Genomic DNA, 57,671 nt, shown 5'->3' with positions numbered 1-57,671 from the left:
CCCACAAGGGGGAGGGAGACTTCCGTTGGCGCTGACCTCTGTACACTCACAGATGTTCATGCCGAATAGATCAACAAAGGCAGGCGGCAGCGTTCCCTCCCCCTTGTGGGGAGGGCTAGGGTGGGGGTCCTTCTTCGCAAGAATCTCATATGCGGTGGCCCCTCCCCACAAGGGGAGGGTGCAAGCGCCCCAGATCAATAGATCTTGGAGAACTTCTCGATGTTCGACTTGTCGAACTGGAAGGGCGGAGCCATCGCAGCCGAGTTGGTGTCGTCGAGCGTGACCTTGCCGACGCGGCCGATCGACAGCGTGGCACCAGGCTTCGCCTCTTCCTTCTTCACCGCCAGATCATGGGCGAGGTAGACGGCGGAGTAGCCGAGGTCGATCGGGTTCCACAGCGCAACCGCCTGGCTGGCGCCGTTGTCGATGAACTTCTTGAACTCGGACGGCAGCGCCAGACCGGTGACATTGACCTTGCCGATCAGGTTAGCATCGGTGACGACCTGGGCGGCGGCGACGACGCCGACGGTGGTCGGCGCTATGATCGCCTTGAGGTTCGGATAGGACTTCAGCAGGCCCTTGGCTTCGTCGGTGCTCTTAGCCGAATCGTCATCGCCGTAGACGGTGGCGACGAGTTTGATCTTGGGGAACTTCTCCGGCAGGATCTTCTTGGCCGCGTCGATCCAGGCGTTCTGGTTGGTCGCGGTCGAGGAGGCCGACAGGATGGCGACCTCGCCCCCTTCCGGCAGGTGGTCGGCGGCAAGCTTGATGATGGTCTCGCCGATCAGGCCGGTGTCGGACGGGTTGAGGTGAAGCTGGCGGCCTTCCTTGGCGACGCCCGAATCCCATGAGATGACGGTGATGCCGCGTTCCATGGCCTTCTTCAGCACCGGCACCAGCGCGTCGGCGTCATTGGCCGAAATGGCGATGGCGTTGACCTTCTGCGCGATCAGCGAATTGACCACTTCGATCTGCGCTTCGGCGGTCGCCTTGGTCGGGCCGGTGTAGATGATGTCGACATCGCCGAGTTCCTTGGCCGCCTCTTCGGCGCCCTTGTTGGCGGCGTCGAAGAAGCCGTTGCCGAGCGACTTCACCACCAACGCGATCTTGACGTTCTCGGCATAGGCGGCATTCACGAACATGGCGGCTGAGAATGCAGCCGTCACCATCAATTTCTTCAAGAAGCTCATCGAATTTCCTCCCTTGAGCGTTGCATTCCATCGCCGCTGCGAGCGCGAGTTGGCCTCAGGCCTGCAGTGAAGATTCTTCCTTGTTGGTTGCGGATGTGCGGGCGACGATCAGCGTCACGCCGGCGGTTTCCAGCATCTTGGCTTCGCGATCCTCGATGCCGTCATCGGTGATGACGGTGGCGATGCGCGACAGGCCGCACAGGATCAGGCTGGAGCGTTTGCGGAATTTTGAGGAATCGACCAACACCACCAATTCGTCGGCCTGGTCGATCAGCTTCTGCTCCGCCTGGATCAAAAGCGGATCGCCTTCCATCAGGCCAAGCGGCCCCAGCCCCTGCGCGCCCATGAACATGCGGCGCGCATAGAAATTGCGCGTCACGTCATTGTCGAAGGGAGACAGGATGATGTTCTGCTCGCGGTAGATGGTGCCGCCCGACAGCATCACCGTGTTCTTGGAGTGCTTGAGCAAATGCTCGGCGATCGGGAACGAATTGGTGAAGATCGGCATGCGGCGGCCGGTCAGGAAATGCACCATCTGGAAGGTGGTGGTGCCGCCATTGATGATGATCGGTTCGCCGTCCTTGCACAGTTCCACGGCTTCGCGTGCAATCGCCCGCTTCTGCGCGGCGTTGATGGTTTCGTTGACGGAAAAGGGCCGGCCGGCCAGCCCAATGAACTGCGGCGGTGAGATTGCCTCGGCGCCGCCGCGCACACGGCGCAGCCGCTTCTGGACGTGGAGAGCCGCGATATCACGCCGGATCGTCGCCTCGGAAGACTCCGTCAGGTCGACCATCTCCTGCACCGTCACCACAGGCTTTTCCTGGACGGCGGACAGAATGATCCTGTGGCGCTCTTTTTCGTGCATGGTTCCTCCCTGCCTGAGCATCTAGGCACCCAAAACGCGCAGTGTCAATCATTTCCGATCATATAATTTCATTGTGCAGTGCAATATGATCGGTCTTGATCGTTTGTGATTGACAAGCCGGCTGCTTCCGTGGAAATTCGAACCAAATGGCCGCGCCTTTTGCGTGCCTTCGGGAGGATTTCTTATGCTCGACAAGCGCACCGGCGCGCGCCTCGCCAATCTGTGGGACGAGGCCAAGGCTCACGCGATGAGCGGGCCGGAACTTCTGGTCTACCGCTCGAACACACTTGGTTCCGACAAGCGCGTCACTAACTATGGCGGCGGCAACACCTCCTCGAAGATATGGCAGAGAGACCCGCTCACCGGCGAGGATGTCGAAGTGCTTTGGGTCAAGGGCTCGGGCGGCGACAGCGCCTCGATCAAGCTGGACGGCTTTGCCACGCTCTACATGGACAAGCTGCGCGCGCTCAAAGGCCTCTATCGCGGCGTCGAGCACGAAGATGAAATGGTCGGCTTCCTGCCCCACTGCACCTTCAACCTCAATCCGCGCGCGGCCTCTATCGACACGCCGTTGCATGCCTACGTGCCGAAGCCTTTTGTCGACCACATGCATCCCGATGCCATCATCGCCATTGCCGCCGCCAAGGATTCGAAGGCGCTGACGAAAGAGATATTCGGCGACGCCATCGGCTGGCTGCCGTGGAAGCGTCCGGGTTTCGAACTCGGGCTGTGGCTGGAGAAATTCTGCCTCGAACACCCCGATGCCAAGGGTGTCATCCTGGAAAGCCACGGCCTTTTCACCTGGGGTGATACCCCTCGGGAATGCTACGAGACGACGATCTCGGTGATCAACCAGGCGATCGAATGGTTCGAGCGCCGCTCCGAGGGTGTCGCTATCTTCGGCGGTGAGGCGGTCAAGTCGCTCGACGCCACTGAGCGCCGTGCCATTGCCGCAAAGCTGATGCCGAGGATTCGCGGCCTGATTTCGGAAAAGAGCCACAAAACAGGCCATTTCGACGATTCCACTGCTGTGCTCGAATTCGTCAACTCCAGGGATCTGCGCCCGCTGGCGGCACTCGGCACCTCGTGCCCCGACCATTTCCTGCGCACCAAGATCCGCCCGCTGGTCATCGAGTTCGATCCGGCAAAACCCGATGTCGATGCGGTCATCGCGCGCCTTGCCGACGACATCGCCGAATATCGCGTCGGCTACCAGGCCTACTACGACAGCTGCAAGCATGCGGACTCGCCCGCCATCCGCGATCCCAATGCCGTCGTCTACCTGATGCCCGGCGTCGGCATGTTCACCTTCGCCGGCGACAAGGCGACGGCGCGCATTTCGGGCGAATTCTATGTCAACGCCATCAACGTCATGCGCGGCGCCTCCACCGTCTCGTCCTATGTCGGGCTGCCTGCACAGGAAGCCTTCGACATCGAATACTGGCTGCTCGAGGATCTGAAGCTGCAGCGTATGCCGAAGCCGAAGTCGCTTGCCGGCCAGATCGCGCTGGTCACCGGCGGCGCCGGCGGCATCGGCCGCGCCACGGCCAACCGCCTGCTGCGCGAAGGCGCCTGCGTGGTGCTGGCCGACATCGATGAGACAGCGCTGGCCAGCGCCAACGACGAATTGGCCAAGGCTTATGGCAAGGATTTCGTCCGTCCGGTGCTGATCAACGTCACCTCGGAGGACCAGGTCATTTCGGGCTTTGCCGAGACGGCGGTCGAGTTCGGCGGCATCGACATTCTGGTGTCGAATGCCGGGCTGGCCTCCTCGGCGCCGATCGAGGAGACGACGCTGGCGCTGTGGAACAAGAACATGGACATCTTGTCGACCGGTTACTTCCTGGTCTCGCGGGAAGCGTTCCGGCTGTTCCGCGCGCAGAAGATTGGCGGCAACGTCGTCTTCGTCGCCTCCAAGAACGGCCTTGCCGCATCGCCCAACGCCGCCGCCTATTGCACCGCCAAGGCCGCCGAGATCCATCTCGCCCGCTGCCTGGCGCTGGAGGGCGCAGAGGCGCAGATCAGGGTCAATGTCGTCAACCCGGACGCGGTGCTTCGCGGCTCGAAGATCTGGACCGGCGAGTGGAAGGAACAGCGCGCCGCCGCCTACAAGATGTCGACCGACGATCTGGAGGAGCACTATCGCTCGCGTTCGATGCTGAAGCGCTCGGTCTTCCCGGAAGACATCGCCGAAGCGATCTATTTCCTGGCGTCCGACATGTCGGCCAAGTCGACCGGCAACATCATCAATGTCGACGCGGGCAACGCCCAGTCGTTCACGCGCTGAGCGGAGGAGGACGATGGAACAGATCATCGCCGCCGATACCGTCGACAAGGACAATGCCGCGCGGAAGGCCGACCTCGAACGCGACTACGCCTCGCTCGGCGAACGCCTCGACCGTCGCGGCATCGCCATCGACGCCATCCGCGACAAGGTTGAGAAATTCGCGGTGGCGATCCCGTCCTGGGGTGTCGGCACCGGCGGCACGCGCTTTGCCCGCTTTCCCGGCGCCGGCGAGCCGCGCGACATCTTCGACAAGATCGAGGATTGCGCCGTCATCCAGCAATTGACGCAGGCGACGCCGACCGTTTCCCTGCACATTCCGTGGGACAAGGCCGACCCGAACCGGCTGAAGCAGGCGGCTTCGCGCTTTGGCCTCAGCTTCGACGCCATGAATTCCAACACTTTTTCCGATGCAAAGGACCAAGCGCTTTCCTACAAATTCGGCTCGCTGTCGCATGCCGATGCCGGCACGCGCCGGCAAGCGGTCGAGCACAATCTCGAATGTATCGAGATCGGCAAGACGCTCGGCTCCAAGGCGCTGACGGTGTGGATCGGCGACGGTTCGAACTTTCCCGGCCAGATCAATTTCGCCAGGGCGTTCGAGCGCTATCTCGACGCCATGAAGGAGATCTATGCCGGACTGCCCGCCGACTGGAAGCTGTTTTCCGAGCACAAGATGTACGAGCCGGCCTTCTATTCCACCGTCGTGCAGGACTGGGGCACCAACTACATGATCGCCAGGGAGTTGGGCGACAAGGCGTTCTGTCTGGTCGACCTCGGCCACCATGCCCCCAACGTCAACATCGAGATGATCGTCTCGCGGCTGATCCAGTTCAAGAAGCTTGGCGGCTTCCACTTCAACGACTCGAAGTATGGCGACGACGATCTCGATGCCGGTTCGATCGACCCCTACCGGCTGTTCCTCGTCTTCAACGAACTGGTCGATGCCGAACTTTCCGGCGCCGAGGGTTTCGATCCGGCGCACATGCTCGACCAGAGCCACAACGTCACCGATCCGATCGAAAGCCTGATGCTGTCGGCGGTCGAGGTGCAGCGTGCCTATGCGCAGGCGCTGCTTGTCGACCGCAAGGCGCTGGAAGGTTTTCAGGACTTGAACGACGCGCTGATGGCGACGCAGACGCTAAAAGCCGCCTACCGCACCGATGTCGAGCCGATCCTCGCCATGGCGCGGCTGAAGACAGGTGGCGCCATTGATCCGGTCGCGGCGTATCGTGCGGCGGGCTACCGGGCGAAAGTCGCGGCCGAACGCCCGGCGGTTGCGGGCGGTTCAGGCGGGATTGTGTAGGCCTTTAGTTCGATTTTCCGTCGATTGGACAGAGAGGGCGGCACTTGAGCACCCCCCTCTGTCCTGCTGGACATCTCCCCCGCAAGGGGGGAGATCGGATGTCATTTCTGCTTTCGCCAATCGCCAACGATGTAGGAAGAGCGCCGCAGCTGAAGCTGCCAATCTCCCCCCTTGCGGGGGAGATGTCCGGCAGGACAGAGGGGGGTGTGAAGGAACGCCAATCATCACTATTGGCTGGACTAACCCATCCCAAGGGTCTTTTCTAGGCGTCCCCCGCCCGGAGAACCGCCATGCCTCTCAACCGTCGGATACTGATCGCCGCCAGTTTTTCCATCACCTTCGCGCTCGCCCCGTTGACGAGCGTCTTCGCCGCCTCACCGGCGCCTGCCAAGGGCGAGCACGGCATGGTGGTGACGGCCCAGCATCTGGCGTCCGAAGTCGGCATCGAGGTCTTGAAGAAGGGCGGCAATGCTGTCGATGCGGCGGTTGCCGTCGGCTATGCGCTCGCGGTCGTCTACCCCAATGCCGGTAACATCGGCGGCGGCGGTTTCATGACCATCCGCTTCAAGGACGGCAAATCGACTTTCCTCGACTTTCGCGAGCGGGCGCCGCTGGCGGCGACAAAAACCATGTATCTCGACAAGGACGGCAACCCGGTGAAGGGGGCTAGTCTCGACGGCTATCTTGCGGTCGGCGTGCCGGGTTCGGTGGCCGGTCTGGAACTGGCCCGTGAAAAATACGGCAAATTGTCCCGCCAGGATCTGATGGCGCCGGCAATCGGCTATGCCAAGGACGGCTTCATCCTCAACCAGGGCGACGCTGCCTCGTTTGCCGGCAGTGCCGACAGGCTGGCGAAGGACCCCGCGGCCGCCGCCATATTCCTGAAACCCGACGGCAAGCCCTATGGCATCGGCGAGCGGCTGGTCCAGCCCGACCTCGCGGCGTCGCTCGCCGCCATTTCCGAAAGGGGTGCGGATGCCTTTTACAAAGGCGCCATCGCCGATGCCATCGTCAAGGCGAGCGGCGCCAAGGGCGGCATTCTCGCCAAACCGGATTTCGAGCAATATGCGGTGCGTGAACTCAAGCCCGTGACCTGCACCTATCGCGGCTACGAGATCACCTCCTCGCCGCCGCCCAGCTCCGGCGGCGTCATCATCTGCGAAATCCTCAATGTGCTCGAAGACTATCCGCTCTCCTATCTCGGCGTCGGTTCCGCCGAGACCGTCCATGTCATGGTCGAGGCGATGCGCTACGCCTATGTCGACCGCAATTCCGCGCTCGGCGATCCCGATTTCATCGACAATCCGGTCTCCAAATTGCTTGATAAGGCCTATGCCAAGGATATCCGCGACAAGATCGACCCGTTTCGGGCCGGCGTGTCGCAGGACCTGATGCCGAAGGGCTTTGGCGAGAGCAAAGAGACGACGCATTATTCGATCATCGACGATGACGGCAACGCGGTCGCAGTCACCTACACGCTGAACGGGTCCTTCGGCGCCGGCGTCGTTGCCGACGGCACCGGCATCCTGCTCAACAACGAGATGGACGATTTCACCCAGAAGCCCGGCGTACCCAACCTCTATGGCCTGGTCCAGGGCGAGGCCAACGCCATCCAGCCGAAGAAGACGCCGCTGTCGTCGATGAGCCCGACCGTGGTGGCCAAGGACGGCAAGCCGTTCATGGTCATCGGCAGCCCGGGTGGTTCGCGCATCATCACCATCACGCTGGAAGCGATCGTCAATGTCATCGACCACGGCATGAACATCCAGGAGGCGATCGACGCGCCGCGCATCCACCATCAATGGCTGCCCGACACGGTTTATGTCGAGCCGTTCGGCCTGTCGCCGGACACAGAAAAGCTGCTGGCCGGCATGGGATATCACCTCGATCTCGCTGACCAGACCTGGGGGCAGGCGGCCGGCATCCTGGTCGGCGGCAAGAGCCTGGCGGAAATCGAGAAAGGCGGCGGCGCGCGCTACAACGGCGCCATCGACAGCCGCGCGGCCTCTGGCGAGGCGCTCGGATACTGATAGCTCGGAGGAAAAGCTTGGTGCAGCGTGGCGATTCGGGTTGATCGCCCGCTGCTCAAGTGGATCGGCTCACACCGATTTGACCGTCACAAGACCAGCGCGAGGGTGGACGCAACCAGCATCAAGGCGGCAATGCCGACGAACAGCGCATAGATACGCGGCCGGTCGAGCAGCAGCGCGTTTCCGGATATCCAGGCGGACGTGGCGCCGCCAAGCGCGAAGAGGAAGCCGTTGCGGTGCCCGAAGACCATCGATGCGGCCATCAGCCCGCCAATGATCAGCGCACCGAACACGATGATCACGGCAACGGCATATCTCTCGAAATCATTGCCGCTACCCATGCTCGGGCCGATTGCGTTCAACGTCGGCAGGTCGTCCGGATCGAAGGGGTTCGTCGACCCGTATTCGTCTTGACCGGCAGGCTCTCGCATCATTCGTTCTCCGTATAGCGGCAACAAATCATCAAGCCTTGCCGAGTGCAACCCGATCGCGCTGCCTTGATGCGTTCGACCGGTCCTTGACGTCTTCAGGCGGCGGCTTGCTGCCGGCTTTTTTTGTTCGTTCCTTGGCCGTCTTTGGTCTCTCAGGCAATCCAGGAAACGGCTGCCCAAAGGCGACCGTGGCTTCGTCTATCATGGAATGCCTTCGTGGAGGAAAAATGATGCGAGGCGCGGATTGGGTTTCGCGGGCGGTGATTTTTTGGTCGGCCACATCGCACAGCGCTGTTGTACGGGCGAATCGCCTTGCGGCCAAGCGGCGGCTGCGCCTGGCATGCGGTTGCGTAAAGTTGACTTGTCAGGCCATCAAAATGTTGACTATTGAACTCATGTTTCATAGTCAACCGGGCAGTGGTCACTGGAGACCGTATCCCGAAAAGCAGGGCACGCCGCATTGCAGAGAGACCGAGAGCCCAGAGCCGCGTCCGATCACTTGCGCAGCCGAGTGACCCGGCGCCAGGCGCTCGAGCTTTTCACGCTGCCGTTTGCCGGCATGGGGTTCTCCACGGCTGAAGCCCGTCCGTTGCGCATAGTCTGCCTGGATGACGGGTTGACCGAGACCTTGCTCATGCTCGGCGTCAGCCCGGTCGCCATTGCCGATCGGGAGGTCTGGGAGAAATGGGTGGTCGAGCCGCGGCTGCCGCCGGACATCGCCGATGTCGGCACGCTGCTCGAGCCCAATCTTGAATTCCTGCAGCAGCTCAGGCCGGACATCATCCTGTCCATGCCGTATCTCGACGGCATCAAGCCGCTGCTCGAACGCGTGGCTCCGGTGACGACGATCGGTCTCTACACCGAAGCCGGGCAGCCCTATCAGCGCGCCGTCGAGGCGACGCGCCAGCTCGCCGGGCTTGTCGGCAAGGAAAGCGAAGGCGAAGCGCTGATCGCGGCGACAGACGCGTATTTTACGGAGATTCGCCAGCAACTGGCGCCGCTGTCGGCACGGCCGATCTATGTCGTCAGCTTCCTGGACCCCCGCAATGTGCGCGTCTACGGCGCAAAGAGCCTGTTTCAGGAGGTGTTCGACCGCATCGGGCTCAGCAACGCGTGGACGGCGGAGACCAATTACTGGGGGTTTTCGACCGTCGGTATCGACGGGCTGGCAACATCCAGCGATGCGCGCCTCGCCTATCTCGAACCCTTGCCTGAGGGCGCCGGCGGCACGCTGACCGAAAGTCCGGTCTGGAACACCATGCCTTTCGTGCGCAACCGCTCGATCATGCGCCTTCCTGCCGTCCTGATGTTTGGCGCGCTTCCATCCGCGCGCCGTTTTGCTCGGGTCCTGGCGTCGGCGATGACCGCGGAGGCCGCCCATGGCTGAGGATGCCGCGGCCGTCACTCAAGAAGGAAAGCTTGCGCCGTCGGGCCGCGCCTTGCCATGGGGCTCTCTTGGCAATCAGCCGGTAGGCGCGATCCTGCTTTGCGCGGTGCTGCTCGCGGCGGCGATCGCGGCAACCGTCTTAAACCTCACCGTGCAGCTGCCATCGGCGCTCTGGCTCCAATCGCTCGCCGCCCCGGACATTGATGATATGCGGCAGGTGCTCGTCCACTACGCCTTCCTGCCCAGGCTTGCCGTCAGCCTTTTATGCGGTGCGGCGCTCGGGCTTGCCGGAACCGTCCTGCAGCAGGTTCTGCGCAACCCGCTTGCCTCGCCCGAAACGGTCGGCGTCTCGGCGGGCGCCTATCTGGCGCTGGCACTAGCAACGCTTCTGTCACCGTCGCTGCTTGCCTTCGGCCGCGAATGGGTGGCGCTGGGCGGCGCATTCGTTGCCCTTGCCGCCGTCATCGCTCTGTCCTGGCACAAAGGCCTGTCACCGCTTTCGGTCGTGCTGGCGGGGCTTGTCGTCAGTCTCTATGCCGGCGCTATCGGCGCTGCCCTCATTGTGCTGCGGCATGAATGGTTGGCCGGCCTGTTCATCTGGGGCGCCGGTTCGCTGGGCCAGCAGGACTGGTCGACGACACTGTGGCTGTTGCCACGCATCGGCGGCGCGGCACTGGCGATCTTCCTCATGGTGCGGCCGCTGGCCCTGCTTGGTCTCGACGATGAAGGCGCGCGCAGCCTTGGCGTGCCGCTCGGCGCCTATCGCTTCGCCGGACTGGCGGCCGCGGTCGCCCTGATCGCGTTTGTCGTTGCCGCCGTCGGCGTCATCGGTTTCGTCGGCCTGGCCGCGGCGACGCTCGCGCGCATCGGCGGTGCCCGGCGGCTGGGCCAACAACTGGTGATGGCGCCGCTGATCGGCGGGGCGCTGTTGTGGACAGCCGACCAGGCCGTACAGATCGCCACTGGACCGCAAGGCGACCTGCTGCCGACCGGAGCGATCACAGCACTTCTCGGCGCGCCGCTGCTTCTCTGGCTGCTGCCACGCCTTGCGCTTGGCTCGGAAGCCCCGACCTTGATGGCCGCGCGCCTGCCGCGCGCAAGCAAGCCCGGCCTTGTGCTGGCGGCGATCGGCCTGGCCCTGCTTCTGCTGCTCGGGCTGGCCCTGCTCTATGGACCGGGTCCGCATGGCTGGACCCTCGCCTTCGGCGACCAGTTGCAGCCTTTGCTGTCGTGGCGGTGGCCTCGCGTGCTTGCCGCGCTGAGCGCCGGGGCGATGCTGGCGCTTGCCGGGCTGATGATGCAGCGGCTGACCGGCAATCCGATGGCCAGCCCCGAAGTGCTGGGCGTCAGCGCCGGTGCCGCCCTTGGCATGATGGTGGCGCTGTTTGCGTTCTCCGATGCCGGACGTCCGGTTCAGACGGTGGCGGCAACCATCGGCGCCTTCGCCGCTTTGCTGGTGACGCTGGCGATCGGCCGCCGTGCCGCCTATGCGCCGGAGCGGCTGCTGCTCGCAGGCGTTGCCCTGACGGCCTTGTTCGACGCGCTGATCCTGGTGCTCACCGCCACCGGCGATCCGCGTGCCATGCTGCTGCTCAACTGGCTGACCGGCTCGACCTATGGCGTCGATGTCGGCGACGCCCTGCTCACCGGTGGCATCGCCGTCTGCCTCTTTGCGCTCGCGCCTTTCTTCATGCGCTGGCTCGACATCCTGCCGCTCGGCCCCGCCGCCGTGCGGGGCCTTGGCATTGACCTGAAGAGGACGCGGCTTTTCGTGCTGCTGGTGGTCGCGGCACTCACCGCAGCCTCGACCCTGATCGTCGGTCCGCTGACCTTCATCGGCCTGATGGCGCCGCACCTTGCCCGTCGCCTTGGCCTGTCCCGTGCGCTGCCGCAGGCCGTTGGCGCGGTGCTCGCCGGCGCGCTGATCATGGTCGCCGCCGACTGGGTGGGCCGCACCGCCATCTTCCCGCGCCAGGTCCCGGCCGGTCTCGTCGCCACACTGATCGGCGGCCCGGTGCTGATGTGGCTGCTGCGCCGCCGCTGACCGTTTTGCCCCTGGAGATATCCATGTCCAACGCGACGCCAGCCCTGATCGCCGACACCACGGTCCACGATCTTGTTCCGGCGCAGGGCGGCGCGCCCTGGCGGATATTCCTGCATGTGCCGTCTGGGCCAGTGCCCGAGGCCGGCTGGCCTGTGCTCTACATGACCGACGGCAACGCCGTCATCGGCACAGCGGTCGACGCCATGCGCGCGCAGGCCTTCTATCCCACGGGCACCAATGTCGGCTGGGGCGTCATCGTCGCCATCGGCTATCCCGTCGAGGGCGCCTACGACCCGTTGCGCCGCTCATGGGACCTCGGCCCGCCGCCGGGCAAGACCTATCCGCCCTTCTACGAGGGCACGCCCGAAGTCCGGACGGGTGGGGCAGCGGAATTCCTTGCCTTCATCGAAGACGAGCTGAAGCCATGGGTCGCCGGTCGGGTCACGGTCGATGCAAGCCGCCAGGCGCTTTACGGCCATTCCTTCGGTGGCCTGTTTGCGCTCTACGCCCTGTTCACGCGGCCTTCTGCCTTCCAGACCTGGATCGCGGCGAGCCCCGCCCTCTATTGGGAAGACCGTGCCATCGACCGCTTTCTCGAAACCTTCGCGGCCGCCGTTCCCGCTGGTTTGGCGGCGACCGTGATCCTGTCGGCCGGCGAGTACGAGACCGAGAAGCTGGCGCCGTTCCAGATTGGCGCCGAGGACGAGGAAAAGCGCCTGCGGCAGAAGAAGGTGACACGCACCGACGAATTCGCGCGGGCCATGGCGCAGCGGCTTGATGCTTTCCCGGGCGTGCGCGCGCGCTTCGAGCTGCACGCCGGCGAGAACCACATGTCGATCCTGCCGGTCACGGTCAATCGCGCGGTTCAGGCAGCGTTTGCGGTGAGGTAGGTGGATACCGCTCTTTGCTGAACGCCGCAGCAAGGCGGTCGGCGCCTCGCGCTGTCATTCCTGTGAAGGGGAGGCGCTCAATCGACGATAGGAGACGCCGCCGAAGTTTGCCGTCACAAAGTCCGTGACGGACATCTTGCGCTTGCCTCCGTCGCTGCAGGCGTAAACCGGCCAACCGGCATCGCTGCATTCGCTGGCAGCGCAGATGCGCGCCAGGCAGTTCCCGATAGTCAGCCGGAAGCCGCCCCTGCCGGCGAAGCCTTGCAACAGGCTGCCGTCTGCCGAGCGCCATGTCCGCGCACGGAATTCCGCCCGCAAAAGCAATGGTTCGAGAGGGGCCGCAAGGTTGGTTTCGCCGGCTCGCCCCGCGAGCTGCAGACGGAAGCGCGCCATTGCGGTCGCGTATGCGGTCACAAGATCCGCTTGGCGAAAATAGGCGGTCGCCAGGCTTGAGCGGTCAAGCAGATGAGATGTCCACTCGCCCGCCTCTACCGGCCTCACCAACGCAACAAAGGCAAGAAAGACGAAGCAAGCTCGTGACATTTTCCAGCAGCCATATCGATCTCGGCGTGCCGGTTTGCCCCCCGGTTGCCCTCCCACAACATCCCGCCAATCGGCGCCCGGCGCAAGCCGCTTGCCGAGGCAGTTCAAAAGGCCGCCGAGCAAGGGCGCCTGGAGCCTAAGACGGTGACCCGCATCGACGAACCTGTGCGGGCGATGGCGAGGTGGTGGCGACGTTTGCGGCAAGTCATCTTCACCAGCCCAGGGTTCCCTAGCCGATGCGAGCCGGCGGCAGCTCGAACAAAGTGGCGCCGTTCTCCCGGCCGCGCTCGACATAGCCGATAACGCCAAACCATCTTGCGACATCCGGCCCCTGCAGCCAGCTGCGCGAGTGGATGGCGAGGTTGCCGGCGAGCGCCTGGATGTGCCGGATATGCCGCTTGCAGAAGCGAACGGTCGCCGCACGGAAGAAGTCCTCGCGTGCGGCGAACAGCGTGTCGGCGGCGTCGCTGTTCTCATGCCAGGCGATGATCGCCACGGCCTTGTCGCCCTCGACAAGCGCGTGCGCGCGGCCCTCTTTCAAATTCATCATCAGATTGTCGTAGGCGATCTTGCTGTCCTTGCCGGCCGCCACGTATTCGTCCGACATCCGCTTGGACAGACCGCGAAAGACATCCTCCAGATCCCCAAGCGTTGCTGCGCGTGCTCTCATTTCACCTCCTGCAGCCCCGGCAGGCAGTTTGCCCTAGGGTTGAGGGGTGGCCAAGCAAATTAAATCCGTCGGCGGGCCAATGTGCGCAAAGTGATTTCACTTGGCGATGCTGGCGGCGACGCGATGGGGTGTGTCCGGAACGGACCTTGGGAAAATGGTGCCCAGAGGCGGATTCGAACCACCGACACGCGGATTTTCAGTCCGCTGCTCTACCAACTGAGCTATCTGGGCCTGTTCCGGCAAACGAAAACTCGTTGACCGGAATTCATCGAGGCGCCGTGGGCGCCCCTTGAAAGCGCGTGGGTTATAGCACGGGAATTCGGCCTGTCCAGCGCCTAGGTGGTGATTTCAGGCAGGAAAAGCGATGTCGTGCGGTGCCCCGGTTTCCATGCTGCTTGCAGGCCTGAATGGCTCACGGCATGGCACGATCCGGCCTTCGCCATTCTTGTCCGTGCCGCTATTGCCGGCTGACATGCCGTGGCACTGCCTTTAGCCGACGATCGAGGCGCACAATGCTTCGCGGCACCAGACGCGCCACTGGTCGCCGCCGCCTATCTGACGCCGGTCACGCCGCGGCGAAAATCGGAGGGCGACATGCCGGCGAGCTTGCGGAACGACTTGTTGAAGGCGCTGAGCGAGCCGAAGCCTGAATCCATGGCGACGCGCAGCACATTGGCGTCCTGATGCATCAAAAGCGCCTGCGCATAGCTCAGCCGCAACAGGTTCACATACTCGTTGAGCGTCATGCCGGTGGATTTCTTGAACAGGCTCATGGCATATTTGGGATGGATGTCGGCCGCCGCCGCGATGTTCACGCAATCGATGTCGTAGAGGAAGTTTTCGGCGATGAAATCGCACATGCGTCCGACATTGCGCGACGATTGCTGGTCGAAGGGGCTGCCTGTTTCCTGGTCGGGCGGAGTTGCGGATACGAGTTGGTAAGGCTCGAACCGCACCCGCTCCAGCCGCAGCAGCAATTCGTTGACGGCATGTTCGGCCTTGGCCTGGTCGCCGGACCGGGCGTAGCGGTTCCAGCGCTCGAAATTATGGTTGTCGGACTGGTCGGTGGCTGATGTCACCAGTGTCGCGCCGGTCATCAGCCGGTGCCTTATATCCGTGGGCAGGTGCAGCCGGAAGAAATGCACCAGCGGCAGATGCGCTCCGGCATAGATGGCGTCGTCGGACAGATCGTCCATCTGGTGCGGCAGGCCGCCCCAGAACAGGCACATCTCGCCGGCCGAAAGCGAAATCTCGTGGTCGTTCATGCGGTAATGCACGCTGCCGCGCACAATGAAATTCACCTCGACCTGGGCGTGCCAATGCGGCTTGAGCATCACCAGCGGATTGGTGTGAAACATCTGCAGGAGCAGCGGCAGGCCTTCCACGCTGCTGGCGCCAGGCTGGTAGAACGGCCGATCCGGCATCTTACTTTCCGCCAATTTCATATTCCCTTTGACGGCGACAGGCCTTGCCCACTGCATAGTCTAGCCACGCTCACAGTGAGAGAGCAAATGAAATGGGAGGATTTCAATGCGCATCACAATGACCTGCGCCGCGCTCGCGCTTGCCCTGGGCTCAGCCCCGGCCTTCGCGCAATCCGGCGAAATCACCATCTGGAGCTGGAATGTCGCGGCTTCATCGCTGAAGGCGACCATTGCCGGTTTCAACAAGCAATTTCCCGACGTCAAGGTCACGGTCCAGGATCTCGGCAACCAGCCAACCTACGACAAGTCGATCGCCGGCTGCGCCGCCGGCGGCGTAGGCCTGCCCGACATCGTCACCGTCGAGAACGGTGAGGCCGAGAATTACTGGAGCCAGTTCCCCGACTGCTTCGTCGACCTGCATACGCTCGGCTACACAGCCGACGACCAGAAAAAGTTCCCCGATTTCAAGCGCACCGAGCTGGAAGTGGGCGACAAGGCCTACGCAATGCCGTGGGATTCCGGCCCGGTTGCCGCGTTCTATCGCCGCGATTTCTACGAAAAGGCCGGCGTCGATCCGGCTTCGATCAAGACCTGGGACGATTTCATCGCCGCGGGAAAGAAGATCCAGGCCGCCAACCCAGGCGTCTCGATGACCAATGCCGATTTCAACGGTGACTCGGAATTCTTCCGCATGATCTCCAACGAACAGGGCTGCGCCTATTTCTCCGAGGACGGACAATCGATCACGGTCAACCAGCCCAAATGCGTCGATGCCATGACCAAGGTCAAGGAGATGAAGGACGCCGGCATCATCTCGTCGGCCGACTGGGGCACCAAGATCACCAACAACACCGCCGGCACCGTCGCCACCCAGATCTATGGCGGCTGGTATGAGGGCACCATTCGCACCGAATCTGCCGGTGAAAACGGCAAATGGGGCGTCTATCTGATGCCGAGCCTCACCGCCGACGGGCCGCGCGCCGCCAATCTCGGCGGTTCCTCGCTGGCTATCACCTCGGCGTCGAAGAACAAGGAGGCCGCCTACGCCTATCTGAAATACACGCTCGGAACCAATGAAGGCCAGATCACGATGCTGAAGGAGTTCGGCCTGGTGCCGTCCCTGATCTCGGCGCTCGACGATCCCTATGTCTCGCAAGGCCTGCCTTACTGGGGCGGCCAGGCGGTGTGGAAGGACATTCTCGGCACCTTGCCGAAGGTTGTTCCGAGCCGCGGCACGCAGTTCCAGAGCGACGCCGAAATCATCGTCCGCGCCGTGCAGACCAAGTATCTGGCCGGCGGCTACCCCGACGCCAAGACGGCACTCGACGATGCCGCAAGCCAGATCGCGGCGGCAACCGGACTGCCCGTCAAGTCATAACCACCGGCGGGCTACGTGATGCGTCCTGCGGGAACGTTGGCGCTGCCCCTCATCCCCCTGCCGGGACCTTCTCCCCGTATAGTGACGGGGAGAAGGGGGATTGCCGCAGCGCCGGTGCCCTTTCCTGCAACGCCGGTGATTGACGAAACCATTGATGACAGCGCCCCTCTCCCCGTCACTATACGGGGAGAGGATGCCGGCAGGCAGGTGAGGGGCGGCGCAGACCTCGAAGATTGAATACCAACACGCCACCCGAACGGGCGGAAAGCAAAAGGGAAGGAGGCAAAAAAATGCGCAACCGTAACGTGACAGCCTATCGCTTCCTCACGCCCTATCTGCTGATCTTCGCGATCTTCTGGGTATGGCCGATCATCAGCTCCTTCATGATTTCCTTCCAGGCGACGCGTACCGTGCCGTGGCGGTTCGCGCCCGGCTTCAACTGGGGCCGGTTGATCGGCGATCCGGCCTTCTTCAACGCCCTGAAGAACACGCTGCTCATCCTTGTCATCCAGGTGCCGGTGATGATCTCGCTGGCGCTGGTCATGGCGGTGCTTTTGAACTCGCCGCTCTTGAAGGCGCGCGGCCTCTACCGCTTTGCCTTCTTTGCCCCCGTGGTGGTCGGCGAGGTTGCCTATTCGGCGGTGTTCCGGCTGATGTTCAACCTCGATTTCGGCATCATCAACAAGCTCCTGAACAGCATCGGCCTGCCCAAGATCGACTGGTTTTCCAACGTCACGCCGGCGATGGCGCTGATCATGATCGCGGTGACCTGGCGCTGGGCCGGCTACAACGCCATCATCCTGCTCGCCGGCATGCAGTCCATTCCCGAGGATGTCTACGAGGCGGCGACGCTCGACCGCGTCAGCAAGCTCAAGCAGTTCTTCTACATCACCCTGCCGTTGCTCAAGCCGGTCATCGTGTTCTGCCTCGTGCTGTCGATCATCGGCACCATGCAGCTGTTCACCGAGCCCTTCCTGATCACCGAGCGCGGCGGGCCGGGCGGCGGCACCGAGACGCTTGGCCTGCTGCTTTACCGCCAGGGCTTCCGGTCGCTCAATTTCGGCTACGCCTCGGCCGTGGCCTACACCATGGCCGGGCTGGCGATCGCCATCACGCTGGCGCAGCTGTGGCTGACGAGGGAACCGAAATGAGTTCGCGCTCCGCAGCCAGATTGGGACGCAGCATCGCTCTGCATCTGTTCCTGACGCCGCTGGCGCTGATCTGGCTGTTTCCGCTGTGGATGATGGTGGTGTTCTCGACCATGCCGGATAACGGCATCTTCAGCCCCGGCATCGAGCTTTTGCCGCACGGCAATTTCATCGACAATTTCAACAATCTGCAGCGTGACACGAACTTCGTCGGCGCCATCGGCATTTCGGTCTCGGTGGCGGTGACCTACACCATCCTGTCGGTGCTGCTGACGTCGATGGCCGGTTGGGCGCTGGCCCGCTACCAGTTCTTCGGCAAGGGCGTGGTTGTAGCCATCATCCTGGGCACCATAACGCTTCCCTACGCGGTCGTGCTGATCCCGCAATTCATCATGGTGGCGCGCGACTTCAAGCTCGCCAACACCTGGGTGGCGCTGATCGTGCCGCCGCTGTTCAATTCGCTCGGCGTGCTGTTCATGCGGCAGAGTTTTTCGATGATGCCGGACGATCTCTTCGATGCGGCGCGCGTCGAGGGCGTCAAGGAATGGCGCATCTTCCTCTTCGTCGCGCTGCCTTTGGCGCGGCCGATGCTGGCCGCACTCGCCATCATCCTGTTCCTCGCCTCCTGGAACAATTATCTGTGGCCGCTTTTGATTAACAGCCAGCCGGGTTCGATGACAGCACCGGTAGCGCTCGGCACGCTGATCGGCCTCACCAAAGTGTCATGGGGCGGCATCATGGCGGGTGCGGTGATGCTGACGGTGCCGATGCTCGTCGTCTTCGTGCTGCTGCAGCGCCATTTCATCGCCGGCATTGCCGCCGGCGCGGTCAAGTAAGGGGCAGCATGGCAACGGTCACGCTCAATAATGTCGTCAAGCGCTTCGGCGTCTTCGAGGTCGTCCATGGCGCCAGCATCGACATCAAGGACGGTGAGTTCGTCGTCTTCGTCGGCCCTTCCGGCTGCGGAAAATCGACGCTGCTCAGGATGATCGCCGGGCTCGAGGACATCAGCGGCGGCGAGATCGCCATCGGCGGCAAGGTGGTCAACGATGTCGAGCCGGCCGACCGCGGCATCGCCATGGTCTTCCAGTCCTATGCGCTCTATCCGCATATGAGCGTCGAACAGAACCTCTCTTTCGGCTTGCGCATGACCGGCAATCCAAAGGCCGACACCGAACGGCGGGTGAAGCGGGCGGCTGAGATCCTGCGCATCAGCGAATTGATGGACAGGCGCCCGAAAAAACTCTCCGGCGGACAGCGCCAGCGCGTCGCCATCGGCCGCGCCATCGTGCGCGAACCGCAGGTGTTCCTGTTCGACGAGCCGCTCTCCAACCTCGACGCCGAATTGCGCGTCCAGATGCGCGTCGAGATCTCCCGGCTGCACAAGGAGCTCGGCACGACAATGATCTATGTCACGCACGACCAGACCGAGGCGATGACACTCGCCGACAGGATCGTCGTGATGCGCGCCGGCCATATCGAGCAGATCGGCCGGCCGCTCGATCTCTATGACAACCCCGACAATCAGTTCGTTGCGGGCTTTGTCGGGTCGCCGAAGATGAACTTCATCAAGGGCCGGGTTGTCGGGCACGATGCGGGTGGCGTCGTGGTCGATCTGGCGGGTCAGGAGAAGACCCGCATCACGCAACCGCTGACCGGCGCTGCACCCGAAATGGGCAGCCCAAAAATCGGCAGCAAGGTCATTGTCGGCGTGCGGCCCGAACATTTCGGCAATGCCGGAGAGGGCGACGCCGACCTTGTGGTTGCCATCGACGTGGTCGAGCACCTGGGCGGCACAAGTTTCCTCTACGCAAGAACGGCCAATGGTGACGACGTGGTGATCCAGCGCGACGCGACAAAGGTCCCCGACACATCAGAGATCACCGTTTCAATCCGCAAATCCTACCTGTTCGACGAAAAAGGACTGCGGCTGCGCTGACCGGCCGCCGTTTCCAGCTTTCAAGGAGAATGACAATGACCGCAACCACGCCCATTCGCTGGGGCATCCTCGGACCGGGCAGCATCGCCCAGTCCTTTGCCGGTGGCGTGGCCGATTCGCGCACCGGAAAGCTGGTCGCCATCGGTGCCCGCAATCCCGCCAAGCCTGGCCTCGCCGAGAGTTTCCCCGGCGCCCGCCTCCTCGATGGCTACGATGCGCTGCTTGCTGATCCCGAAATCGATGCCGTCTACATTTCGATACCGCATCCCGGCCATGCGCAATGGGCGATCAAGGCGGCCGAGGCGGGAAAGCATGTGCTGTGCGAAAAGCCGCTAGCGCTGACCGCCTTCGAGGCCGACGCCATGATGCATGCCGCGCGCAAGGCCGGCACGTTTCTCGGCGAAGCCTTCATGTACCGGCTGCATCCGCAGACGCTGAAGCTGGTGGAACTGATCAGATCGGGCGTCATCGGCGAGATCAGAATGATCAAGTCGAGCTTTGGTTTTGCGATGCCGCGCTTCATGCCGGAGCACCGGCTCTACGCCAACGATCTCGCCGGCGGCGGCATTCTCGACGTCGGCGGCTATCCCGTCTCGATGGTCCGGCTGATTGCCGGCGCGGCAGTCGGAAAGCCTTTCAGCGAGCCGGACAAGGTGGTCGGCACCGCCCATCTGGGCCAGTCCGGCGTCGACGAATGGGCCTCGGCGCTGCTGCATTTCCCAGGTGGCATTGTCGCCGAGGTCTCCTGCAGCATCTCGCTCAACCAGGACAATGTCTTGCGCATCCTGGGTACCAAGGGACGCATCGAGGTGCCGGACTTCTGGTTCGCCGGCGGCAACCGCGACGTTGGCCTCGGCCGGATCGACATCATTGCATCCGATGGCACGCGCGAGACCATCAGCGTCAACGAGAAGCGCCATGTCTATTCCTTCGAGGTCGACGCAGCCGGTGAGGCCATCCGCGCCGGCGGCCAAGAATTCGCCTGGCCTGGCATGGCATGGGCGGAAAGCCTCGGCACCTTGCGTGTACTGGACAAATGGCGGGCGGCCGCCGGCCTCGAATACGGGATCGAGAAGGCCCAGCAACGCATCAATACCATCTCCGGCCGGCCTTTGCGGTCCGGCGGCACGGCGATCGCCAAGCGCACCATTCCTGGCCTGTCGAAGCCGGCATCGGTGGTGGCGCTCGGCTTCGAGGATTTCCGTACCTTTTCCTCAGGCTCGATCCTGCTCGATGCCTTTTTCGAGGCCGGCGGCAATCTTTTCGATACCGGCTATGTCTATGGCGGCGGCTATACCGAGAAGCTGCTTGGGGAGTGGTTGAAAAACCGTGGCGTACGCGCGCAATCGGTGGTCATCGCCAAGGGCGCGCACTCGCCGCTGTGCTATCCCGATGTGATCGGCAAGCAGCTCGACCAGTCGCTCGAACGCCTGCAGACCGACCATGTCGATGTCTACTTCATGCACCGCGACAATCCGGATGTGCCGGTCGGCGAATTCGTCGATGCGATGGATCGTGAGGTGAAGGCAGGCCGCATCCGCGGCCCGTTCGGCGGCTCGAACTGGACAATGGAACGCATGGATGAGGCGATTGCCTATGCCGAACGCACCGGCAAGCAAAAGCCCGGCGCGCTGTCCAACAACTTCTCGCTGGCTGAAATGCTGGAGCCGATCTGGGCAGGCTGCGTCACGTCCTCCACGGATGCATGGAAGGCCTGGCTGACATCCAGGCAGATGCCGAATTTCGCCTGGTCGAGCCAGGGGCGCGGCTTCTTCACCGATCGCGCAGGTCGGGACAAGCAAGACAATGAGGAGTTGGTGCGGGTCTGGTACTCCGAGCGGAATTTCGGCCGCCGCGACCGGGCGATCGAACTTGCCGCGAGACTGGGCAAGAGCCCGATCCATATTGCGCTGGCCTATGTGCTCGCTCAGCCCTTCCCATCCATCCCGCTGATCGGGCCACGCACGCTGGACGAGCTGGACGACAGCCTGCGCGCTCTCGACATCACGCTTTCGCAAGCCGATCTCGAATGGCTGGATGGCGGCAGTCTGCGCGCTGCCTAGCTGGCTGCCGGCTTAACGGTCGCGGCGTCAGGTCTCGTCATCAGGCGCCCTGACGCCACGCCTCGCCGGCGTTCTTAAATTGGCATACATGCCGGTGGTGCGGAATTGGCTCGGCGTGATGCCGTAGCAGCGGCGGAAGACCTTCGAAAAATAGTTCGCGTCCTCGAAGCCGCACAGGATGGCGACCTCCTTCACCGGCAGAAAATCCGCCTTGGTCAGCAGCTTCGCCGCGCGTTGCAGACGCTGCTGCAGCACGAACTCGGCAGGCGGCAGGCCTTCGCTCTCGGCGAAACAGCGTGAGAAATGGGCCCGGCTGAGGCCGCTGATCTGGACCAGATCCGCCACCGGCAGCGACTTGTCGAGATTGGCACCGATGTGATCGATGACCGGCTGCATGACACTCTGTTTTTCGGCAAAGGCGTGGGAGCCGAAGACATCGTCATAGAGCGCCATCGCAGCCTCGTAGGCGACCGCCGAAGCAGCACCCGGCGAAGCGGCGCCTTTGATCAGGCGCAGGCTGCAATCGGCAAGATGATCGATCGTCGCCGGCTGCAGCCGAAATACAGGACCCGAGACGCTGAGGATCGACTTGTGGATGCGCAGCGCTTCCTCGCCGTTCATCGAAATCCAGAAATATTCCCAGCGCTCGTCTCCAGCCAGCCAGTAGCGGTGGTTGTGCGGCACCAGCACCAGCAATGTGTCGTTCTTCTGCAGGCGGTAGTTGCGGTTTTCGTAGCGCAGCCGGCCGGCTCCGCTGATCGTGTGCTGGAGCACGGTGAACGGTGTCTGGCCGCGCTTGCGGCCGTCCCAATCGTAGATCTCGTCCTCGCGCACTTCATAGCCCGTGCTCGTCGGCATGGCGTGCAGGCGCTGGCGGCCGCGCGGCAGCGAGATCGTGCGCATGGACTGTCCGTTTTCTATCAAATCCTGCAGCACAAAATTACCCCTGAAAGCATAATCCTTCTCTGGTCGTACTCGCGAATAAGCGCATAATCCCCGTCGAAAAGCGAGAGAGATCCGCAGTCGAGGAGCGGACAGGGAGGTTGGCGAGCCGGATTCCGGCTTGTCGTGCATACATGTCGCGGCATGTGGCTACAGCTTCCCATTGTCATCCCTTGCCTGCAATTCGAAGTGGAGTGAGGTGCGGCTGATGAGTTTCAAAATAGCTATCATCGGTGCCGGCAGCGTCGGCTTCACCAAGAAATTGTTCACCGACATCCTGTGCGTGCCCGAATTCAAGGACATCGAATTCGCGCTGACCGATGTCAGCGAGCACAACCTTCAGATGATCAAGGCGATCCTCGACAGGATCGTCGAGGCAAACAGATTGCCGACCAGGGTGACGGCGACGACCGACCGCCGCAAGGCGCTCGAAGGCGCTCGCTACGTCATCAGCTGCGTGCGGGTCGGCGGTCTCGAAGCCTATGCCGACGACATCCGCATTCCCCTGAAATATGGCATCGACCAGTGCGTCGGCGATACGATTTGCGCCGGCGGCATTCTCTATGGACAGCGCAACATCCCGGTGATCCTGGATTTCTGCAAGGACATCCGCGAGGTTGCCGAGACCAACGTCAAATTCCTGAACTACGCCAACCCGATGGCGATGAACACCTGGGCAGCGATCGAATACGGCAAGGTCGACACTGTCGGGCTCTGCCACGGCGTCCAGCACGGCGCCGAACAGATCGCCGAGGTGCTTGGCGCGAAGTCCGTGAAGGAACTCGACTATGTCTGTTCCGGCATCAACCACCAGACCTGGTTCATCGACCTGCGCCTGAACGGCCGCCCCATCGGCAAGGACGAACTGGTGGCCGCCTTCGAGGCGCATCCGGTCTATTCCAGGCAGGAGAAGCTGCGCATCGACGTCCTGAAGCGCTTCGGCGTCTATTCGACCGAGAGCAACGGCCATCTTTCCGAATATCTACCCTGGTACCGCAAACGTCCCGACGAGATCACGCGCTGGATCGATATGTCCGACTGGATTCACGGCGAGACGGGCGGCTATCTCCGCTATTCCACCGAAACCCGAAACTGGTTCGAGACGGAATATCCGCAGTTCCTCGAAGCGGCGTCAAAGCCGATCGACCGGGAGAAGCGCTCCAACGAGCATGCCAGCCACATATTGGAGGCGCTGGAGACCAACCGCGTCTATCGCGGCCACTTCAACGTCAGAAACAATGGCGTGATCTCCAACCTGCCGCAGGACGCCATCATCGAGTCGCCGGGCTTCGTCGACCGTTTTGGCATCAACATGGCCGCCGGCATCACGTTGCCGGAAGCCTGCGCCGCCACCTGCATCGCTTCGATCAACGTCCAGCGCATGTCGGTGCATGCCGCGATATCGGGCGACATCGATCTTCTGAAGCTCGCCGTGCTGCATGACCCGTTGGTCGGCGCGGTTTCGACGCCGGAGGAAGTCTGGCAGATGGTCGACGAAATGGTCGTCGCCCAGGCGGCTTGGCTGCCGCAATATGCCCATGCGGTTCCGGCCGCAAGGGAGCGGCTGTCGACATCTCAGGTGAAGACCCGCGAGTGGGCGGGCGCCGCACGGCGCAGCGTTCGCTCGATCGAGGAATTGCGCGCCGAAAAAGCCGCGCTGAAGCAAGCCGGCTGAGACGGGCCGGCTGAAAATTCATGCGGTGATGGTGGATCCATGGGAGGCGGATCCACTGCCACGAAGCCGTTTGAATTCGAGGAGAGGCGGAGCGGGTGCAAACGCTCCGGACAAACAAGAGGGAGAGAGACCGTGAGGAATTTACGCAATATCGGCCTTGCTGCCGGACTGACGCTGAGCGTCTCGGCACTCAGTGCTTACGCTTCCGAGCCGACGGTTCCGCCGGCGCCGACACCGTTTCCCGCCGAAGGCAAGATCAACTATGTCGCGCGAGACTCGATCCTGGAGTTCAAGCCGCTCCCCGAATATCACGAGCCCGACTGGGTCACCGAGAAATACGTCAAGACCGGCAAGCTGCCGCCGGTGAAAGACAGGCTGCCGAAAGATCCGCTGGTCTTCAAGACAGGCAACATGCAGGACGGCATCGGCGTCTATGGCGATACGATGCGCCACGTCATCGGCGGGCGGCCGGAAGGCTGGAACTACGGCGCCGGTCAGACGCAAGGCTGGGGCGGCATCGACATCGGCCTCTCCGAATGCCTGACGCGCACCGCCCCACTGTTCCAGGTCGAGGCCAAGGACACCGAGCCGCTGCCGAACCTGGCCAGGAGCTGGGATTGGTCGAGCGATGGCCACAAGCTGACCATGCACCTCATCGAAGGAGCGAAGTGGTCGGACGGGGTGCCGTTCAACGCCGACGACGTCATGTTCTACTGGGACGACGAGGTGGTCGATCCTAACGTCTCGCCGCTGAACGGTGCGACGCCGGAAACCTTCGGCGTCGGCACGACGCTGAAGAAGATCGACGACTACACCGTCGAATGGACCTTCAAGGATGCCTTCCCGAAACAGTACCTGTACGCCATGGCCTACGGCACCTTCTGTCCGGGCCCCGCGCACATCCTGAAGCCGCAGCATCCGAAATACTCGAAGAACACCTATGATCAGTTCAAAAATGCCTTCCCGCCGGAATTCATGAACATGCCGGTGATGGGTGGCTGGGTGCCGGTCGAATACCGGCCGGACGACATCATCGTCATGCGCCGCAATCCCTATTACTGGAAGGTCGACGAAAAGGGCAATCAACTGCCCTATCTCAACGAACTGCATTACAAGCTGTCGACCTGGGCCGACCGCGATGTCCAGGCGGTGGCCGGTGCGGCCGATTTTTCCAATTTGGAGCAGCCGGAAAACTTCGTCGCCTCGCTGAAGCGTGCGGCAGAGGCAAACGCGCCGGCCCGTCTTGCTTTCGGCCCGCGGCTCATCGGCTACAATCTGCGCTTTAATTTTTCCGCCAATGGCTGGGGCAATCCGGACGAACGCGGCCAGGCGATCCGCGAGTTGAACCGCAACGAGGATTTCCGCAAGGCCGTCACCATGGCGCTCGACCGCAAGGCGCTCGGCGACTCGTTGGTCAAGGGACCGTTCACCGCCATCTATCCCGGCGGCCTGTCGTCAGGAACCAGCTTCTACGACCGCGCTTCGACGGTCTACTACCCCTTCGACCTCGAGGGCGCCAAGGCGGAACTCGCCAAGGCCGGCCTCACGGATACCGACGGCGACGGCTTCGTGAATTTCCCTTCCGGCACCGCCGGCGGCAAGAATGTCGAGATCGTGATGCTGGTCAACAACGACTACACGACCGACAAGAGCCTTGCCGAAGGCGTCGTCGCCCAGATGGAAAAGCTCGGGCTTCGGGTCGTGCTCAACGGCCTCAACGGGACCCAACGCGACGCTTCGCAATATTCCGGCCGCTTCGATTGGCTGGTCCGTCGCAACGAACAGGAACTGACGTCGGTGGTGCAGAACACCGTGCAGCTTGCCCCGGTCGGTCCGCGCACCAGCTGGGACCATCGTGCGCCGGAGAACGGCGAGGTCGATGTGATGCCGTTCGAAAAGGACCTCGTCGACATCGTCAACAAGTTCGTCTCCACCCAGGACAATGACCAGCGCGCCAGCCTGATGAAACAATTCCAGAAGATCTCGACGGAGCACGTCTACAATGTCGGCCTGACGGAGTATCCCGGCGCGCTGATCGTCAACAAGCGTTTCTCGAACATCCCACAGGGCACGCCGATCTTCATGTTCAACTGGGCCGAGGATTCGATCATCCGCGAACGGGTCTTTGTCGCGGCCGACAAGCAGGCGAAATACGAATTGTTCCCGCAAGAACTGCCCGGCAAACCCGGAGAGAAGGGGCCGATGAATTAGGTTTACCTCCCTGACTGAGAGACCTCCGTCCGCGCCGCTGGCGCGGCCGGACAAACCAACCTCCGGACGCAACCAAGGGCGCGATCGGCGAGACGAGGAAACGAACCGTCCATGCTGCGATTCCTGCTCACGCGAATAGCGTCGGCAATCCCGGTCCTCGCCATTTTGAGCCTGGCCACATTTGCCATCATCCAGGCGCCGCCGGGCGATTATGCCGACTACATCCGCTCGCAGGCGATCAACCAGGGTGGAGCCTCCTTCGCTGAGGCCGACGCGCAGGCAAAGGCCTATCGCATCGAGCATGGTCTCGATAAGCCGCTGCCCCTCCAGTATCTCAACTGGATCGGCGGCATCGTCACCCGAGGCGATTTCGGCTACAGCCTCTATTACAACAAACCGGTCGCCGACGTGGTCGGAGAGCGCCTGCCGCGCACGCTTCTGCTGGCGCTGGTCTGCCATCTGCTCGCCTCGGTGCTGGGCATAACATTCGGCATATGGGCGGCGACCCGGCAATACACCTGGATCGACTCGGCGCTGTCGGCCATCTCCTTCCTCGGCATGACGGTGCCGCGCTTCCTGATGGCGCTGATCATCGTCTATCTCCTGGTCTTCCAATTCAACGTGTCGGAGATCGGCTCATTCTTCTCGCCGCAATATGGGGGCGCGCCGTGGTCGTGGGCCAAATTCGTCGATCTGGTCAAGCATGTCTGGCCGGTGGTGGCGATCGCGACTTTCGGCGGGCTCGCCTACAATATGCGCGTCATGCGCGGCAATCTGCTCGATACGCTGAACGCGCAATATGTCGAGACGGCAAGGGCCAAGGGACTGACCGGCGCCGCCGTCGTCATGCGCCACGCCGTGCCTAACGCACTGCACCCGCTCATCATGTATCAGGGTGTGGTGCTGCCTTACATGTTGACCGGCGAAATCGAGACGGCGATCATCTTCGCGCTGCCGACTGTCGGCCCGGCGATCGTCGGCTCCATGGCTGTCGGCGATGTCTATGTCACCGCCACCTTCATGATGGTGCTGTCGGCGACGCTGATCGTCGGCAACATCATCGCCGACATGCTGCTCGTGCTGCTCGATCCGCGCGTGCGCCAGTTCGGGGAGCGCTGAGATGCTGGCGCGCGATCCATCACCTCCACCGCTGCCGGCCGAAGGGCCGATCGTAGCCAAACCGGCGCGCGGTAACGAAAGCTACATTGCGCTTGTCTGGCGCCGGCTGAAGCGCTCCTGGACCGGCATGGCCGGGCTCTGGCTCGTCGTGCTGCTGCTGGTGATGGCCGTGTTCGCCGAGTTCATCGCGCCAATGGACCCGAAGGTGACGGATGTCGGCTTCGCGCCTCCGCAGGTGCCTGTTTTCCATGACAGAGATGGCGGTTTCACCGCGCGGCCGAGGGTCTATGCGCTGGCCGATTCGGCGGACCTCGATCCGGTCACTTTCCAGCCCGTCGTCGGTCCCGACTATGACCATCCAAGGCTGCTTGGTTTCTTCGTGCACGGCGCGCACTACAAGTTTTTCGGGCTGTTGCCGGCGGACCGGCATCTGTTCGGCTCGCTGGACGGCCAGCCGGTGCATTTCCTGGGCACCGACAAGTTCGGCCGTGACGTGCTGTCGCGCGCCATCCATGGCTCGCGCGTCTCGCTAATGATCGCGCTGACGGTCGTCTTCATCATCACCGTCATCGGCACCACCGTCGGCATGGTCTCCGGCTATTTTGGCGGCAGGTTCGATGTCTGGATGCAGCGCTTCGTCGAACTGGTGCTCGCCTTCCCGCAGCTGCCGCTCTATTTGGCGCTGACGACGCTGATCCCGGTCACCGCCCCCACCAACGTCTTCCTCGCTTTCGTCATCATCGTCATGTCGGCATTGGGCTGGGCGCAGATGTCTCGCGAGGTGCGCGGCAAGACTTTGGCGCTGGCGCGGATCGAGTATGTGCGAGCCGCCATGGCGGTCGGCGCCACCGACCGGCGCATCATCATGCAGCACATCTTCCCCAATGTGATGAGCCACGTGATCGTCGCCGTGACGCTGGCGATTCCGACGGTGGTGCTGCTCGAATCCTTCCTCGGTTTCCTCGGCTTCGCCGTCAAGCCGCCGCTGATCTCGTGGGGTCTGATGCTGCAGGACACCGCGACCTATTCCGTCATCGGCACTTATCCCTGGATCCTGTCGCCGGTCGGTTTCGTGCTCGTCACCGTCTTTGCCTTCAACGCGCTGGGCGACGGCCTGCGTGACGCCGTCGACCCTTATTAAGGTGCCTGAGATGTCCGTCGCGCTCGCCGAATCCTTCGCACCCATCGTCCGTCACGACCATGACGGACGCCAGGGCCAACCGATCATCGACGCCCGCAACGTCGCCGTGGCCTTCAAGGTCGAGCATGGCGTCGTCGACGCGGTCAAGGACATCTCGTTTCAGCTCTATCGCGGCGAGACGATCGCCATCGTTGGCGAATCCGGTTCGGGCAAGTCGGTGACGGCGCGCACCGTCATGGGCCTTCTGTCGCGGCGCGCCACGGTGTCGCCCGGGTCGAGCGTCTGTTATGACGGGCAAAACATCCTGAAATTTCCCGAGAGCGCCCGGCGCAAGCTGCGCGGCAACCGCATCTCGATGATCTTCCAGGAGCCGATGAGCTCGCTCAACCCGATCTATACGGTCGGCAGCCAGATCGTCGAGGCGATCCGGGTGCATCGCAAAGTCAGCCGCAAGCAGGCCTGGGCGCGCGCACTGGAACTTCTGCAGCATGTGCAGATTCCCGATCCCGCCGCGCGGCTCAAGCAATACCCGCACCAGCTATCGGGCGGGCAACGTCAGCGGGTGATGATCGCCATGGCGCTGGCCAACAATCCCGATGTGCTGATCGCCGATGAGCCGACCACAGCGCTCGATGTCACCGTCCAGGCGCAGATCCTGAACCTGATCCGCAGCCTGCAGAAAGAGCTGCGCATGGCGGTGATCCTGATCACCCACGACCTGACCGTGGTGCGCCAGTTCTCCGACTACGTTTATGTCATGCAGCATGGCGAAATGTGCGAGCACAACGTCACCGAAGGGCTGTTCGCCAACCCACAGCACCCCTATACGAGACGGCTGCTGGCTTCCGAGCCGCATGGGCAGCCGAAGCCGCTGCCGGAGGGCTGCGGCACCATCCTGGAGGCCAGCGGCGTGGGCGTTTCATTCATGCTGCGCCACGGCACCTTCCTGAAACCGGACTGGCGAGAGCTGGTCGCCGTCGACGATCTCGGCCTGAAACTCTGTCGCCATGAGACGCTGGGGCTGGTCGGCGAATCCGGCTCCGGCAAGACCACCTTCGGCCAGGCCTTGCTCCGGTTGATCGACGCCAAGCGCGGCGAGATCCATTTCGACGGCAAGCCGATCCATGGCCTATCGCGTGCCGAGATGCGGCCGCTGCGCTCGCGTATGCAGATCGTCTTCCAGGATCCGTTCTCCTCGCTCAACCCGCGCATGACGATCGGCCAGATCATCGAGGAAGGGCTGATCGTCAATAGTATCGGGGCGACGCGGCGCGAGCGGGTTGAACGGGTGCGCGACGCGCTGGTCAGCGCCGGCATGCCGGGCGATATACTGTCGCGGTTTCCGCACGAATTCTCCGGTGGCCAGCGGCAGCGCATCGCGATCGCCCGAGCCATAGCGCTCGAACCCGAATTCATCCTGCTGGATGAACCGACCTCGGCGCTGGACCTCTCCGTCCAAGCGCAGATCATCGACCTCCTGCGCAAGCTGCAGGACGAGCGCGGCCTCAGCTACCTCTTCATCTCGCACGACCTCAAGGTGGTGCGCGCACTGTGCCACCGCGTCATCGTCATGCAGAACGGCAAGATCGTCGAGCAAGGCCCCGTCGACGACGTCCTGTCCAATCCCAAGACCGCCTACACCGAACGGCTCGTCAGGGCCGCTTTCGACGTGGCCTGAACATATGCCGGAGGTTAGCATGGCTAGAAATCCCAAGATCACGTTCATCGGCGCCGGCTCGACGGTGTTCATGAAGAACATTGTCGGCGACGTGCTGCAACGCCCGTCGCTGTCCGGCGCGACGATCGCGCTGATGGACATCAATCCGCAGCGGCTGGAAGAGAGCGCCATTGTCGTCAACAAGCTGATCGCGACGCTTGGCGTCAAGGCGAAGACCGAGACCCATTCGGACCAGCGCAAGGCGCTGGCCGGCGCCGATTTCGTCGTCGTCGCCTTCCAGATCGGCGGCTACGAGCCCTGCACCGTCACCGACTTCGAGGTGCCGAAGAAATACGGCTTGCGCCAGACGATCGCGGACACGCTGGGCGTCGGCGGCATCATGCGCGGCTTGAGGACCGTGCCACATCTTTGGAAGGTCTGCGAAGATATGCTCGCCGTCTGCCCGCAGGCGATCATGCTGCAATATGTCAACCCGATGGCGATCAACACCTGGGCGATATCGGAGAAATATCCTGAGATCAGGCAGGTCGGCCTCTGCCATTCGGTGCAGGGCACGGCAATGGAGCTGGCGCATGATCTCGACCTTCCGTACGAAGAGATCCGTTATCGCTCGGCCGGCATCAACCACATGGCTTTCTATCTCAGCTTCGAGCATCGCCAGCCGGACGGTTCCTACCGCAATCTCTATCCCGATCTCGTGCGCGCCTATCGCGAAGGCCGCGCGCCCAAGCCCGGCTGGAACCCGCGCTGCCCCAACAAGGTGCGCTACGAGATGCTGACGAGGCTCGGCTATTTCGTCACCGAGAGTTCGGAACATTTTGCCGAATACACGCCCTATTTCATCAAGGACGGCCGCCCGGACCTGATCGAGAAGTACGGCATCCCGCTGGATGAGTATCCCAAGCGCTGCATCGAACAGATCGAGCGCTGGAAGGGACAGGCTGAGGCCTATCGTTCGGCCGACCGCATCGAGGTTGAGCAGTCCCGGGAATATGCCTCCTCGATCATGAATTCGGTCTGGACCGGCGAGCCGTCGGTGATCTACGGCAACGTCCGCAACAATGGCTGCATCACCTCGCTGCCCAGGGACTGTGCCGCCGAAGTGCCGTGCCTGGTCGATGCCTCCGGCATCCAGCCGACCTATATCGGCGAGCTGCCGCCGCAATTGACCGCGCTGATGCGCACCAACATCAACGTGCAGGAACTGACGGTGCGGGCGCTGATGACGGAAAACCGCGAGCACATCTACCACGCGGCGATGATGGATCCGCACACCGCGGCCGAGCTCGATCTCGACCAGATCTGGTCCCTGGTCGATGATCTCTTGGCGGCTCATGGCGACTGGCTGCCGACTTGGGCGCGCACAAACCGCAAGAGCGAGGCCGCCGCCTGATCGGCGGCGCTCGGCTCATTTCGGATCGTCGGGGTCCGTTTCTTCCTCGTCGTCGCGGGCCTTGATGACATAGGCGCCCTTCAGCCAGCGGTTGAGGTCGATGTCCTTGCAGCGCGTCGAGCAGAACGGAAAGGTGTCGCGCGCCGAGGGCTTGCCGCATTCGGGGCAGGGGCGCTTCGGGCGCAAGGGTGTGACTTTGGGGTCGGAACTCATAGCCGTGCGCCTGACAGCCAGCCGCCATGTACCTTGAAGCCTTCGCCGCTTAACAGCGCCACCGTCTCATAGAGCGGCAGCCCGACGACGTTGGTGTAGGAACCGACCAGCTTGACGACAAACGCCCCGGCGAGACCCTGGACGGCGTAGCCGCCGGCCTTGCCGCGCCATTCGCCCGACGCGACATAGGCGTCGATCTCTTCGCGCGGCAGCCGCTTGAAGCGCACCCGCGTCTCGACCAGCCGCTGACGCAGCTTGCCGCCCGGCGTGATCAGGCAGATGCCGGAATAGACCCGGTGCGAACGACCCGACAACAGCCCGAGGCAGTTGGCAGCGTCGTCGAGGGTTTCTGCCTTGGGCAGGATGCGCCGCCCGACGGCGACGACCGTATCCGCGGCCAGCACGAAGCCCGGCGCGTAGTCGGCTTCGGTTTTCAGCGACGCGAACGCCTTCTCGGCCTTTTCCTTCGACAGCCGCTTGGCCAGCGAGCGCGGATGCTCTGCACGCAGCGGCGTTTCGTCGACATCGGCCGGCAGCACGCGGTCCGGCTCGATGCCGGCCTGCTGCAAGAGCTCGATTCGGCGCGGCGAACCCGAGGCAAGCACCAGCTTCTGCAAAATGCTCATCGCGGACCGGTCGGGCTTTGCTTACTTGAAACGATAGGTGATGCGGCCCTTGGTCAGGTCGTATGGCGTCATCTCGACCAGAACCTTGTCGCCGGTCAGCACGCGGATGCGGTTCTTGCGCATGCGGCCGGCCGTATGGGCGATGATTTCGTGTTCGTTTTCGAGCTTTACCCGGAACATCGCGTTCGGCAACAATTCCGTCACGACACCCGGAAACTCGAGGACTTCTTCCTTCGGCATTCGATACCTTTGCTTGGATGGTAGTTCCAGCGCTTAGAGCATGATGCCGAAAAGTGTAAAGCGGTTTTCGGACGACATCATGCTCTACTTCTTTGGTTTAGAGGCGGATTCAGATTTCAGGTCGAACAGACCTGAAATCATCCGACTCTAGCCGGAATTTCGGCGGAACCTATATGATAATCGTCCGCTTGTGAACACGCTTAATCGGCGGCCTCCGGAGGTGTGAATCGACGCCCGATCCGCGCTTTCAGGCGCTCGCGCACGTCCCGGTAGGCCGCCATGATCTGTTCGCGCGTGCCGGCGGCGTCGGTCGGGTCCGGCGTCGGCCAGTATTCGACCTCGACGGCGAGCGAGCGGGTAAGCTCAAGTGCGGCGTGGTGCGCTTCCGGCGCCAGCGTGACGATGAGGTCGAAATAGTCGTCCTCGAGATCGTCCATGGTCCGTGGATGGCGCTCGCCCAGCGACAGGCCTTCCTCGGCCAGCACCGCATCGACGAATGGATCGCGCTCGCCGGCGCGAACGCCGGCCGAAGCGACAAAGATGGTGGTGGGCAGCATGCGGCGCGCCAGCTGCTCTGCCATTGGCGAGCGCACGGCATTCATGCCGCACAGGAACAGGATCGAACGGGGTAGGGCGCCGGGTGCCAGGGCTAGCCCCGCCAGTGCAGTACGCAGACCAGCGTGAACAGCCGGCGCGCCGTATCGAAGTCTATGTCGATCTTGCCGGATAGCCGGTCCATCAGCGTCTGCGAACCTTCATTGTGCAGGCCGCGGCGGCCCATGTCGATCGCCTCGATGTGGCTCGGCGTCGAGGAACGGATGGCGTCGTAGTAGCTTTCGCAGACCATATAGTAATCCTTGACGATGCGCCTGAGCGGCGTCAGCGACAGGATATGAGTGACGACGGCGGTGCCATCTTCGCGCGCCACGGCAAACACCAGGCGCTGCTCGGCCAGCGACAGTTTCAGCCGGTAAGGGCCGTCGCCGCTGTCATTGACGGGCTGAAAACTGTTCTCCTCGATCAGGTCGAAGATCGCCACCGCGCGTTCATGCTCGACATCGGGTGTCGACCGGCCGATCGATTCATCGAGTTCGACATCGATCAGCCTGGCGCGGGTTTGATCGGGGCCAGACATCGCCGCCTACATGTTCAACCGTATGGCGACGGAGCGTCCATGCGCCTCAAGGCCTTCCGCCTTGGCGAGCGCAATCGCCGCCGGCGCCAAGATACGCAACTGCTCCGGTCCAAGCTTGAGGATCGACGTGCGCTTGACGAAATCGAGCACCGACAGCCCGGACGAGAAACGTGCCGAGCGTGCCGTCGGCAGTACATGGTTGGAGCCGCCGACATAGTCGCCGATGGCTTCCGGCGTGTGGCGGCCGAGAAAGACCGCACCGGCATTGCGCATCCGCGACAGGAAGCCCTCGGCGTCGTCGATGGCCAGTTCGACATGTTCGGCGGCGATGCGATCGACCAGCGGCAGCGCGGCGTCGATGGTCGACACCTGGATCACCGCACCAAAATCACGCCAGCTCGCCGCCGCCGTCTCGGCGCGTGGCAGGCTCTGCAGCTGGCGCTCGACGGCTTGTTCGACAGCGATGCCGAAGGCCGGATCGTCAGTGACCAGGATCGACTGCGCCGATGTGTCGTGCTCGGCCTGGGCCAGCAGATCGGCAGCGATCCAGTCCGGATCATTGCTGCCGTCGGCCACGACGAGCACTTCCGAGGGACCGGCGATCATGTCGATGCCGACGGTGCCGAATACCTGGCGCTTGGCCGCCGCGACATAGGCATTGCCCGGGCCGACGATCTTGGCGACCGGCTTTATAGTCCGGGTGCCGTAGGCAAGGGCGGCGATCGCCTGCGCGCCGCCGACTCGGTAGATTTCCGACACGCCCGATATGTCGGCCGCCACCAGCACCAGCGGATTGATGATGCCGCCCGGCGCCGGTACGACCATGACGATGCGCTCGACGCCGGCCACCTTGGCCGGCACGGCGTTCATCAGCACCGAGCTTGGATAGCTCGCCGTGCCGCCCGGCACATAGAGCCCGACCGCCTCGACCGCCGTCCAGCGCCAGCCGAGCTCGACGCCGGCGGCATCCGTATAGCGGTCATCCTTTGGTCGCTGCCGCTCATGATGCGAGCGGATGCGGTCGCGCGCGAATTCCAGCGCCTCGATCGTCTTTGGGTCGGCGGCCGTGTAGGCCTGGGCGATGTCGTCCTTCGAAACGGCGATGCCCAGTCCAGCCAGATCAGCGCGATCGAATTCCCGTGAATAGTCGATTAGCGCCGCGTCGCCCTCGGCGCGCACGCGCGCGATGATGGCGCGCACCGCGGCATCAACGTCGGCGGACACTTCCCGCTTGGTCAACAGGAAGGCGGCGAAACGCTGCTCGAAATCGGCGTCGGACTGACGAAGCGTGATGGCCATCGGACGCTCAGGCCTTGTGGATGGGGCGCGAGGTGGCTTCCCACGCCCCGCCAATATCGGCAAGGCGCGCCTCGATGCACTCGACGTCGAGCATGATCGTGCCGCCGCCGGCAAAGATCAGCTCGACGATGCCTGCCGGCTTGCTGATCTCGATGAAGCTGATCGCCAGCAGCGACAGGACCTCATTGGGCTTGTCGCGGGCGATGCCGTTGGTCTTGGCGCCAAGCACCCGGTCGAAATGCAGCACCGCCTGCCGCCGCTCATTGTGCTGGCGAAACAGGCCGGATTTTGCCTCCCAGACGAAACGGTTCATGGTCAGCAGGAACCGCTTGGCCGCGGGCAGGAATTCGAGGTCTGAGACCTTCATCACCGCGTCCTGGACATGGGCCGAAACGATGCTCAGATCCTGATCGTCGAGCGCGATAAGCTTAAGGGCAGTCATGCGGATTTCGCACCTGAAGGTTGATAACTGAACCTTCTGTTAGGCGGTCTTTCCCGTCCGCGCAACCGCACCGCGAGGCCTTGCGATTGGCCTATGCGGAAATCCGCTCGATAACCGCGCCGCAGTTGGATAGCTTTTCTTCCAGCCGCTCGAAGCCACGGTCGAGATGATAGACCCGGTTGACCGTCGTCTCGCCTTCGGCCGCCAGGCCGGCGATGACCAGCGAGACAGAGGCGCGAAGATCGGTCGCCATGACCGGCGCGCCCTTCAGTTTCGGCACGCCGTCGACGATCGCCGTCTGGCCCGAAAGCGTGATGTGAGCGCCGAGCCGCGCCAGTTCCTGCACATGCATGAAGCGGTTCTCGAAGATCGTCTCGGTGATGCGCGACTTGCCCTTGGCCATCGTCATCAGGCCCATGAACTGCGCCTGCAAATCGGTCGGGAAGGCCGGGAACGGCGCTGTCGTCACGTCGACCGGCGAAATGCCGGCGCCGTTGCGCCTCACCCGGATGCCGGAATTGGTCGGCGTGATCTCCGCACCCGTCTGCGCGATCACGTCCAGCGCGGTCTGCAGCAGATCCGGACGCGCACCTTCGAGCACGACGTCGCCGCCGGTCATGGCGACGGCCATGGCATAGGTGCCGGTCTCGATGCGATCGGGAATGACGCGCACGCGCGCGCCCGACAATGATTCGACACCGTCGATGGTGATTGTCGGGGTGCCGGCGCCGGAAATCTTCGCGCCCATGGCATTGAGGCACTCGGCGAGGTTGACGATTTCAGGCTCGCAAGCCGCGTTCTCCAGCACCGTCTCGCCTTTGGCGAGCGCCGCGGCCATCATCAGCACATGGGTGGCGCCGACCGAGACCTTCGGGAAGATGTAGCGGTTGCCGACAAGGCGGCCATTCCTTGTCTTGGCGATGACATAGCCGGTGTCGACGTCGATATCGGCGCCCAGCGCCTGCAGGCCTTCGAGGAACAGATCGACCGGCCGCGTACCGATGGCGCAACCGCCCGGCAGCGACACTTTGGCTTCGCCCATGCGGGCCAGCAGCGGGCCGATCACCCAGAACGAGGCGCGCATCTTCGACACCAGCTCGTAGGGCGCTGTGGTGTCGACGATGTTGCGGGCGGAGAAGTTGATGGTGCGCGAATAGCCCTCATTCTGCTTCTCGCGGCGGCCATTGACCGAATAATCGACGCCGTGATTGCCCAGGATGCGGATCAGTTGCTCGACATCGGCCAGATGCGGCACGTTTTCCAGCGTCAGCGTGTCGTCGGTCAAAAGCGAGGCGATCATCAAAGGCAACGCCGCGTTTTTCGCGCCCGAGATCGGAATGCTTCCGGAGAGCTGGTTGCCCCCGACAATTCTGATGCGATCCATGGAAGAACGTCCCTCTCGGCCAAAAAGGGCCGGTTCAATCGTTTGAGTAGCGGCCCGTCTAGACCATTGGCCGATCTGGTTCAAGAATTACGCTGGTTCAAGAAATGGGATTTCGCCCACCCCGGGCCAAGAGTGGCCGATTTGAGTTAATCTTTTTGTATTTCCTTCGATGCAGCGAGCCCGTCCGGCCGTTGATCTGCATCTCCGGTGCGCCGCGAGCGTGACTGCGCCTTGCGCTTCTGCAAATTGGCGCGCAATTGCTCTGCCAGCCGATCCTTGCGGATTGTTGCGCTGTTATTCGGTGGACCATCCTTTTTCACTGGAATTGCCTTGTCATCCACTGGAATTGCCTTGTCATCCATTGTCCCGCTCTGGCCCGTGAGCAGCCAGCCCGCCATTCAGGGATAGCCAACATTGTGGCGCCCCCATGTCATTAAAAGCTATCCGGCAAAGGCTTTCACAGAAGCGTTGCGCTTGGCCTTGCGCTTGCCGGTTCGATATGGCAGAAGCCCCGCCATCAGCGGCTGCGGTAGCTCAGTGGTAGAGCACTCCCTTGGTAAGGGAGAGGTCGAGAGTTCAATCCTCTCTCGCAGCACCATCTTCCAACATCCTTGTTGCCGCACATTCGTCCTCTGCATTTGCAAGGGCGAGGCGGCTACATGGGAACGGCGCGGCCGTCGTGCTGGCGGACCTCATCAGCGGTGCATTGCTCCAGAAAATGGCTGCCACAGGCAACTCCAGCCGAAGCACATTCCCGGCAAGACACGATTCATTAACCAAGATGCTGTTCATCAGCATGACGTATTGTGGCATGGATGCCCGTCTGCGTCGGTCAAGTCCATGCTTGTCAGGAAGAGGGCCGAAAGGCTCCTGATCTGGGCGGAACCTAAAACCGCCCGAAACAAAAGAACGTGCAAGGCATGAACGTGAGCGAAAACGTGCAAAACGCCCCCGGTACTTCCCGTCTTTGGACACTGCCAGCCATCATGGCAGCGTTCTTATGTCTGTTCGTTACCGGCGCATTCGCAGAGACGCGTGCTTTGAAGATTCAACATCTCCATACGGGCGAGAAGGCTGAAATCGTGTTCAAGCGCAATGGGCGCTATGATCCGGCGGGATTGAAGAAGATCAATTTGATGCTGCGCGACTGGCGTCGCAACGAACCGACGAAGATGGATCCGCGCCTGCTCGATCTTGTCTGGCAGGCCTATCGCGCCAGCGGCTCGACAGCCTATATCCACGTGGTCAGCGCCTATCGGTCGCCAGCGACGAACGCCATGCTGCGCAGCCGCTCGAAGGGCGTGGCTCGGGAAAGCCAACACATGGTTGGCCGCGCGATGGACTTCTTCCTGCCGGATGTGCCGCTGAAGAAGCTGCGCGACATCGGTCTCAAGATGCAGGGCGGCGGCGTAGGCTATTACCCGACCTCCGGTTCGCCTTTCATACATATGGATGTCGGCAATGTGCGGCATTGGCCTGGCATCAGCCGCCAGGAACTCGCAAGGGTATTCCCGAACGGCAATACGCTGCATGTGCCGAGCGACGGCAAACCGCTGCCCGGTTATGGGCAGGCGTTTGCCGCCTACAAATCGCGCAAGGGCGCCGGCACGCCCAACATCGACCTGGCAAGTGCCGACGGCGGCCAACGCAGGCCGCGCGGCCTGCTGGCGACGCTTTTGGGTGGGCGCGGCGCGGACGAGACCGATGATGTCGCCGAAGCGGTGCCGGCGCCACGCAAGCCGGCCAAGTCCGTTGAACCCAGGCCCGCCGGCATCGCAATCGTGCCGCCACAGGATGCCCAGCGCGCCGACATCCAGACGGCTTCCGTCGATCGGGCCGAAGAATCGCCGATCGGAGCGGAGGGAAAGACGCCTGAAGCGATCGTGATGGCGATGGCGCCGGGCTCAGTGCCGCTGCCGGCCTTCGCCCCGCGCACCGGGTCAACGGCCAGCATTCCGACCCCGCAAATCGCGCCACTTGCAACAGCCAACGCTTCCACGGCGCGGGCCGAACTGGCCAATCCAGCAGCAACCGCTGCTGAAATTCCCTCGGGCAAGTCGGATGCCGGCCCCGCGAGCGGCGCGCCGGACCTGGTGGCGCTTAACATCCCCTTGCCGACATGGCGGCCGGAAAGCCCGACAAGGCCGACGCGCCAGCCTGACGCAGACAAATCCGGCGATGCGGTCGCTGCCTTGCTGGCCTTGAACCACGCCGATGACGGCCTTGATGGTTTGGCCGGCCAGCGGGTCTCGGTTGCCCAACCGAAGCCCGATTATCGCGTCAGGACCAGCCCGAAGGCCGACCGTGTCCAGCCACGTCTCGATCCCGAAGCCACCGCGGCCATCGTGCCGGCCGCGCTGTCGGGCCGGCTGATCGGGACAGGTCGCGGCATCGCCGCCGGAGCCAGCCCCGCGACAGCGCCCGTCATTGCCGCCAATCTCATCCGCACAGCGCCGGAGCACATCTATCTCGATGGATTCCAGCCGCGAGGGCAGACCTCCGATCACCGACGCTTCACCGGTTCAGCGGTCAAGTTCCTGCCCATCGCCAGCTTCAGATAGACGCAAGCCCTCGTTCGAGCCGACGTGGATGTGTTGCACGACTGGCTTGGCTGTCATGGGATTGCAAGTCATGCCGAACTCTCCCGGATGGCTCTGTAAGAAAATTTCCAAATTTGACAAACAGGTACGAAATTGTAAGATAATTGTCTTTCCGTCGACGATAGGCGATGACAATGTCGATCCGCGAAGAACTGGCCAATACGACCGTGGCGTTTACTTCCGCGGAAGAGAAGATCGTCCAGGTCCTGCTCGCCGATTATCCGATGTCGGGGCTGGGCACCGCGACCCGGCTGGCACGGCGCGCCGGCGTCAGCGACCCGAGCGTGACGCGGCTGATGACCAAGCTTGGCTATGTCGGCTTTGCCGACTTCCAGGCACGCCTGCTCACCGAAATCGAATCCAGGCTGCATTCGCCGCTTTTGATGATGGAGGCCAAGCGTCCGGGCGGCTCCAGCGAAGGCACCGCACTTGCCTATTTCCATTCAGTTTCCGACAGCCTGGAGCGCACGCGCACGGCAGTGCCGGTGCAGGCCTACACGCGCGCCGTCAACATGCTGCTGGAGAGCAAGGGCCAGGTCGTGCTGCTGGGCGGCCGGTTCAGCCGGCATATCGCCTCCATGCTGGCCGGCTACCTCCTGCAGTTCCGCTCCGGCGTGCGCGACATCGGTTCGTTGAGCCCCGCCGATTTCGACCTGTTGATCGACCTTGGCAAGCGCGACCTCCTCGTCGTGTTCGACTACCGGCGTTACCAGTCGGACGTGGTGAGCTTTGCCCAGCAGGCCAAGGAGCGCGGCGTCTCCATCCTGCTGTTCACCGATGTCTGGCTGTCGCCGATATCTGACATAGCGGACCTGACCCTGGTCGCCGCGATCGACGCCAACTCGCCGTTCGACACGCTGGCGACGGCCGTTGCCCAGATGGAAACCGTGTTTGCCCACGCGCTGGAGGGCCACGGCGCCGGGGTGCGCAAGCGCATCGAGGACATCGAAAGGATCCGCAGCGCCAATGCGGTCACGCTCGATACCGCCCTGTCGTCATCGGCCGACGACGCCGCCAAATCCAAAACCACAAGGAAATAGTGTCGTTGCGCCCAGTGCAGCGATGCAAAACGCGGCGATGCAGAGAAGGAAACGACGATGCCCGACAACCAAGCCATCATCGATGCCGTGCAGGCTGAGATCGAGACCGATCGCGACTGGTTGATCGGCCTGACCCGCGACATGGTTCGCATCCCTTCGGTCAATCCCAAATTCGAGCCCAACCCGGCGATCAACCGCGAGGCGGATGTCCAGGCGCTGCTCGAACCGATCCTCAAGCAGGACGGGTTCAAGACCGAGCAATGGGATGCCTTGCCCGGCCGGCCCAATCTGGTCGGCGAATGGGCGGGAGACGAGGACCGCAGCCTGATCCTGTGCGGCCATATCGACGTCGTGCCGGTCGGCGCGATGAAGGACTGGTCGGTCGATCCGTTCGGCGGCGAGATCACCAATGGCCGCCTCTATGGCCGCGGCGCCGTCGACATGAAGGGCGGCGTCGCCGCTTGCATCGCCGCCGCGCGCGCGATCCGCAAGGCGGGCATCACGTTGCAGGGCCGGCTCGCCATCCACTCGGTCGTCGACGAGGAAGCCGGCGGCTTCGGCGCCATGGACGCGGTGAAGAAGGGCAAGCTCGCCAAGGCGGTGCTGGTCGCCGAGCCGACCTGGGGCGATGTCCTGCCCGTCGAAGGCGGGCTCGAATGGGCGCGGGTGACGATCCGCGGCCGCAACGCCCATTCGGCGCTGCGCTACAACGAGATTTACCCGCAGCGCCACGACAAGGACCGGCTCGAGCCGGGCGTCAACGCCATCGAGATCGCCGCTCGCTTCATCGCCGCCGTGCGCCAGTACGAGCTGGACCGGACGCGGGCGAAATCGCATCCATTGCTGCCGCTCGGCATGAACACGATCAACATCGGCGTCATGCATGGCGGCACTGGCCTTGGCGAACACGGCCTGCCGACCGTCATGACCAACCCGGCCATCATTCCCGACGTCGCGGTGCTCGATCTCGACATGAAATTCTTGCCCGATGAGAACTCGGCCGACTACCGCCGCGATTTCGAGACGTTCGTCCACCATTTCGCCCAGACCGATGCGTGGCTGCGCGACAACCCGCCTGCGATCCAATGGGAGCTCGGCGGGCTGTATTTCCCGCCGATGAACACGCCGGTCGATCATCCGCTGGTGACATCGCTGATGAAGCGCAAGGCCATGGTCCGCAAGGCGCCGCAGGCGCGCGGCTTCGTCGCTGTGTGCGATGCCGCGCACTATGCCGGCGCCGGCGTCGACGGTGTCATCTTCGGCCCGTCAGGCGACGGGTTTCACGGTTCCGACGAATATGTCGAGGTCGAATCGGTGGTCGAGACCGCGAAGGTGATCGCTGCTTCGGTCATCGACTGGTGCGGCATCCGTTAGAGCAATTCTAGGAAAAGTGTGAAGCGGTTTTCCGTCCAGAATTGCTCCAAAACCCAGAATTGCTCCAAAACAAAGAGTTAGAGCAGCTCGCCGTTTCTCTGAAACGGTGAAATGCTCTAACGCGGAGCCGCTATTCCGAAACGGTCAGGCCGGGCGTTTCAGGCGTCCGGCGACGGCGCCCCATGAAGCCTTGATCATGCCGACCAGGCCGCTCGGGTAAGCCAGCATCACGCCGATGATCAGCACCGCCGTGATCATCGGCCGCCACGCACCGAAATCGGCCATCCATTCGGCGAAGATCGTCAGCACGAAGGAAGCGATGATGGCGCCGTAAATGGTGCTGGTGCCGCCAAGCAGCACCATCGACAGGATGATGGTCGCGAGACTCATGCCGAAGACGTCGATCGAGGCATTGCGCTGGTAGGCGGCGTAAAAGGCGCCGGCGATGCCGGTGAAGAAGGCGCTCGCGGCAAGCGTCAGCATGCGCTGGCGCACGATCGAGACGCCGCGGCTGATGGCGTATTCCTCATTGTCGCGCAAGGCGACGATGCTGGCCCCGGTGCGCGAGCGCACGAACACGCGCAGGAACAGCGTGCTCGCCACCAGCAGCGCCAGCGCGGTGTAGAAATAGGCTGACTTGCCGTCACGGACCATATTGTGGTCGAACACGTAAAGTCCGGGAATGCGCACCAGCCCTTGCGTGCCACCGGTGATGGCGGACTGGCTGATGATCACCTGCATGACCAACTGCGCGAAGCCGAAAGTGACCAGGATGATGTAGATGCCCTTCAGCCGCAGGATCGGGATGGTCACCAGGATCGCCGCCAGGGTTGCGATGACACCGCTGGCAAACAGCGCGATCCACGGGTCGAATTCGGCCAGCTTGGTCAGCAGGCTGTAGGCATAGACGCCGATGCCGAACAGCGCCAGATGGCCGAAATTGAAGACGCCGCCATAGCCGAGGCTGAGATCCCAGTTCGAGGCGACAATCGCATAGATGAAGGCCATGATCAGGATGTGGCGGGCATAGGTGTCGCCGAAGATCAGCGGCAGCAATGCCAGCAGCGCGAAGCCGAGCACGAAGCCGATGGCCTCCTGCTTCCACGGCGTGCGGCCGGGAGCGATCGGGGTTGCCGCCTCCGCGTGGCCAAGGGTCATCGGCGATGTCGTGTCGGTCATGCAAGGCCTCGGGAGCGGCTGGCAAAGATGCCCTCGGGGCGCACCATCAGGGTCAGGATCAGCACGCCGAACAGCAGCGCCGGCGTCCAGTACAGGCCGAAATAATAGCTGCAGGCGGCCTCGAAGAAGCCGATCAGATAGGCGGCGAAGATCGGACCCGATATGCTCGATATGCCGCCGAAAACGACGACGATCAGCGCCTTGAGCAGCGGGTCGCTGCCCATCACCGGCGACATGAAACGGTAGCCGCCCATGAAGATGCCGGCGAGCCCGGCCAGCGAAGCGGCGATGGCGAAGGCCAGCCCATAGAGCGCGGTGACGTTCAGCCCGACAAGATGGCTGGCATCTTCGTTCTGCGCCACGGCGCGCAGCGCCAGTCCCAGCCGCGTGCGGTTGAGGAACACCCAAAGTGCGGCCAGGATCAGCGGCGTGATGACGATGATGGCGATCTGGTGCAGGGAGACGCCGACGCCCCCGATGGTGGCGTTGCCGGCGATCAGGGCAGGGATCTGCTTCGAGCGCGGTCCCCAGATGGTCAAGGCGCCGTTCTCGATCAGCGATCCGGCCGCCAGCGTGGTGATGACGACGACCAGCACGATGTTGGGCCGGCCGATCAGCGGCCGCACGACGCTCGCCTGCAGGATCCAGCCGACGCCGGCCATGACGACGACGGCGATCGGAAAGGCGACCGCCGCCGGCAGGCCGAGTTCGACCAGTTGCCAGGCGATGTAGGCGCCCAGCATCATGAACACGCCATGGCTGAAATTGAACACGCCGATCGTCGTCCAGACCAGAGCGAGCCCGACCGCCATCATGGCGTAGAGCGAGCCCTGGAACAGGCCGCCGAACAGGATTTCCGCCAATGCGCTCATCTTCGGATTTTCCTAATGGCCAAAATACATCGACATGATCTCGCCGTGGTCGAGGCTTTCGCCCGGCTTGATCTCGGTCGCCACCGCGCCATGGTTGACGAGGTAGAGTTGCTGCGTCAGCTCCAGCAGGAATTCGATATCCTGCTCGACGACGATCAGCGGCACGCCGCCGCGCGAAATATCCATGACGGAGGCGCAGAGTTCGTCCTTGATCTTGGGCGCCAGCCCCAGCGTCGGCTCGTCGAGGATCAGCAGGCGCGGATGGCTCATCAGCGCGGTGCCGATCGACACCATCTGGCGCTCGCCGCCCGACAATGTGCGCACGCGCTGGCGCCAGCGTTCCGCCAGTTTCGGAAACAGCTTGATCACCTTCGCGCGGTTCTCCGCCTCATGCGGCCGGGCCCGCGGCGAATAGGCTCCGAGCGCCATGCAGTCGGCGATCGAGAGATCGGGAAACAGCCGGTTGCCTTGCGGCACATGGATCAGGCCGGCGCCGACGATGGCGCGTGCGCTGCGGCCGGCAATGTCTTGCCCGTCGAACAGGATGCGGCCGCTCTTCGGCTGCAGCAGCCCGGAAACTGCGCGCAGCAGCGTCGTCTTGCCATGGCCGTTGGGGCCGAACAGGCCGACATTGCCGAAACGGCCGGCCTCCAGCGAGATATCGTGCAGCACGGTGACGCGGCCATAGCCGGCGGTGACGCCTTCGACGCTGAGAATGGGGTTCACGCCGCCGACCTCCTGGTGCCGAGATAGGCTTCGATGACGCGCGGGTCGGCGATCACGCCGGCCGGATCGCCGGCGGCCAGCACGCGGCCATTGTTGAGCACCAGCAGATGCTGCGAAAGGCTCATCAGGAAGGTCAGCACGTGCTCGATCAGAAGGATGGTGATGCCGCGTTCGGCGGTGCGGCGGATCAGGCCGATAGACGTCTCGATCTCGGGTTTGGTCAGGCTCGACGCCGGCTCGTCGAGCAAAAGCATGCGCGGCTGCATGGCGATCGCGGTGGCAAGCATCAGGCATTTGCGCTCGAACACGGACAATTCGCCGGCAAGCCGGCCGAACGACTGGGCTCCCAGGCCGACGAACTCCAGCGCCTCGGCGGCGGCATTGCGGGCCGTGGCCGCTGTCTTTTCCTGCTTGCCGTAACTGGCGCCGATCAGCGCGTTCTCGAACACGGTCAGCCCGTCGAAGCTGGTCTCGCGCTGGAACGTGCGGGCAAGGCCGAGGCGCGCGATGGCGTGTCCCGATTTGCCGTTGATAGCATTTCCGTCAAAGCGGATGTTGCCCCGGTCGGGGCCGAACGGGATGCCGGTGATGATGTTGAACAGCGTGCTCTTGCCGCTGCCGTTCGGGCCGGCGATACCGAAGATCTCGCCGGCCTCGACCTTGAACGACACGCCGTCGACGGCCTTCAGCGAACCGAAGGCCTTCGACACGTCGTCCAGTTCAAGCAGGGCCATTCCCTACTTCATCCAGGGCTGGAGCTTGAAGGCGCCGGTGGCGTATTTTTCCGGCGAGATCAGCGTGCGCTGGCCATCCCAGATCTGGAAGAAAGTGATCGGAATATAGTCGTCGCCCTGCGTGGCAAGGTGGGTGGCGGGATCGAATTTCAACCGCCCTTCCGCGACCTGCTTGTCGGTCTCCGACAGCGCCTTCATGATCGCCGTATGGTCGGATGCGCCGCCGACTTTCTTGACCGCGTCGAAATAGACATTGGTCATTTCGTAGAGGCCGACGCCGTAGGTGCCGCTCTCGACGCCGTATTTCGCCTTGAACTTGGCCGCCACTTCGTCGGCGCGCGGGTTCTTCGGCGTCGTCAGCGCGCCGCCGAGCAGGTTGTATATGACACCATCCGATTTCTTGCCGGTCAGTTCGACGAATTCGGGAACGCTCGGCGCGTATTGCAGGAAGACGAGGCTCTTGGTCGGCTGCTCGAGGAACTGGTTGAGGAAGGACGCCGAATTGCCCGGCAGATAGTCGGTGTTGATGACGACATCGGGAACGTTCTCGCGCACCTTGGCGAGGATCGAACGCCAGTCGGTCACTTCGCCGAAGGGCACGATCTCGTCGACGGTAATAGTCCAGCCCTTCTCCTTGAAGGTCTTCTTCATGCCTTCGGAGATGGTCTTCGAATAGGCGTTGTCGGACGAGATGATGGCGACCTTCTTGGTCGGCAAGGTGATCTTGCCGTCGGCCGCGAGCTTCTCGACGAACAGGGTTACGTCGGTGTTGTAGGCGTCGAAGGAAGGCGTCAGCGACCAGCAGCACATGTATTTATCGGGGCTCGGCGCGATGATGTCCCTGGTCTGCTGCGAGGTGGCCGCCAGCATGTAAGGCATTTCCGCCTCGGCCATGTTGTCGATCTCGAAATTGGTCAGGCTGGCATAGCCGGTCAGCATGAAGTGCACGCCCGGATCGCCAAGCAGGCGCTCGACCGCGCTGGTGACGTTGCCGGCGGACTGATCCTTGACGTCGCCGACCACCAGTTCGAACGTGTCCCCGGCAACGCCGCCGGCTGCGTTGGCTTCGTCGATGGCCATCTGCACGCCGCGCTGGAATTCCTGGCCGTCCGCCGCGGCAGGGCCGGTGAGCGGCGCAAGCAGGCCGATCTTGACGATTTCGGCAAAGGCGGGGGCGGCTGATGCGGCAAACATGCCGATCAGCGTCGTGCTCATCAGCATATGGCGGATTCGACTTGCGGCGGATTTGGGCTTCATCGTGCTGTTCCCTGTTTTCCTCCCGTTCATCGGGAGTTGGATAATTGACAATCTACGCATAATTGTTCTTATTTGAAAAGGATTTTTCAACGTACCTAGCCGGGAAGATGGTTCCCGCAAAGGTATGGAAGCCGTGGCGCTTTGCTGCGCAACTGCACTAAAACAGGGCAATTCCCGACGGAGCGGACAATGACGATCTCGCAGAAGACCCTTGAAACCAGCCACGGCAAGATCGCTGTTCGCCAGACCAGTGGCCAGGGAACCGCTGTCATGCTGATCCACGGCAATTCATCTTCCAGTGCCGTTTTCCGCAACCAGTTGGACGGCTCGTTGGGCGAGCGCTACCACCTCATCGCTCCCGACCTGCCCGGCCACGGAGCGTCCGGCGATGCGATCGAGCCGGAGCGTTCCTACAGCATGGAAGGCTATGCCGATGCCATGACCGAAGTGCTCGGGCTGCTCGGCATCGACAAGGCCATCGTCTTCGGCTGGTCGCTCGGCGGCCATATCGGGCTTGAGATGATCGACCGCTTTCCCGGCCTGCTTGGCTTGATGATCACCGGCACGCCGCCCGTCTCGCCCGAGGAGGTCGGCAACGGATTCAAGCCGAGCCCTCATATGCACCTCGCCGGGCAGGAAACCTTCACTGGCGCCGATGTCGAGGCCTATGCACGCAGCACTTGCGGCGAGCCGTTCGAGCCGTTTCTCATCGACACGGTGGCGCGCACCGATGGACGGGCGCGGCGCCTGATGTTCGAAAAGTTCGCGGCCGGCACCGGCCGGAACCAGCGCGAGATCGTGGCCGGCAAGACGCCGCCGATCGCCGTTCTGAACGGCATCGACGAGCCATTCGTCAACACCGATTTCGTCTCCGCTGTGAAATTCTCCAATCTATGGGAAGGCAAGGCCCATCTGCTCGACAAATCCGGCCACGCGCCGTTCTGGGATTCGCCGGATCGCTTCAATCCGGTCTTCGCCCGCTTCCTGGCAAGCTTCGACAGAGCGTAGGTCCGTCGGAAAACCGGCGCCGCAGACCCCGCCTTCGAGACAGGTGGGTGACAATCACGCGCACCTCCCGTATATTGACATAAAGATATCCTTATGTGACATGAAAAGGCTTGTCGCCAAAGGGATAAAAAATGTCGCAGAATTCTGCATCGCTGGACGATTTGTTCGGCCCCGTCGCGGCCAAGCCAGACGGGTCGGAGGTGCTTGCGGCGCTGACAACGGCGGCACGCGAGCGCATCCTCATCCTCGACGGCGCCATGGGCACACAGATCCAGGGCCTCGGCTTCGACGAGGACCAGTTTCGCGGCGAGGCCTTCGCCGGCTGCGCCTGCCACCAGCAAGGCAACAATGACCTCCTGGTCCTGACGCAGCCGCAGGCGATCGAGGAGATCCACTATCAATATGCCATCGCGGGCGCCGATATCCTCGAAACCAACACCTTCTCCTCGACCTCGATCGCCCAGGCCGATTACGGCTTGGAGGATGCCGTCTACGCGCTGAACCGCGATGGCGCGCGGCTGGTGCGGCGCGCCGCTGTTCGGGCCGAGCAGCAGGACGGCAAGCGCCGCTTTGTCGCCGGTGCACTCGGGCCGACCAACCGCACCGCTTCGATGTCGCCCGACGTCAACAATCCCGGCTATCGCGCCGTGACCTTCGACGATCTGCGCCTCGCCTATGGCGAGCAGCTGCGCGGCCTGATCGATGGCGGCGCCGACATCATCCTGATAGAGACCATCTTCGACACGCTGAATGCCAAGGCGGCGATCTTCGCAGCGGAAGAGATCTTCATCGAGAAGGGCGTGCGCCTGCCGGTGATGATTTCGGGCACCATCACCGATCTGTCCGGCCGCACGCTATCGGGCCAGACACCGACCGCCTTCTGGCATTCGGTGCGCCATGCCAGCCCCTTCACCATCGGCCTCAACTGCGCGCTCGGCGCCAATGCCATGCGTGACCATCTGGCCGAAATATCAGGCGTCGCCAACACCTTCACCTGCGCCTATCCGAATGCCGGCCTGCCCAATGAATTCGGCAGGTATGATGAGAGCCCGGAATTCATGGCCGCGCAGATCGAGGATTTCGCCCGCGAGGGACTGGTCAACGTCGTCGGCGGCTGCTGCGGTTCGACGCCGGAGCACATCCGCGCCATTGCCGAGGCGGTGCGGAAGTATCCGCCGCGCGCCGTTCCGGACATCGAGCCCAAGATGCGCCTGTCGGGGCTCGAGCCGTTTACACTCACCGACGAGATCCCTTTCGTCAATGTCGGCGAGCGCACCAACGTCACCGGATCGGCCAAGTTCCGAAAACTGATCACGGCGGGCGACTATGTCGCCGCGCTCGACGTCGCCCGTGACCAGGTCGCCAATGGCGCGCAGATCATCGACATCAACATGGACGAGGGTCTGATCGATTCGAAGAAGGCCATGATCGAATACCTCAACCTGATCGCCGCCGAGCCGGATATAGCCCGCGTTCCCATCATGATCGACAGTTCGAAATGGGAGATCATCGAGGCCGGGCTGAAATGCGTGCAGGGCAAGCCGCTGGTCAACTCCATCTCGATGAAGGAAGGCGAGGCGGCATTCCTGCATCATGCCAGGCTGGTGCGTGCCTATGGCGCGGCGGTGGTCGTCATGGCCTTCGACGAGGACGGCCAAGCCGACACCAAGGCGCGCAAGGTCGAGATCTGCAGCCGCGCCTACAAGCTGCTGACCGAGCAGGCCGGCTTCCCGCCCGAGGACATTGTCTTCGACCCCAACGTCTTCGCGGTCGCTACTGGCATCGAGGAGCACGACAATTACGGCGTCGACTTCATCGAAGCCGCTGGCGAGATCACCGCGACCTTGCCGCATGTCCACATTTCCGGCGGCGTCTCGAACCTGTCGTTCTCGTTTCGCGGCAACGAGCCGGTGCGCGAGGCCATGCATGCGGTGTTCCTCTACCATGCCATCCAGCGCGGCATGGACATGGGCATCGTCAATGCCGGCCAGCTTGCCGTCTACGACACGATCGAGCCGGCGCTGCGCGAGGCCTGCGAGGATGTCGTGCTCAACCGCGTGCCCAAGGCTGGCGGCACCGCCACCGAACGCATGCTGGAGATCGCCGAACGCTTCAAGGGCACGGCGGGCCAGGAAGCCAAGGAGCGCGACCTCGCGTGGCGCGAATTGCCAGTTGCGCAGCGGATCAGCCACGCACTCGTCAACGGCATCACCGAATTCATCGATGCCGACACCGAGGAAGCCAGGCTGGCCGCCGAGCGCCCGCTGCATGTCATCGAAGGCCCACTGATGGCCGGCATGAACGTCGTCGGCGACCTGTTCGGCGCGGGAAAAATGTTCCTGCCGCAAGTGGTGAAGTCCGCGCGGGTCATGAAACAAGCTGTCGCAGGATTATTGCCGCATATGGAGGCCGAGAAGCTGGCCAACGTCGCCAATGGCATCGACAATGGCGAGCGCCAGACGGCGGGCAAGATCCTGATGGCAACGGTGAAGGGCGATGTCCACGACATCGGCAAGAACATCGTCGGTGTCGTGCTCGCCTGCAACAATTACGAGATCATCGATCTCGGCGTCATGGTGCCGGCGGCAAAGATCCTGCAGACGGCGCGCGAGAGACAAGTCGATATCATCGGCCTGTCCGGCCTGATCACGCCGTCGCTGGACGAGATGGTGCATATGGCCGCCGAAATGGAGCGTGAAGGCTTCGACATTCCGCTGCTGATCGGCGGCGCGACGACCAGCCGCGTGCACACGGCGGTGAAGATCCACCCGCGCTACAGCAAGGGGCAGACGGTGTATGTCACCGACGCCAGCCGGGCGGTCGGCGTGGTCTCATCCTTGCTGTCGAACGAGAGCAAGGACGGCTATGTCGATACGGTGCGCGCCGAATACAAGAAGGTCGCCGACGCGCATGCCCGCTCCGAAGCCGACAAGCAGCGGCTGCCGCTGGCCAAGGCGAGGGCCAATGCGCACCGGATCGACTGGTCCGCCTATCAACCACCGAAGCCGTCCTTTACCGGCGTGAAAATCTTCGAGAACTGGGATCTCACCGAACTCGCGCGCTACATCGATTGGACGCCGTTCTTCCAGACCTGGGAGCTGAAGGGCCGTTATCCCAAAATTCTCGAAGACGAGGCGCAAGGCGCCGCCGCGCGCCAGCTGTTCGAGGATGCGCAGGCGATGCTGAAAAAGATCATCGCCGAAAAATGGTTCGCCCCGCGCGGCGTCATCGGCTTCTGGCAGGCCAATGCCGTCGGCGACGACATCAGGCTGTTCACGGACGAAAAGCGGTCGCAGGAACTGGCGACCTTCTTTACCTTGCGCCAGCAGCTGACCAAGCGCGATGGCAAGGCCAATGTCGCACTGGCGGACTTCGTCGCGCCAGCGGAGTGCGGCAAGCCCGATTACATCGGCGGCTTCATCGTCACCGCCGGCATCGAGGAGGTGGCGATCGCCGAGCGGTTCGAGCGGGCGAACGACGATTATTCGTCGATCATGGTCAAGGCGCTGGCCGACCGCTTCGCCGAGGCCTTTGCCGAGCGCATGCATGAGAAGGTGCGCAAGGAATTCTGGGGCTATGCGTTAGATGAAGCGCTGGCGCCGGACGAGCTGATCGGCGAACCTTATCGCGGCATCCGCCCGGCGCCCGGCTATCCGGCTCAGCCCGACCATACGGAGAAGGCGACTTTGTTCCGGCTGCTCGACGGCGAAGGCAATGCCGGCGTGAGCCTGACCGAAAGCTATGCGATGTGGCCGGGTTCATCCGTCTCGGGGATCTATCTGGCGCATCCCGAAAGCTATTATTTCGGCGTCGCCAAGGTCGAACGCGACCAGGTCGAAGATTATGCACGCCGCAAGGCGATGCCATTGGCCGAGGTCGAGCGCTGGCTTGGCCCCATCCTCAACTACGTGCCGGCACACTACGCCGAGGCGGCTGAATAGCGACGGCATGCCCTCAACAGAATTTGCGCTGGTTGCCGGCTTGTGATCCATGGCGTGGCGGTTACACCTTCGCGGGCAGTCGCCTTTGCAGTTGGAGCGCCGAATGACCTTACTCACACGCCGCGGGTTTTTGAAAACGGCTGCAATTGCCGGCGCGGGCGGGATCGGGCTCTCAGCCATGGGCCGGCTTGGCGGCTGGGCCGCTGCCACGCCTGAGCCGGTGGTTTTGCAGACGGCAAAGATCCAGGCGAAGCTGATGGATGTCGGCCAGACCAGGGATGTGCTGACTTATGGCAACGTCGGAATGCCGCCCGTGCTCAGAATGAAAAAGGGCGAGCCCTTCGCTGCACGCCTTGTCAACGCGATCGACGATCCGACGACGATCCACTGGCACGGCATTCGCGTTCCAAACAAGATGGACGGCGTGCCGTTCCTGGTCCAGCCCTACGTCTATACCGGCGATCATTTCGACTACGCCTTCACGCCGCCCGACGCCGGCACCTTCTGGTATCACCCGCATTGCAACACACTGGAGCAGATGGGCCATGGCCTGACCGGCGTGATCGTGGTCGAGAATCCCAACGATCCGAAATTCGATGCCGAAATCGTCCTCAATTTGCGCGACTGGCGCCTCGGCGACGACGGTCAGTTCATCGACCAGTTCCGGCCGCGCGATGCCGCGAGAACCGGCACTTACGGCACGGTGCGCACCGCCAATTGGCTGGATCAGCCGCAATATGACGCGCCGGCGGGAGGGCTGGTGCGGCTCAGGGTCGCCATCACCGACGTGACGCGTATCTACGCTTTTCGCATCGACGGTGCGGAGGCGAGTGTCATGGCGCTCGACGGCAATCCGGTGCCTGAACGTTTTTCGCCCGATGCCTTGCTGCTTGGACCCGGCCAGCGCATGGAACTGGCCATACGCATGCCCGACGAGGAAGGCGCGATCGTCAGTCTGAGGGACGTCAGGGGCACCAAGCCGAAAATCCTGGCGACCCTGCGTGCGACTGGAAAGTCGCTCAAACGGGACATTCGCGATCTCGCGCCGCTGGAGCTCAATCCGGTGGCGGAAGTGGATCTCGCCAGCGCCAGGCATATTTCCCTGGCACTGAGCGCCACGGCGGAAAACGTCCCGAGCGATGGCATCTGCGGTTCGCTTGGCTACAGTTTCTGGGCCATCAACAAAGTGCCGTGGCCCGGCGACACCAAGGATCCGACCGCGCCTCTGGCCGAACTGAAGCTTGGCCGAAGCTACGTCATCGACATGGAGAACCTGACGCCGCAATCCCATCCGATGCATCTGCACGGCATGAGCTTCAAGGTGCTGTCATCCTCGACGCGCCAGGTTCAGCCCGTGATTTCCGACACCTATCTCATCCAGCCCAACGAGAAGGTTCAGCTCGGCTTCGTCGCCGACAATCCCGGCGATTGGCTGCTGCACTGCCATATCATCGAGCACCAGAAATCGGGAATGACGAGCTATGTCAGGGTGGTGTGAAGCCGCGTCAGCCTGCGCGTAGCATCGGTGCCGTCATTTGCGCAATTGCGCCTCGATCTCGTCCAGCACCTTGTCCTTGCCGATGCCGGTGAGGAAGGCGAGGCCCTTGATCACCGGCTTGGTCACCGAAGCGGAGATCGGGGTGGTTGCGACGATGAAGTCGACATTGTCGGCCAGTCCGGGCACTTCGGTGGCCTTCGCCTGCTGGGCATTGAAGGTGAGCCCGCGTTTCTTCATTTCCTCGGTGACGGCGACATTGACCGCGGTCGAGGTGGCGATGCCCGTGCCGCAGGCAAAGAGAATGGTTTTCTGTCTCGACATCTCTGCTTCTCCTTGTTTCAGCCGAGTACGGCTCGCACGTCTTCGAGGGTTCTGGCCGACCTCAAATCATCCAAGGCTTGCGGGTTCTGGATGGTGGCCATGACGGCCTGCAGCGCCTCAATCTGCTTGTCCTTGTCGTTGATGGCAAGCAGGAAGACGAAGCCGACCGGCAGCATCTCGTCGGGATCCTCCATGTTGGCGAAGGTCACTGGTTGCTTCAATGTGCCCATCGCGATGCCAGGCTTCAGCACATGCTCCGGATCGGTGTGCGGCACCGCGACATTGTCGGAGCGTTCCAGCGGCAGTCCCGTCGGGATGGTCAATTCGCGGCGCACGACCGCGTCGGCATAGGAGCTTTTGACATAGCCAAGTCTCTCCAGCCGGCCCGCCAGGATGCGGATGATCTCCTCATTGGTCGAGGCATCGGATCCGAGCACGATCGCGTCGGGGTCCAGAAGCTGCATGAGGCCGTCGGACATTCTTTGCTCCGTCGATGAAATCGTGCGCCCCGAGGTAGGGCGCACGATCGGTTTAAAGGGTGGACGCTATCAGGTTCAGGCCGTCTCTTCGGCCGGCTCGTCCTCGGCGCCCGCGGCCCGCTCCCAGCCGAGCGGATTGCGGCGATAGAGGACAAACAATGCCGCGATGACCACCGCGATCACGATGATGCCGACAAGCCCCATCCCCTGGATCGCCTCAATGACCACGTAAGGCACCCACAGGAAGCCGTCGACCACCGAGGTGATCTGCAGCGCGTCCGCCGGCAACTTGAAGCCCGACGAGACTGCTGCGCTGGTGAACAGCGGCGCCAGCGCGTTGGCGACGTAGAAGCCGATGGCCAGCGTCACCGTGCCGATCACCACCATGCGGAACACGTTGCCTTTGACCAGCGGCGCTGTCATGGCGACGATGAAGGGGATGACCGCAAGATCGGCGAACAGGATGACTCGGTTGCCCGGCAGGATCACCGACAGGATGATCGCGATCGGCACCAGGATCAGCGACGACGAGATCGCGGCCGGATGGCCGATCAGGATCGCCGAATCGAGACCAACGAGAAGCTCTCGGTCACCGGTGCGCTTGCGCACGAACGCCTGTGCGGCGTCGGAGACGGGGATCAGCCCCTCCATCAGGATCTTGACCATGCGCGGCAGCAGCAGCATCACCGCGGCCAGCGTCATGCCGGTGCCCAGAACCTTTGCCAGCACCACGCTGAGATCACCCGCATTGTAGAAGGCGATCGCACCAAGCACGAGGCCGATGATGAGGCCCATCACGACAGGTTCGCCGAACACGCCGAACCTGCGCTCGATGGTGTCCGTGTTGATGTTGATGCGGTTGATCCCGGGAATGCGGTCCATGATCCAGTTGAGCACAATGGCGATCGGCAGGATCTGTGCCGAGGCGAGATGCGGCACCGAAATGCCGGGCACGCCGTAGAACTGCTGCACCGCGCGCGCGGACCAGTCGGCGAACAGCAGCGAGAGTGCTGCGACAAGTGCTGCGACCGCGATGCCATAGGCCAGATTGTCGGTTGCGGCGACCACCAGCGAGCCGACAAAGGCAAAGTGCCAGAAATTCCAGACGTCGACATTGAGCGTGCGCGTCATGCGTGTCAGCAGCAGCACGATATTGACCAGGATGCCGACCGGAATGACCCAAAGGCCGACCGATGAGCCGAAGGCGATCGCGGCCGCGGAGGGCCAGCCGACATCGATGATGTCGCGATGAATGCCGGTGTTGGTGACGATGGCCTTGGCGACGTCGCCAATCGACGTGAACATCAGGCCAAGCACCAGATTGATGCCGATGAAGGCGACGCCGATGGTGACGGCGGCGCGAAAAGCCTTGCTGACCTTGGCGCCCAGAGCCACGGCGATGATGAAAATGACGATCGGCAGCAGGATCGTCGGGCCAAGCGTATCGATGGCCCCTTTGAGGCCCGCGAGAACAGTATCCATTTTTCCTCCCCTGGAGCCGCGAGCCTTCGCTCGACGCCTCGCAATGATGCTCCATCCAGCCTTTGACGCCGTGGCGCAAAGACACTCCCCAATTTGCGCCAGAGGCGAATGCTTCCCGACTGTCGCGTCGGTGAACATTTGCCTTTGTTGACAAACGAATGTTTTATTGGGGTTGTTCGCTGCGATGTCAATTGGTTGCGCTTCGGCCAATCGAGCCCCGAAGGACGTCCCTTCCGAGACGATTTCGTGGAAACTGCCGGTCGCGACCGGGTTTCGTTGGCAAATAGAACCCGTTCCCTGCTATCCGATCCCAAATCACGAAGCTGTGGACATTCCTGCATGACCAACGTCGCCCTGACCGGCCTTGCCCGTGATCTCGCCAGGCGTGCCGCCGAAGGCCGCCCGGTGCGCATTGGTGTCATCGGCTCGGGCGAAATGGGCACCGATCTGGTCACCCAAGGCATGCTGATGCCAGGCATTTCGATCTGCGCCGTCTCGACGCGCCGCCCGCACACCGCGCGCGATGCCATCCGCATCGCCTATGGCGATGAAGCCATGGCGGTCGAAGCCGACACCGCGTCGAAAGTCACCGGCGCCATCGAGAGCGGCAAGATCGCCATCACCTCGAACGAGATGCTGGTCACCAATCCGCTGATCGACGTCGTCATCGACGCCACCGGCAAGCCGGGTGTCGCCGCCGACTTCGACGTCATGGCGATGGAGCACGGCAAGCATCTGGTGATGATGAACGTCGAGGCCGACGTCACCATCGGCTGCTATCTGAAGCAGCAGGCCGACCGGCTTGGCGTCGTCTATTCGGTGGGTGCGGGCGACGAGCCGTCGAGTTGCATGGAACTGATCGAATTCGCGTCGGCGCTCGGGCTGACCATCGTCTCGGCAGGCAAGGGCAAGAACAACCCGCTCAACCACGATGCCGTGCCGGACGACTATCGCGCCGAAGCGATCCGCCGCAACATGAACCCTCGCATGCTGGTCGAGTTCGTCGACGGTTCCAAGACCATGGTCGAGATGTGCGCCATCGCCAACGCCACCGGGCTGGTGCCCGACGTGCCCGGCATGCACGGCCCGAAGGCCGATCGCGACGACCTCGCCAAGGTGCTCATTCCGCGCGAGGATGGCGGGCTGCTCACGAAGAAAGGCGTCGTCGACTACACGGTCGGCAAGGGCGTCGCGCCCGGCGTCTTCGTCATCGTCGAGGCGACGCATCCGCGCATCATCGAGCGCATGGACGATCTGCATATCGGCCACGGCCCCTATTACAGCCTGTTCCGGCCCTATCATCTGACGTCGCTGGAGGTGCCGCTGACCGCCGCCCGCATCGTGCTTTTCGGCAAGCCCGACATGGTGCCGCTGCCGCGGCCGGTCGCCGAAGTCTGCGCCGTCGCCAAGCGCGACCTTGCCGCCGGCGAGACCTTCGATGCGATCGGCGAGACCTGCTACCGCTCCTGGACCATGACCGTCGGCGAAGCCCGCGCCCGGCGCGCTGTGCCGGTCGGCCTGCTCGAGGGCGGCAAGGTGCTGAAACCGGTCAGGAAAGGTGAGTTGCTGACCGCGGATAACGCCGCACCCGACCCGACAACGAGGCTGTTCGCCTTGCGTCGGCTGCAGGACGAGATGCTGTACGGGGCAGAAGGCCGCGCGCCTCTGGCGGAGCGGTTGGCCGACATTGCCGTCGATTTGAGGACCAAGGCGGGCGAGGGCGGTCGCGTCGTGAGCAAGAACGAGATCGACGACATGTGGGGCGGCAGCCAGAACGAGGCCTGACCAGGGGCACACGGGGTTGATGGGTTGGACAGCCTATTGGCGGCCCGGATTTCGTCGTTCGTTTGGATTGATCAGCATAACATTCGGGATTGACCGAGGCCTTCCCCTTCGTCATCCACGGGTGGAGCAAGGAGCGGAGCGACGCAGCGCAGACCCGAGGATCCTGTGTGTTGTTCCCATGCTATGTCTGAAGTGGGAAGGAGACCGAGGGGATCCTGGTCGTCCTTTCGAGGACAGGCCGTGGCATGGCTCGGTCCCTTCCCACCGGTGAACCATCAACCTGAA

At 63.0% G+C, this 57,671-nt stretch carries 49 protein-coding genes and 2 tRNA genes; 25 read left to right on the top strand and 26 right to left on the bottom strand.

From position 1 onward, the window contains the following. Nucleotides 1-194: 194 nt before the first annotated feature. A complete protein-coding gene (gene rhaS, locus EOA13_RS27125) occupies nucleotides 195-1,190 on the bottom strand; it encodes a rhamnose ABC transporter substrate-binding protein (protein WP_127296654.1) in 996 nt (331 codons plus the stop codon). 55 nt (nucleotides 1,191-1,245) lie between these two features. Further along, nucleotides 1,246-2,055: a DeoR/GlpR family DNA-binding transcription regulator gene (locus EOA13_RS27120; RefSeq protein WP_127296653.1), complete on the bottom strand. Its 810-nt coding sequence runs from the start codon at nucleotides 2,053-2,055 to the stop codon at nucleotides 1,246-1,248. Nucleotides 2,056-2,239: 184 nt separating this feature from the next. Between EOA13_RS27120 and EOA13_RS27115 the strand changes: the two genes are divergently transcribed. The 3 genes from EOA13_RS27115 to ggt all read left to right on the top strand — a co-directional run bounded on the left by EOA13_RS27115 (nucleotide 2,240) and on the right by ggt (nucleotide 7,675). Next, on the top strand, nucleotides 2,240-4,342 hold the full coding sequence (locus EOA13_RS27115; RefSeq protein ID WP_127296652.1) for a bifunctional rhamnulose-1-phosphate aldolase/short-chain dehydrogenase: 2,103 nt from the start codon (nucleotides 2,240-2,242) through the stop codon (nucleotides 4,340-4,342). Between the two features lie 13 nt (nucleotides 4,343-4,355). Then, complete coding sequence (rhaI, locus tag EOA13_RS27110) at nucleotides 4,356-5,645, top strand: L-rhamnose catabolism isomerase (RefSeq protein WP_127296651.1); 1,290 nt, start codon at nucleotides 4,356-4,358, stop codon at nucleotides 5,643-5,645. 290 nt (nucleotides 5,646-5,935) lie between these two features. Then, nucleotides 5,936-7,675 carry a gamma-glutamyltransferase gene (gene ggt, locus EOA13_RS27100; protein ID WP_127296650.1) on the top strand — a complete coding sequence of 580 codons (1,740 nt, stop codon included), beginning with the start codon at nucleotides 5,936-5,938 and terminating at the stop codon, nucleotides 7,673-7,675. An 86-nt stretch (nucleotides 7,676-7,761) separates the two neighbouring features. Here the strand turns inward: ggt and EOA13_RS27095 are convergent, their stop codons facing one another. Continuing rightward, entirely contained in the window at nucleotides 7,762-8,016 is a 255-nt protein-coding gene (locus EOA13_RS27095; protein WP_206535319.1) for a hypothetical protein, read from the bottom strand. Between the two features lie 121 nt (nucleotides 8,017-8,137). Further along, entirely contained in the window at nucleotides 8,138-8,428 is a 291-nt protein-coding gene (locus EOA13_RS27090) for a hypothetical protein (RefSeq protein WP_127296649.1), read from the bottom strand. 189 nt (nucleotides 8,429-8,617) lie between these two features. Between EOA13_RS27090 and EOA13_RS27085 the strand changes: the two genes are divergently transcribed. From EOA13_RS27085 to EOA13_RS27075, 3 genes are read left to right on the top strand one after another with little or no spacing between them, the layout of a single operon-like run. Beyond that, a complete protein-coding gene (locus tag EOA13_RS27085) occupies nucleotides 8,618-9,493 on the top strand; it encodes an ABC transporter substrate-binding protein (RefSeq protein ID WP_127296648.1) in 876 nt (291 codons plus the stop codon). After that, nucleotides 9,486-11,537, top strand: a complete 2,052-nt coding sequence (gene fhuB, locus EOA13_RS27080) for a Fe(3+)-hydroxamate ABC transporter permease FhuB (RefSeq protein ID WP_127296647.1) — start codon at nucleotides 9,486-9,488, stop codon at nucleotides 11,535-11,537. Before EOA13_RS27085 ends, fhuB begins: the two co-directional genes overlap by 8 nt. Nucleotides 11,538-11,560: 23 nt before the next feature. Continuing rightward, nucleotides 11,561-12,427, top strand: coding sequence for an alpha/beta hydrolase-fold protein (locus EOA13_RS27075; RefSeq protein ID WP_127296646.1), 867 nt, complete (start codon nucleotides 11,561-11,563; stop codon nucleotides 12,425-12,427). A gap of 54 nt (nucleotides 12,428-12,481) precedes the next feature. On the opposite strand, the gene EOA13_RS27070 is transcribed toward EOA13_RS27075, so the two are convergent. From EOA13_RS27070 to EOA13_RS27055, 4 genes are all read right to left on the bottom strand, one after another. Further along, nucleotides 12,482-13,093, bottom strand: coding sequence for a hypothetical protein (locus EOA13_RS27070; protein WP_245490491.1), 612 nt, complete (start codon nucleotides 13,091-13,093; stop codon nucleotides 12,482-12,484). A 106-nt stretch (nucleotides 13,094-13,199) separates the two neighbouring features. Further along, nucleotides 13,200-13,640, bottom strand: coding sequence for a hypothetical protein (locus tag EOA13_RS27065; protein ID WP_127296645.1), 441 nt, complete (start codon nucleotides 13,638-13,640; stop codon nucleotides 13,200-13,202). A gap of 155 nt (nucleotides 13,641-13,795) precedes the next feature. Further along, nucleotides 13,796-13,871, bottom strand: a tRNA-Phe gene (locus EOA13_RS27060). Between the two features lie 320 nt (nucleotides 13,872-14,191). Next, nucleotides 14,192-15,085, bottom strand: a complete 894-nt coding sequence (locus tag EOA13_RS27055) for a helix-turn-helix domain-containing protein (RefSeq protein WP_206535318.1) — start codon at nucleotides 15,083-15,085, stop codon at nucleotides 14,192-14,194. Between the two features lie 85 nt (nucleotides 15,086-15,170). On the opposite strand from EOA13_RS27055, the gene EOA13_RS27050 reads away from it, so the two are divergent. The 5 genes from EOA13_RS27050 to EOA13_RS27025 all read left to right on the top strand — a co-directional run bounded on the left by EOA13_RS27050 (nucleotide 15,171) and on the right by EOA13_RS27025 (nucleotide 21,592). Beyond that, complete coding sequence (locus tag EOA13_RS27050; RefSeq protein WP_127296643.1) at nucleotides 15,171-16,442, top strand: extracellular solute-binding protein; 1,272 nt, start codon at nucleotides 15,171-15,173, stop codon at nucleotides 16,440-16,442. A gap of 290 nt (nucleotides 16,443-16,732) precedes the next feature. After that, the gene (locus EOA13_RS27040) at nucleotides 16,733-17,593 is read left to right on the top strand and encodes a sugar ABC transporter permease (RefSeq protein ID WP_127296642.1); all 861 of its coding nucleotides are present in this window, start codon (nucleotides 16,733-16,735) and stop codon (nucleotides 17,591-17,593) included. Beyond that, nucleotides 17,590-18,426, top strand: coding sequence for a carbohydrate ABC transporter permease (locus EOA13_RS27035; protein WP_127296641.1), 837 nt, complete (start codon nucleotides 17,590-17,592; stop codon nucleotides 18,424-18,426). The genes EOA13_RS27040 and EOA13_RS27035 overlap by 4 nt, the downstream gene beginning before the upstream one ends. 8 nt (nucleotides 18,427-18,434) lie before the next feature. Continuing rightward, nucleotides 18,435-19,529 carry a sn-glycerol-3-phosphate ABC transporter ATP-binding protein UgpC gene (ugpC, locus tag EOA13_RS27030; protein ID WP_127296640.1) on the top strand — a complete coding sequence of 365 codons (1,095 nt, stop codon included), beginning with the start codon at nucleotides 18,435-18,437 and terminating at the stop codon, nucleotides 19,527-19,529. Between the two features lie 35 nt (nucleotides 19,530-19,564). Beyond that, nucleotides 19,565-21,592, top strand: a complete 2,028-nt coding sequence (locus tag EOA13_RS27025) for an aldo/keto reductase (RefSeq protein ID WP_127296639.1) — start codon at nucleotides 19,565-19,567, stop codon at nucleotides 21,590-21,592. Between the two features lie 27 nt (nucleotides 21,593-21,619). Here the strand turns inward: EOA13_RS27025 and EOA13_RS27020 are convergent, their stop codons facing one another. Beyond that, entirely contained in the window at nucleotides 21,620-22,666 is a 1,047-nt protein-coding gene (locus EOA13_RS27020) for an AraC family transcriptional regulator (RefSeq protein WP_206535317.1), read from the bottom strand. Nucleotides 22,667-22,742: 76 nt separating this feature from the next. Here EOA13_RS27020 and EOA13_RS27015 point away from each other — a divergent pair, with 76 nt between their 5' ends. The 6 genes from EOA13_RS27015 to EOA13_RS26990 all read left to right on the top strand — a co-directional run bounded on the left by EOA13_RS27015 (nucleotide 22,743) and on the right by EOA13_RS26990 (nucleotide 31,751). Further along, a complete protein-coding gene (locus EOA13_RS27015) occupies nucleotides 22,743-24,209 on the top strand; it encodes an alpha-glucosidase/alpha-galactosidase (protein ID WP_127296637.1) in 1,467 nt (488 codons plus the stop codon). Nucleotides 24,210-24,341: 132 nt separating this feature from the next. Beyond that, nucleotides 24,342-26,420 (top strand): ABC transporter substrate-binding protein, encoded by a 2,079-nt coding sequence (locus EOA13_RS27010; RefSeq protein WP_127296636.1) that lies wholly within the window; start codon nucleotides 24,342-24,344, stop codon nucleotides 26,418-26,420. 111 nt (nucleotides 26,421-26,531) lie between these two features. Beyond that, nucleotides 26,532-27,539, top strand: coding sequence for an ABC transporter permease (locus tag EOA13_RS27005; RefSeq protein ID WP_127296635.1), 1,008 nt, complete (start codon nucleotides 26,532-26,534; stop codon nucleotides 27,537-27,539). Between the two features lies 1 nt (nucleotide 27,540). Then, on the top strand, nucleotides 27,541-28,680 hold the full coding sequence (locus EOA13_RS27000) for an ABC transporter permease (protein ID WP_127296634.1): 1,140 nt from the start codon (nucleotides 27,541-27,543) through the stop codon (nucleotides 28,678-28,680). Nucleotides 28,681-28,690: 10 nt separating this feature from the next. Then, nucleotides 28,691-30,358 carry an ABC transporter ATP-binding protein gene (locus tag EOA13_RS26995; protein WP_127296633.1) on the top strand — a complete coding sequence of 556 codons (1,668 nt, stop codon included), beginning with the start codon at nucleotides 28,691-28,693 and terminating at the stop codon, nucleotides 30,356-30,358. Nucleotides 30,359-30,377: 19 nt separating this feature from the next. Further along, a complete protein-coding gene (locus EOA13_RS26990) occupies nucleotides 30,378-31,751 on the top strand; it encodes an alpha-glucosidase/alpha-galactosidase (RefSeq protein ID WP_127296632.1) in 1,374 nt (457 codons plus the stop codon). Between the two features lie 15 nt (nucleotides 31,752-31,766). On the opposite strand, the gene yacG is transcribed toward EOA13_RS26990, so the two are convergent. The 9 genes from yacG to EOA13_RS26945 all read right to left on the bottom strand — a co-directional run bounded on the left by yacG (nucleotide 31,767) and on the right by EOA13_RS26945 (nucleotide 37,452). Further along, complete coding sequence (gene yacG / locus EOA13_RS26985; protein WP_127296631.1) at nucleotides 31,767-31,964, bottom strand: DNA gyrase inhibitor YacG; 198 nt, start codon at nucleotides 31,962-31,964, stop codon at nucleotides 31,767-31,769. Continuing rightward, nucleotides 31,961-32,590 carry a Maf-like protein gene (locus EOA13_RS26980; RefSeq protein WP_127296630.1) on the bottom strand — a complete coding sequence of 210 codons (630 nt, stop codon included), beginning with the start codon at nucleotides 32,588-32,590 and terminating at the stop codon, nucleotides 31,961-31,963. The genes yacG and EOA13_RS26980 overlap by 4 nt, the downstream gene beginning before the upstream one ends. 21 nt (nucleotides 32,591-32,611) lie before the next feature. Beyond that, nucleotides 32,612-32,830, bottom strand: coding sequence for a translation initiation factor IF-1 (gene infA / locus EOA13_RS26975; RefSeq protein WP_006200926.1), 219 nt, complete (start codon nucleotides 32,828-32,830; stop codon nucleotides 32,612-32,614). A gap of 200 nt (nucleotides 32,831-33,030) precedes the next feature. After that, nucleotides 33,031-33,492 (bottom strand): low molecular weight phosphatase family protein, encoded by a 462-nt coding sequence (locus EOA13_RS26970; protein WP_127296629.1) that lies wholly within the window; start codon nucleotides 33,490-33,492, stop codon nucleotides 33,031-33,033. Beyond that, nucleotides 33,480-33,965 carry a UPF0262 family protein gene (locus EOA13_RS26965; RefSeq protein ID WP_127296628.1) on the bottom strand — a complete coding sequence of 162 codons (486 nt, stop codon included), beginning with the start codon at nucleotides 33,963-33,965 and terminating at the stop codon, nucleotides 33,480-33,482. Before EOA13_RS26965 ends, EOA13_RS26970 begins: the two co-directional genes overlap by 13 nt. 6 nt (nucleotides 33,966-33,971) lie before the next feature. Then, nucleotides 33,972-35,264, bottom strand: coding sequence for a histidinol dehydrogenase (gene hisD, locus EOA13_RS26960; RefSeq protein ID WP_127296627.1), 1,293 nt, complete (start codon nucleotides 35,262-35,264; stop codon nucleotides 33,972-33,974). A gap of 7 nt (nucleotides 35,265-35,271) precedes the next feature. After that, the gene (locus EOA13_RS26955; RefSeq protein ID WP_023809258.1) at nucleotides 35,272-35,706 is read right to left on the bottom strand and encodes a DUF2948 family protein; all 435 of its coding nucleotides are present in this window, start codon (nucleotides 35,704-35,706) and stop codon (nucleotides 35,272-35,274) included. Nucleotides 35,707-35,797: 91 nt separating this feature from the next. Beyond that, a complete protein-coding gene (gene murA / locus EOA13_RS26950; protein WP_127296626.1) occupies nucleotides 35,798-37,090 on the bottom strand; it encodes a UDP-N-acetylglucosamine 1-carboxyvinyltransferase in 1,293 nt (430 codons plus the stop codon). 146 nt (nucleotides 37,091-37,236) lie between these two features. Then, a complete protein-coding gene (locus EOA13_RS26945) occupies nucleotides 37,237-37,452 on the bottom strand; it encodes a hypothetical protein (protein WP_245490489.1) in 216 nt (71 codons plus the stop codon). Nucleotides 37,453-37,613: 161 nt separating this feature from the next. Between EOA13_RS26945 and EOA13_RS26940 the strand changes: the two genes are divergently transcribed. From EOA13_RS26940 to EOA13_RS26925, 4 genes are all read left to right on the top strand, one after another. After that, nucleotides 37,614-37,688, top strand: a tRNA-Thr gene (locus EOA13_RS26940). A 442-nt stretch (nucleotides 37,689-38,130) separates the two neighbouring features. Continuing rightward, on the top strand, nucleotides 38,131-39,651 hold the full coding sequence (locus EOA13_RS26935; RefSeq protein WP_245490488.1) for a DUF882 domain-containing protein: 1,521 nt from the start codon (nucleotides 38,131-38,133) through the stop codon (nucleotides 39,649-39,651). A gap of 173 nt (nucleotides 39,652-39,824) precedes the next feature. Next, nucleotides 39,825-40,730: a MurR/RpiR family transcriptional regulator gene (locus tag EOA13_RS26930; RefSeq protein WP_127296624.1), complete on the top strand. Its 906-nt coding sequence runs from the start codon at nucleotides 39,825-39,827 to the stop codon at nucleotides 40,728-40,730. Nucleotides 40,731-40,787: 57 nt separating this feature from the next. Further along, nucleotides 40,788-42,104 (top strand): ArgE/DapE family deacylase, encoded by a 1,317-nt coding sequence (locus EOA13_RS26925; protein WP_127296623.1) that lies wholly within the window; start codon nucleotides 40,788-40,790, stop codon nucleotides 42,102-42,104. A gap of 144 nt (nucleotides 42,105-42,248) precedes the next feature. On the opposite strand, the gene EOA13_RS26920 is transcribed toward EOA13_RS26925, so the two are convergent. Genes EOA13_RS26920 through EOA13_RS26900 form a run of 5 tightly spaced genes read right to left on the bottom strand, consistent with a single transcriptional unit; the run spans nucleotide 42,249 to nucleotide 46,872 of the window. Further along, complete coding sequence (locus EOA13_RS26920) at nucleotides 42,249-43,283, bottom strand: branched-chain amino acid ABC transporter permease (RefSeq protein WP_127296622.1); 1,035 nt, start codon at nucleotides 43,281-43,283, stop codon at nucleotides 42,249-42,251. Then, nucleotides 43,280-44,155: a branched-chain amino acid ABC transporter permease gene (locus EOA13_RS26915; protein ID WP_127296621.1), complete on the bottom strand. Its 876-nt coding sequence runs from the start codon at nucleotides 44,153-44,155 to the stop codon at nucleotides 43,280-43,282. Before EOA13_RS26915 ends, EOA13_RS26920 begins: the two co-directional genes overlap by 4 nt. Before the next feature lie 12 nt (nucleotides 44,156-44,167). Beyond that, nucleotides 44,168-44,881, bottom strand: a complete 714-nt coding sequence (locus EOA13_RS26910) for an ABC transporter ATP-binding protein (protein WP_127296620.1) — start codon at nucleotides 44,879-44,881, stop codon at nucleotides 44,168-44,170. Next, nucleotides 44,878-45,615, bottom strand: a complete 738-nt coding sequence (locus EOA13_RS26905; protein WP_127296619.1) for an ABC transporter ATP-binding protein — start codon at nucleotides 45,613-45,615, stop codon at nucleotides 44,878-44,880. The genes EOA13_RS26910 and EOA13_RS26905 overlap by 4 nt, the downstream gene beginning before the upstream one ends. Nucleotides 45,616-45,618: 3 nt before the next feature. Further along, nucleotides 45,619-46,872, bottom strand: coding sequence for an ABC transporter substrate-binding protein (locus EOA13_RS26900; RefSeq protein ID WP_127296618.1), 1,254 nt, complete (start codon nucleotides 46,870-46,872; stop codon nucleotides 45,619-45,621). Nucleotides 46,873-47,061: 189 nt separating this feature from the next. Between EOA13_RS26900 and EOA13_RS26895 the strand changes: the two genes are divergently transcribed. The 3 genes from EOA13_RS26895 (at nucleotide 47,062) to EOA13_RS26885 (ending at nucleotide 53,319) form a co-directional block, all read left to right on the top strand. After that, nucleotides 47,062-47,880 (top strand): alpha/beta hydrolase, encoded by an 819-nt coding sequence (locus EOA13_RS26895; protein WP_127296617.1) that lies wholly within the window; start codon nucleotides 47,062-47,064, stop codon nucleotides 47,878-47,880. Between the two features lie 131 nt (nucleotides 47,881-48,011). Continuing rightward, a complete protein-coding gene (gene metH, locus EOA13_RS26890; RefSeq protein WP_127296616.1) occupies nucleotides 48,012-51,821 on the top strand; it encodes a methionine synthase in 3,810 nt (1,269 codons plus the stop codon). A 103-nt stretch (nucleotides 51,822-51,924) separates the two neighbouring features. Next, entirely contained in the window at nucleotides 51,925-53,319 is a 1,395-nt protein-coding gene (locus tag EOA13_RS26885; protein ID WP_127296615.1) for a multicopper oxidase family protein, read from the top strand. Nucleotides 53,320-53,352: 33 nt separating this feature from the next. Here the strand turns inward: EOA13_RS26885 and EOA13_RS26880 are convergent, their stop codons facing one another. The 3 genes from EOA13_RS26880 to EOA13_RS26870 form a co-directional block, all read right to left on the bottom strand. Continuing rightward, nucleotides 53,353-53,640 (bottom strand): PTS sugar transporter subunit IIB, encoded by a 288-nt coding sequence (locus EOA13_RS26880; protein ID WP_023809203.1) that lies wholly within the window; start codon nucleotides 53,638-53,640, stop codon nucleotides 53,353-53,355. 17 nt (nucleotides 53,641-53,657) lie between these two features. Beyond that, nucleotides 53,658-54,119, bottom strand: a complete 462-nt coding sequence (locus EOA13_RS26875) for a PTS sugar transporter subunit IIA (RefSeq protein WP_127267974.1) — start codon at nucleotides 54,117-54,119, stop codon at nucleotides 53,658-53,660. A 75-nt stretch (nucleotides 54,120-54,194) separates the two neighbouring features. Continuing rightward, nucleotides 54,195-55,601 carry a PTS transporter subunit IIC gene (locus EOA13_RS26870; protein WP_127296614.1) on the bottom strand — a complete coding sequence of 469 codons (1,407 nt, stop codon included), beginning with the start codon at nucleotides 55,599-55,601 and terminating at the stop codon, nucleotides 54,195-54,197. A 339-nt stretch (nucleotides 55,602-55,940) separates the two neighbouring features. On the opposite strand from EOA13_RS26870, the gene EOA13_RS26865 reads away from it, so the two are divergent. Continuing rightward, nucleotides 55,941-57,386, top strand: a complete 1,446-nt coding sequence (locus EOA13_RS26865) for an NAD(P)H-dependent oxidoreductase (protein WP_127296613.1) — start codon at nucleotides 55,941-55,943, stop codon at nucleotides 57,384-57,386. The last annotated feature ends 285 nt before the right edge of the window (nucleotides 57,387-57,671 follow it).

Origin of the sequence: Mesorhizobium sp. M7A.F.Ca.US.011.01.1.1 (assembly GCF_003998295.1) — a bacterium.
Taxonomy (GTDB): Bacteria; Pseudomonadota; Alphaproteobacteria; order Rhizobiales; family Rhizobiaceae; genus Mesorhizobium.
This window is presented reverse-complemented; position numbering and strand designations above follow the sequence as displayed.

Bases quoted from the DNA above. Each gene is read 5' to 3' on its own strand.
- rhaS (WP_127296654.1), bottom strand. From the start codon at position 1,190: ATGAGCTTCTTGAAGAAATTGATGGTGACGGCTGCATTCTCAGCCGCC.
- EOA13_RS27120 (WP_127296653.1), bottom strand. From the start codon at position 2,055: ATGCACGAAAAAGAGCGCCACAGGATCATTCTGTCCGCCGTCCAGGAA.
- EOA13_RS27115 (WP_127296652.1), top strand. From the start codon at position 2,240: ATGCTCGACAAGCGCACCGGCGCGCGCCTCGCCAATCTGTGGGACGAG.
- rhaI (WP_127296651.1), top strand. From the start codon at position 4,356: ATGGAACAGATCATCGCCGCCGATACCGTCGACAAGGACAATGCCGCG.
- ggt (WP_127296650.1), top strand. From the start codon at position 5,936: ATGCCTCTCAACCGTCGGATACTGATCGCCGCCAGTTTTTCCATCACC.
- EOA13_RS27095 (WP_206535319.1), bottom strand. From the start codon at position 8,016: ATGGGTAGCGGCAATGATTTCGAGAGATATGCCGTTGCCGTGATCATC.
- fhuB (WP_127296647.1), top strand. From the start codon at position 9,486: ATGGCTGAGGATGCCGCGGCCGTCACTCAAGAAGGAAAGCTTGCGCCG.
- EOA13_RS27075 (WP_127296646.1), top strand. From the start codon at position 11,561: ATGTCCAACGCGACGCCAGCCCTGATCGCCGACACCACGGTCCACGAT.
- EOA13_RS27065 (WP_127296645.1), bottom strand. From the start codon at position 13,640: ATGAGAGCACGCGCAGCAACGCTTGGGGATCTGGAGGATGTCTTTCGC.
- EOA13_RS27055 (WP_206535318.1), bottom strand. From the start codon at position 15,085: ATGAAATTGGCGGAAAGTAAGATGCCGGATCGGCCGTTCTACCAGCCT.
- EOA13_RS27050 (WP_127296643.1), top strand. From the start codon at position 15,171: ATGCGCATCACAATGACCTGCGCCGCGCTCGCGCTTGCCCTGGGCTCA.
- EOA13_RS27040 (WP_127296642.1), top strand. From the start codon at position 16,733: ATGCGCAACCGTAACGTGACAGCCTATCGCTTCCTCACGCCCTATCTG.
- EOA13_RS27035 (WP_127296641.1), top strand. From the start codon at position 17,590: ATGAGTTCGCGCTCCGCAGCCAGATTGGGACGCAGCATCGCTCTGCAT.
- ugpC (WP_127296640.1), top strand. From the start codon at position 18,435: ATGGCAACGGTCACGCTCAATAATGTCGTCAAGCGCTTCGGCGTCTTC.
- EOA13_RS27025 (WP_127296639.1), top strand. From the start codon at position 19,565: ATGACCGCAACCACGCCCATTCGCTGGGGCATCCTCGGACCGGGCAGC.
- EOA13_RS27020 (WP_206535317.1), bottom strand. From the start codon at position 22,666: ATGCACGACAAGCCGGAATCCGGCTCGCCAACCTCCCTGTCCGCTCCT.
- EOA13_RS27015 (WP_127296637.1), top strand. From the start codon at position 22,743: ATGAGTTTCAAAATAGCTATCATCGGTGCCGGCAGCGTCGGCTTCACC.
- EOA13_RS27005 (WP_127296635.1), top strand. From the start codon at position 26,532: ATGCTGCGATTCCTGCTCACGCGAATAGCGTCGGCAATCCCGGTCCTC.
- EOA13_RS27000 (WP_127296634.1), top strand. From the start codon at position 27,541: ATGCTGGCGCGCGATCCATCACCTCCACCGCTGCCGGCCGAAGGGCCG.
- EOA13_RS26995 (WP_127296633.1), top strand. From the start codon at position 28,691: ATGTCCGTCGCGCTCGCCGAATCCTTCGCACCCATCGTCCGTCACGAC.
- EOA13_RS26990 (WP_127296632.1), top strand. From the start codon at position 30,378: ATGGCTAGAAATCCCAAGATCACGTTCATCGGCGCCGGCTCGACGGTG.
- yacG (WP_127296631.1), bottom strand. From the start codon at position 31,964: ATGAGTTCCGACCCCAAAGTCACACCCTTGCGCCCGAAGCGCCCCTGC.
- EOA13_RS26980 (WP_127296630.1), bottom strand. From the start codon at position 32,590: ATGAGCATTTTGCAGAAGCTGGTGCTTGCCTCGGGTTCGCCGCGCCGA.
- infA (WP_006200926.1), bottom strand. From the start codon at position 32,830: ATGCCGAAGGAAGAAGTCCTCGAGTTTCCGGGTGTCGTGACGGAATTG.
- EOA13_RS26965 (WP_127296628.1), bottom strand. From the start codon at position 33,965: ATGTCTGGCCCCGATCAAACCCGCGCCAGGCTGATCGATGTCGAACTC.
- hisD (WP_127296627.1), bottom strand. From the start codon at position 35,264: ATGGCCATCACGCTTCGTCAGTCCGACGCCGATTTCGAGCAGCGTTTC.
- EOA13_RS26955 (WP_023809258.1), bottom strand. From the start codon at position 35,706: ATGACTGCCCTTAAGCTTATCGCGCTCGACGATCAGGATCTGAGCATC.
- murA (WP_127296626.1), bottom strand. From the start codon at position 37,090: ATGGATCGCATCAGAATTGTCGGGGGCAACCAGCTCTCCGGAAGCATT.
- EOA13_RS26945 (WP_245490489.1), bottom strand. From the start codon at position 37,452: ATGGATGACAAGGCAATTCCAGTGGATGACAAGGCAATTCCAGTGAAA.
- EOA13_RS26930 (WP_127296624.1), top strand. From the start codon at position 39,825: ATGTCGATCCGCGAAGAACTGGCCAATACGACCGTGGCGTTTACTTCC.
- EOA13_RS26925 (WP_127296623.1), top strand. From the start codon at position 40,788: ATGCCCGACAACCAAGCCATCATCGATGCCGTGCAGGCTGAGATCGAG.
- EOA13_RS26920 (WP_127296622.1), bottom strand. From the start codon at position 43,283: ATGACCGACACGACATCGCCGATGACCCTTGGCCACGCGGAGGCGGCA.
- EOA13_RS26915 (WP_127296621.1), bottom strand. From the start codon at position 44,155: ATGAGCGCATTGGCGGAAATCCTGTTCGGCGGCCTGTTCCAGGGCTCG.
- EOA13_RS26905 (WP_127296619.1), bottom strand. From the start codon at position 45,615: ATGGCCCTGCTTGAACTGGACGACGTGTCGAAGGCCTTCGGTTCGCTG.
- EOA13_RS26900 (WP_127296618.1), bottom strand. From the start codon at position 46,872: ATGAAGCCCAAATCCGCCGCAAGTCGAATCCGCCATATGCTGATGAGC.
- EOA13_RS26895 (WP_127296617.1), top strand. From the start codon at position 47,062: ATGACGATCTCGCAGAAGACCCTTGAAACCAGCCACGGCAAGATCGCT.
- metH (WP_127296616.1), top strand. From the start codon at position 48,012: ATGTCGCAGAATTCTGCATCGCTGGACGATTTGTTCGGCCCCGTCGCG.
- EOA13_RS26885 (WP_127296615.1), top strand. From the start codon at position 51,925: ATGACCTTACTCACACGCCGCGGGTTTTTGAAAACGGCTGCAATTGCC.
- EOA13_RS26880 (WP_023809203.1), bottom strand. From the start codon at position 53,640: ATGTCGAGACAGAAAACCATTCTCTTTGCCTGCGGCACGGGCATCGCC.
- EOA13_RS26875 (WP_127267974.1), bottom strand. From the start codon at position 54,119: ATGTCCGACGGCCTCATGCAGCTTCTGGACCCCGACGCGATCGTGCTC.
- EOA13_RS26870 (WP_127296614.1), bottom strand. From the start codon at position 55,601: ATGGATACTGTTCTCGCGGGCCTCAAAGGGGCCATCGATACGCTTGGC.
- EOA13_RS26865 (WP_127296613.1), top strand. From the start codon at position 55,941: ATGACCAACGTCGCCCTGACCGGCCTTGCCCGTGATCTCGCCAGGCGT.